39 protein-coding genes are annotated in these 41,737 nt (G+C 63.0%); 26 read left to right on the top strand and 13 right to left on the bottom strand.

From position 1 onward, the window contains the following. Window positions 1-223 precede the first annotated feature (223 nt). The 5 genes from infB to ribF are packed head-to-tail and all read left to right on the top strand — an operon-like array spanning window position 224 to window position 5,859. A complete protein-coding gene (gene infB, locus Q1M04_RS11705) occupies window positions 224-2,665 on the top strand; it encodes a translation initiation factor IF-2 (RefSeq protein WP_297998350.1) in 2,442 nt (813 codons plus the stop codon). A 56-nt stretch (window positions 2,666-2,721) separates the two neighbouring features. Then, the gene (rbfA, locus tag Q1M04_RS11700; protein ID WP_204790281.1) at window positions 2,722-3,102 is read left to right on the top strand and encodes a 30S ribosome-binding factor RbfA; all 381 of its coding nucleotides are present in this window, start codon (window positions 2,722-2,724) and stop codon (window positions 3,100-3,102) included. Between the two features lie 2 nt (window positions 3,103-3,104). Further along, complete coding sequence (locus Q1M04_RS11695; protein ID WP_295758533.1) at window positions 3,105-4,061, top strand: bifunctional oligoribonuclease/PAP phosphatase NrnA; 957 nt, start codon at window positions 3,105-3,107, stop codon at window positions 4,059-4,061. 15 nt (window positions 4,062-4,076) lie between these two features. Beyond that, window positions 4,077-4,943, top strand: coding sequence for a tRNA pseudouridine(55) synthase TruB (gene truB, locus Q1M04_RS11690; protein ID WP_297998354.1), 867 nt, complete (start codon window positions 4,077-4,079; stop codon window positions 4,941-4,943). Between the two features lies 1 nt (window position 4,944). Further along, the gene (gene ribF, locus Q1M04_RS11685) at window positions 4,945-5,859 is read left to right on the top strand and encodes a riboflavin biosynthesis protein RibF (RefSeq protein WP_293279836.1); all 915 of its coding nucleotides are present in this window, start codon (window positions 4,945-4,947) and stop codon (window positions 5,857-5,859) included. A 35-nt stretch (window positions 5,860-5,894) separates the two neighbouring features. On the opposite strand, the gene Q1M04_RS11680 is transcribed toward ribF, so the two are convergent. The 4 genes from Q1M04_RS11680 to Q1M04_RS11665 all read right to left on the bottom strand — a co-directional run bounded on the left by Q1M04_RS11680 (window position 5,895) and on the right by Q1M04_RS11665 (window position 9,231). After that, window positions 5,895-7,817, bottom strand: coding sequence for a heavy metal translocating P-type ATPase (locus Q1M04_RS11680; RefSeq protein ID WP_297998358.1), 1,923 nt, complete (start codon window positions 7,815-7,817; stop codon window positions 5,895-5,897). Window positions 7,818-7,969: 152 nt separating this feature from the next. Further along, the gene (locus Q1M04_RS11675; protein ID WP_297998360.1) at window positions 7,970-8,638 is read right to left on the bottom strand and encodes a class I SAM-dependent methyltransferase; all 669 of its coding nucleotides are present in this window, start codon (window positions 8,636-8,638) and stop codon (window positions 7,970-7,972) included. Beyond that, complete coding sequence (locus Q1M04_RS11670) at window positions 8,599-8,817, bottom strand: cation transporter (protein WP_204790275.1); 219 nt, start codon at window positions 8,815-8,817, stop codon at window positions 8,599-8,601. Before Q1M04_RS11670 ends, Q1M04_RS11675 begins: the two co-directional genes overlap by 40 nt. A 51-nt stretch (window positions 8,818-8,868) precedes the next feature. Further along, window positions 8,869-9,231 carry a metalloregulator ArsR/SmtB family transcription factor gene (locus tag Q1M04_RS11665; RefSeq protein ID WP_204790274.1) on the bottom strand — a complete coding sequence of 121 codons (363 nt, stop codon included), beginning with the start codon at window positions 9,229-9,231 and terminating at the stop codon, window positions 8,869-8,871. Window positions 9,232-9,391: 160 nt separating this feature from the next. Here Q1M04_RS11665 and Q1M04_RS11660 point away from each other — a divergent pair, with 160 nt between their 5' ends. Further along, window positions 9,392-9,826 carry a PaaI family thioesterase gene (locus tag Q1M04_RS11660; RefSeq protein WP_297998364.1) on the top strand — a complete coding sequence of 145 codons (435 nt, stop codon included), beginning with the start codon at window positions 9,392-9,394 and terminating at the stop codon, window positions 9,824-9,826. A gap of 37 nt (window positions 9,827-9,863) precedes the next feature. On the opposite strand, the gene spoIIR is transcribed toward Q1M04_RS11660, so the two are convergent. The 6 genes from spoIIR to thiI form a co-directional block, all read right to left on the bottom strand. Then, window positions 9,864-10,490 carry a stage II sporulation protein R gene (gene spoIIR / locus Q1M04_RS11655; RefSeq protein ID WP_293279841.1) on the bottom strand — a complete coding sequence of 209 codons (627 nt, stop codon included), beginning with the start codon at window positions 10,488-10,490 and terminating at the stop codon, window positions 9,864-9,866. Between the two features lie 63 nt (window positions 10,491-10,553). Further along, window positions 10,554-11,957: a DUF1576 domain-containing protein gene (locus Q1M04_RS11650; protein ID WP_297998367.1), complete on the bottom strand. Its 1,404-nt coding sequence runs from the start codon at window positions 11,955-11,957 to the stop codon at window positions 10,554-10,556. 152 nt (window positions 11,958-12,109) lie between these two features. Continuing rightward, a complete protein-coding gene (locus Q1M04_RS11645) occupies window positions 12,110-12,901 on the bottom strand; it encodes a sensor histidine kinase KdpD (protein WP_297998369.1) in 792 nt (263 codons plus the stop codon). Between the two features lie 236 nt (window positions 12,902-13,137). After that, window positions 13,138-13,725 (bottom strand): PIN domain-containing protein, encoded by a 588-nt coding sequence (locus Q1M04_RS11640; protein ID WP_204790271.1) that lies wholly within the window; start codon window positions 13,723-13,725, stop codon window positions 13,138-13,140. 108 nt (window positions 13,726-13,833) lie between these two features. Beyond that, the gene (locus tag Q1M04_RS11635) at window positions 13,834-15,096 is read right to left on the bottom strand and encodes a competence/damage-inducible protein A (RefSeq protein WP_297998371.1); all 1,263 of its coding nucleotides are present in this window, start codon (window positions 15,094-15,096) and stop codon (window positions 13,834-13,836) included. Between the two features lie 679 nt (window positions 15,097-15,775). Further along, on the bottom strand, window positions 15,776-16,954 hold the full coding sequence (gene thiI, locus Q1M04_RS11630) for a tRNA uracil 4-sulfurtransferase ThiI (RefSeq protein ID WP_297998373.1): 1,179 nt from the start codon (window positions 16,952-16,954) through the stop codon (window positions 15,776-15,778). A 141-nt stretch (window positions 16,955-17,095) separates the two neighbouring features. Between thiI and Q1M04_RS11625 the strand changes: the two genes are divergently transcribed. Continuing rightward, window positions 17,096-17,467, top strand: coding sequence for a hypothetical protein (locus tag Q1M04_RS11625; protein ID WP_297998375.1), 372 nt, complete (start codon window positions 17,096-17,098; stop codon window positions 17,465-17,467). Window positions 17,468-17,479: 12 nt separating this feature from the next. Then, window positions 17,480-18,106, top strand: a complete 627-nt coding sequence (locus tag Q1M04_RS11620; RefSeq protein WP_297998377.1) for a flavodoxin family protein — start codon at window positions 17,480-17,482, stop codon at window positions 18,104-18,106. 64 nt (window positions 18,107-18,170) lie between these two features. On the opposite strand, the gene Q1M04_RS11615 is transcribed toward Q1M04_RS11620, so the two are convergent. Continuing rightward, entirely contained in the window at window positions 18,171-18,497 is a 327-nt protein-coding gene (locus Q1M04_RS11615; protein WP_293281485.1) for a helix-turn-helix domain-containing protein, read from the bottom strand. A gap of 307 nt (window positions 18,498-18,804) precedes the next feature. Here Q1M04_RS11615 and Q1M04_RS11610 point away from each other — a divergent pair, with 307 nt between their 5' ends. Together Q1M04_RS11610 and Q1M04_RS11605 are read left to right on the top strand one after the other, a co-directional pair. Further along, window positions 18,805-20,130, top strand: coding sequence for a tyrosine-type recombinase/integrase (locus Q1M04_RS11610; RefSeq protein WP_297998380.1), 1,326 nt, complete (start codon window positions 18,805-18,807; stop codon window positions 20,128-20,130). Between the two features lie 250 nt (window positions 20,131-20,380). Beyond that, the gene (locus tag Q1M04_RS11605) at window positions 20,381-25,495 is read left to right on the top strand and encodes an S-layer homology domain-containing protein (RefSeq protein ID WP_300447887.1); all 5,115 of its coding nucleotides are present in this window, start codon (window positions 20,381-20,383) and stop codon (window positions 25,493-25,495) included. Between the two features lie 99 nt (window positions 25,496-25,594). Here Q1M04_RS11605 and Q1M04_RS11600 read toward each other — a convergent pair whose 3' ends face one another. Further along, window positions 25,595-26,155 carry a hypothetical protein gene (locus Q1M04_RS11600; protein ID WP_297998384.1) on the bottom strand — a complete coding sequence of 187 codons (561 nt, stop codon included), beginning with the start codon at window positions 26,153-26,155 and terminating at the stop codon, window positions 25,595-25,597. A 669-nt stretch (window positions 26,156-26,824) separates the two neighbouring features. On the opposite strand from Q1M04_RS11600, the gene Q1M04_RS11595 reads away from it, so the two are divergent. The 8 genes from Q1M04_RS11595 to Q1M04_RS11560 all read left to right on the top strand — a co-directional run bounded on the left by Q1M04_RS11595 (window position 26,825) and on the right by Q1M04_RS11560 (window position 35,080). Further along, window positions 26,825-28,042 carry an argininosuccinate synthase gene (locus Q1M04_RS11595; RefSeq protein WP_295759095.1) on the top strand — a complete coding sequence of 406 codons (1,218 nt, stop codon included), beginning with the start codon at window positions 26,825-26,827 and terminating at the stop codon, window positions 28,040-28,042. Window positions 28,043-28,060: 18 nt separating this feature from the next. Beyond that, complete coding sequence (gene argH / locus Q1M04_RS11590; RefSeq protein ID WP_297998386.1) at window positions 28,061-29,443, top strand: argininosuccinate lyase; 1,383 nt, start codon at window positions 28,061-28,063, stop codon at window positions 29,441-29,443. Window positions 29,444-29,457: 14 nt separating this feature from the next. Then, the gene (gene argC, locus Q1M04_RS11585; RefSeq protein ID WP_297294546.1) at window positions 29,458-30,396 is read left to right on the top strand and encodes an N-acetyl-gamma-glutamyl-phosphate reductase; all 939 of its coding nucleotides are present in this window, start codon (window positions 29,458-29,460) and stop codon (window positions 30,394-30,396) included. 19 nt (window positions 30,397-30,415) lie between these two features. Continuing rightward, window positions 30,416-31,642, top strand: a complete 1,227-nt coding sequence (argJ, locus tag Q1M04_RS11580; protein ID WP_295759103.1) for a bifunctional glutamate N-acetyltransferase/amino-acid acetyltransferase ArgJ — start codon at window positions 30,416-30,418, stop codon at window positions 31,640-31,642. A 14-nt stretch (window positions 31,643-31,656) separates the two neighbouring features. Then, the gene (gene argB, locus Q1M04_RS11575; protein ID WP_297998388.1) at window positions 31,657-32,523 is read left to right on the top strand and encodes an acetylglutamate kinase; all 867 of its coding nucleotides are present in this window, start codon (window positions 31,657-31,659) and stop codon (window positions 32,521-32,523) included. Continuing rightward, complete coding sequence (locus Q1M04_RS11570; protein ID WP_297998390.1) at window positions 32,520-33,698, top strand: aspartate aminotransferase family protein; 1,179 nt, start codon at window positions 32,520-32,522, stop codon at window positions 33,696-33,698. Before argB ends, Q1M04_RS11570 begins: the two co-directional genes overlap by 4 nt. 17 nt (window positions 33,699-33,715) lie before the next feature. Then, on the top strand, window positions 33,716-34,693 hold the full coding sequence (gene argF, locus Q1M04_RS11565; protein ID WP_297998392.1) for an ornithine carbamoyltransferase: 978 nt from the start codon (window positions 33,716-33,718) through the stop codon (window positions 34,691-34,693). Window positions 34,694-34,807: 114 nt separating this feature from the next. Continuing rightward, entirely contained in the window at window positions 34,808-35,080 is a 273-nt protein-coding gene (locus Q1M04_RS11560) for a hypothetical protein (RefSeq protein ID WP_204790201.1), read from the top strand. 58 nt (window positions 35,081-35,138) lie between these two features. On the opposite strand, the gene abc-f is transcribed toward Q1M04_RS11560, so the two are convergent. Continuing rightward, complete coding sequence (gene abc-f / locus Q1M04_RS11555; RefSeq protein WP_297998395.1) at window positions 35,139-36,599, bottom strand: ribosomal protection-like ABC-F family protein; 1,461 nt, start codon at window positions 36,597-36,599, stop codon at window positions 35,139-35,141. A gap of 717 nt (window positions 36,600-37,316) precedes the next feature. Here abc-f and rpsJ point away from each other — a divergent pair. From rpsJ to rpsC, 8 genes are all read left to right on the top strand, one after another. Then, complete coding sequence (gene rpsJ / locus Q1M04_RS11550; protein ID WP_295756511.1) at window positions 37,317-37,628, top strand: 30S ribosomal protein S10; 312 nt, start codon at window positions 37,317-37,319, stop codon at window positions 37,626-37,628. A 124-nt stretch (window positions 37,629-37,752) separates the two neighbouring features. Further along, the gene (gene rplC / locus Q1M04_RS11545) at window positions 37,753-38,472 is read left to right on the top strand and encodes a 50S ribosomal protein L3 (RefSeq protein WP_297998398.1); all 720 of its coding nucleotides are present in this window, start codon (window positions 37,753-37,755) and stop codon (window positions 38,470-38,472) included. Between the two features lie 18 nt (window positions 38,473-38,490). Then, entirely contained in the window at window positions 38,491-39,114 is a 624-nt protein-coding gene (gene rplD / locus Q1M04_RS11540; protein ID WP_297998400.1) for a 50S ribosomal protein L4, read from the top strand. Continuing rightward, on the top strand, window positions 39,114-39,407 hold the full coding sequence (gene rplW, locus Q1M04_RS11535) for a 50S ribosomal protein L23 (protein ID WP_204790196.1): 294 nt from the start codon (window positions 39,114-39,116) through the stop codon (window positions 39,405-39,407). Before rplD ends, rplW begins: the two co-directional genes overlap by 1 nt. Window positions 39,408-39,432: 25 nt before the next feature. After that, the gene (gene rplB, locus Q1M04_RS11530; RefSeq protein ID WP_295756517.1) at window positions 39,433-40,269 is read left to right on the top strand and encodes a 50S ribosomal protein L2; all 837 of its coding nucleotides are present in this window, start codon (window positions 39,433-39,435) and stop codon (window positions 40,267-40,269) included. Between the two features lie 16 nt (window positions 40,270-40,285). Continuing rightward, complete coding sequence (gene rpsS, locus Q1M04_RS11525) at window positions 40,286-40,546, top strand: 30S ribosomal protein S19 (RefSeq protein ID WP_204790194.1); 261 nt, start codon at window positions 40,286-40,288, stop codon at window positions 40,544-40,546. A gap of 20 nt (window positions 40,547-40,566) precedes the next feature. Next, window positions 40,567-40,911 carry a 50S ribosomal protein L22 gene (gene rplV, locus Q1M04_RS11520; RefSeq protein ID WP_295734799.1) on the top strand — a complete coding sequence of 115 codons (345 nt, stop codon included), beginning with the start codon at window positions 40,567-40,569 and terminating at the stop codon, window positions 40,909-40,911. Between the two features lie 18 nt (window positions 40,912-40,929). Beyond that, window positions 40,930-41,737 (top strand): 30S ribosomal protein S3 (gene rpsC / locus Q1M04_RS11515; protein WP_300447875.1); only part of this gene is annotated, 808 nt, incomplete at its 3' end.

Below are 41,737 nucleotides of genomic sequence, written 5' to 3'. Positions count from 1 at the left end.
GGGCCGCCCGCCCCGGTACGGGGGCAGGGCCGGGCCCAAGCCCCCCCGCGGCGAGGGCCGGGACAAGGGCGGGGGGCGCTGAGGTGCCGCCCCGGACGAAAGGGCCCCGGGGGCCTATCCATTTCCATAAAATTTCTCCGATCCCGAGTCCGTCTGAAAGCCGGCGGCGGGTGCGCCGGTTTTCAAACGGGCTTCTGGAGAGGAACAGAACGAGGTGTTTTATTTGGCTATTGAAAAATACAGAGTCCACGAGGTGGCGAAGGACTTCGGCCTGCCCACCAAGACCATCACGGAGATCCTGACCAAGTACGGCGCGGCCCCGAAGAACCACATGCAGGTGCTGACGGACCGGGAGCTGTCCGTTATCTTCGACCGGCTGACCCAGGACCATCCTGTCTCCGATATCCAGGTGATTTTCCAGGAGACCTATCAGGAGGCGAAGCCCGCCCCGGCGGCGGTGTCCGCCCAGCAGGCGGCTTCCGCCCAGCCCCCCGCCCAGGCGGAGGAGAAAAAGCCCGCCCAGGGCCAGCAGGGCAAAGCCGCCGCCCAGCAGGGGGGCAGGCCCGCCCCGGCGGCACAGGGCGCCCAGGGCCAGAAGGGCGGACAGAACAAGCCCGCGCCCCAGCAGCAGCCCCAGCAGAATCAGCAGCCCGTTCAGCGGCCCGCCAGCCGGGTGCCCCAGAAGAAGATCGTGGACACCCGGAAGGGCGGCGACGTGAACCTGGCCAAGTACGACGAGCGCCTGGAGACCCTGGGCGGCCAGCAGGGCGAGCGGATGCAGCGCCAGCAGCGCTCCGGCCGGGAGAAGGTCCAGGGCCGGAATCAGCGCCGGGGCGGACCCGCCTTTTCCAACAAGCGCCGCCAGGACGAGGCGGAGAAAATGCGCCGCCTCCAGCTGGAGATCGCCAAGAAAGCCCCCGTCAAGGTCCAGATTCCCGACGAGATTTCCGTGGGCGAGCTGGCCAGCCGGATGAAGAAAACCGGCGCGGAGGTGGTCAAGGCCCTGATGAAAAACGGCATCATGGCCTCCCTGCCCCAGATGATCGACTTCGACACCGCTTCCTTCATCGCCGAGGAAATGGGCTGCAAGGTGGAAAAGGAAGTCGTGGTCACCATTGAGGAAAAGCTCATCGACGTGTCCGAGGACAAGGCGGAGGACCTGGTTCCCCGGGCCCCGGTGGTGGTGGTCATGGGCCATGTGGACCACGGCAAGACCTCCCTCCTGGATACGATTCGGAACACCTCCGTGGCCTCCGGCGAGGCCGGCGGCATCACCCAGCACATCGGCGCCTACCAGGTCCAGGTGAATGGAAAGCCCATTACCTTCCTGGACACCCCCGGCCATGAGGCCTTTACCTCCATGCGGGCCCGGGGCGCCATGGTGACGGACATCGCCATCTTGATGGTGGCGGCGGACGACGGCATCATGCCCCAGACCATCGAGTCCATCTCCCACGCGAAAGCGGCCAACATCCCCATTCTGGTGGCGGTCAATAAAATCGACAAGGAAAACGCCAACCCGGATAAGGTCATGCAGCAGCTGACGGAGCACGGCCTGGTCCCCGAGGACTGGGGCGGGGAGACCATCTGCTGCAAGGTCTCCGCCAAGAAGAACATCGGCATTGAGAACCTTCTGGAAAACCTGGTGCTTCTGGCGGAGATTCAGGAGCTGAAGGCCAACCCCAACCGGGCGGGCCAGGGCACCGTTATCGAGGCGAGGCTGGACAAGGGCCGGGGCCCCGTGGCGACCCTGCTGGTCCAGAACGGCACCTTGAAGCAGGGGGATATCATCATCGCGGGCACCGCCGTGGGCCGGGTCCGCACCATGCTGGACTATAAGGGCAACCGCCTCGCCGAGGCGGGCCCCTCCGTGCCCGTGGAAATCGCGGGCCTCAGCGAGGCCCCCACCGCCGGAAGCCCCTTCTTCGCCGTCAGCGACGAGCGGATGGCCCGGGAGCTGGTGGAGCAGCGCAAGGCCGAGGAGCGGGCGAAGGCCGCCGCCCCGGTGCAGAAGGTCAGCCTGGAGAACCTTTTCGACCAGATCCAGGCGGGCGAGCGGAAGGAGCTGGCCCTCATCGTCAAGGCCGACGTTCAGGGCAGCGTGGAAGCCGTCAAGGCGTCCCTGGAAAAGCTCTCCAACGAGGAAGTGAACGTCCGGGTGATCCACGGCGGCGTGGGCGCGGTGAACGAGTCCGACGTCATGCTGGCCTCGTCCTCGGGCGCCATCATTGTGGGCTTCAACGTCCGCCCCGACGCGGCGGCGCGGGACGGCGCGGCGCGGCAGAACGTGGATATGCGGATGTACCGGGTCATTTATGACTGCATCGACGAAATCACCGCCGCCATGAAGGGCATGCTGGCTCCCAAGTACCGGGAGGCTTTGCTTGGCCACGCGGAGGTCCGCCAGACCTACAAGGTTTCCGGCGTGGGCACCGTGGCGGGCTGCTATGTCCAGGACGGCAAGATCGTCCGCAACTGCTCCATCCGCCTGGTCCGGGACGGCATCGTCATCCACGAGGGCGTGCTGGGCTCCCTCCAGCGGTTCAAGGACGCCGCCAAGGAAGTGGCCAGCGGCTACGAGTGCGGCCTGACCATTGAGAAATTCAACGATATCAAGGAAGGCGATATCGTGGAAGGCTATACCATGGAGGAAATTCCTCAGTAAGGACATGATAAAGGCGGCGGTGTCACCGCCGCCTTTATTAAAAAAGGAGAACGCCTATGGCATCCAACCGAATCCACCGCATCAACGACGAAATCCAGCGGGAGCTGGCGGACCAGCTCCGCAATTTGAAGGACCCCCGGGTCTCCGGCACCGGCATGGTGTCCATCACCCGGGTGGATACCACCAACGATCTGCGCTATGCCCGGGTCTATGTCAGCGTGCTGAACAAGGACCAGGAGAAGGACGTGCTGAAGGGGCTGAAATCCGCCTCCGGCTTCCTTAGGCGGGAGCTGGGCCATGCCCTCCAGCTTCGCTATACGCCGGAGCTCCAGTTTATCGGCGACGACTCCATCCAGCACGGGGCCCATATTTTGGAGCTTCTGCGTAAGGAAGAGGAGAAGGACGCGGCCCGGGGCCCCGGGCCGGAGGAGGAATGACCATGCTCACCATACAGGAAGCCGCCGGGCGGCTGCGGTCCTTTGACAACGTGCTGATTCTCACCCACGTCCGGCCCGACGGGGACACCGTGGGCTCCGCCGCCGCGCTGTGCGCGGGTCTGCGGGCCCTGGGAAAGACGGCGTACCTGCTGCCCAACCCGGAGCTGACGGACACGGCGGCCCCCTACTTCCGGCCCTACGCCGCCCCGGCGGATTTTCAGCCGGAGCGGGTGGTCTCCACGGACATTGCCGCGGCGGCGCTGTTCCCGGAGAACGCCAAGCCTTACGCGGAGCGGGTGGATTTGGCCATTGACCACCACCCCTCCTTCGAGGGCTTCGGGCGGGAGAACTATGTCCGCCCCTCCGCCGCCGCCACGGGGGAGATCATCTATGACATCCTGGCGGAGCTGGGGCCCATTACGGCGGAGATGGCCTTGCCGCTCTACGTGGCGGTTTCCACGGACTGCGGCTGCTTTGCCTATAACAACACCACCGCCCATACCCACGCCGTGGCGGCGGCACTGCTGCGGACCGGCATTGATTTCCAGGCGGTGAACAAGACCTTCTTCCGCACCAAGACGAAGAAGCGGCTGGCCCTGGAGGCCGCCATGCTCGGCGAAATCGAGTACCATGACCACGGCCGGGTGGCGGTGCTGGCGGTTCCCCTGTCCCTCATTGCCAAGGTTCAGGCCGCGGAGACCGACGCGGAGGACCTCTCCGCCCTGGGGGGGCAGATCGAGGGGGTGGACTGCGCCGTCACCATGCGGGAGCTCCGCCCGGACGTGTGGAAATTCTCCCTCCGCACCGGGCCCCGGGTCAACGCGACAAACGCCTGCGCCCTGCTGGGGGGCGGGGGCCACGCCGCCGCCGCCGGGTGCACCGTGGAGGCCCCCTTTGCCGAGGCCAAGGGGCGGATGCTGGAGGCCATCGCTCAGGTGGCCCCGGACTTCACTTTGTAAGTCGGGAGGTTTCCAATGCCCAACGGTATCGTGATCATTGACAAGCCCGCCGGGTGGACCTCCATGGACGTGTGCGCGAAAATCCGGGGCATCCTCCGGGAAAAGCGGGTGGGCCACGGCGGCACCCTGGACCCCATGGCCACGGGGGTGCTTCCGGTCTTTGTGGGCCGGGCCACCCGGGCGGTGGAGTTTGCCGAGAACGGGCGGAAGGAGTACGACGCGGGCCTTCGCCTGGGGCTGACCACCGACACCCAGGACGTGACGGGCACGGTGTTGGAAACCCGCCCCGTGACGGCGGGCCGGGAGGATGTGGAGGCCGCCCTGGCGGGCTTCCGGGGGGACATTCAGCAGGTTCCCCCCATGTACTCCGCCGTGAAAATCCAGGGGAAGAAGCTCTATGAGCTGGCCCGGCGGGGAAAAGAGGTGGAGCGGAAGCCCCGGCCCGTCACCATCTACGGGCTGGAGCTGCTGGAGGCGGAGAGCGAAACGGATTTCCGCCTCCGGTGCCTCTGCTCCAAGGGGACCTATATTCGGACCCTCTGCCACGACGTTGGACAGGCCCTTGGCTGCGGCGGGACGCTGTACAGCCTCCGCCGGACCATGGCGGCGGGCTTTACCCTGGCGGAGGCCGTGACCCTGGAGGAGGTGCAGGAGAAGGGGGAGTCCCTGCTCCGCCCGCTGGACAGCCTGTTTGCCGGGTATCCCGCCCTGACCGTCCGGTCCCCGGGGCAGGAGAAGCGGGTCCGCTGCGGGAACCCCATCTCCCTGCCGGAAACGGCGGACGGTACTTACCGAATCTACGGACAAGACGGGGAGTTTCTCTGCCTCTCCCGGGGGGCGGGGGGGACCCTGACGTCCATCAAGAATTTCTTTGGAGCGTAGTATGAAAGAACGTGTCATTGCCCTGGGCTTCTTCGACGGGGTTCACCTGGGCCACGGCGCTTTGCTCCGCCGGACGGCGGAGGAGGCCGCCCGCCGGGGCTGCGCCCCCGCCGTCTTTACCTTTGACCGGCCCCCCAAGGAGGTGGTTACCGGCGTTCCCTGTCCCCTCATCAACTCCGCCGGGGACCGAAGGGAGCTGGTCCGGCGGCTGTACGGCATCAAGGAGGTCATCCTGGCCCCCTTTGACCGGGAGATGATGACCACCTCGTGGGAGGACTTTGTGGAGGAGCTGCTGGTGGGCCGCTGGCACGCCGTCCACCTGGTGGCGGGCCACGACCACCGCTTCGGCCACAAAAACGCGGGCACGCCGGAGCTGTTAAAGGAGAAATGCGCCGCCCTGGGGATCGGCTGCGACATCATTCCCGAGGTGGAGATCGGCGGGGTTACCGTCAGCTCCACCTATATCCGCCGCCTGGTGGAGATGGGCCAGGTGGAGCGGGCGAACCGCTTTCTGGGCCACCCCCACACCCTGACGGGGACCGTCCGCCACGGGCGGGGCCTGGGCTCCTCCCGGCTCTTTCCCACGGCGAACCTGCCGGTGCCCCCCCATGTGCTGGTCCCCAGCCACGGGGTCTATGTGACGAGGGTCTATTTTGAGGACGGGACCAGCTTCCCCGCCGTCACCAACGTGGGGACCCGGCCCACGGTGAACCGCGGGAGCGACGTGACGGTGGAGGCGTGCCTTTTGGATTTCCAGGGGGATTTGTACGGGCAAACCCTGCGGCTGGAGTTTTACAAGCACCTCCGGGATGAGATTCGCTTTGACTCTCTGGACGCCCTCCGGGCCCAGATTGCCGCCGACGCGGAAACCACCAGGCGGTATTTTCAAGAGGAGCTTTCTCCATCAGAGGCATAAAAAAGCCGGACGGGAATTCCCGTCCGGCTTTGGCTTTACTTCTTGAACTCCTCCACCTGGAGGCAGCGCATGGCGTTCAATATGGCGAGAAACGCCACCCCCACGTCGGCGAACACCGCCTCCCACATGGTGGCCACGCCGAAGGCGCCCAGCAGCAGCACCGCGCCCTTGACCCCCAGGGCAAACCAGATGTTCTGCTTGACAATCCGCAGGGTCTTCCGGGAGATGCGCATGGCGGCGGCGATTTTCGCCGGGTTGTCGTCCATCAGCACCACGTCGGCGGCCTCAATGGCGGCGTCGGAGCCCAGGGCTCCCATGGCGATGCCCACGTCCGCCCGGGTGAGGACCGGCGCGTCGTTGATGCCGTCCCCCACAAAGGCCAGGGCCGCGTTGGGGGATTTCTTCGCCAGGAGGCCCTCCACCCGCTCCACCTTGTCCGCCGGGAGAAGCTGGGCGTGGACCTCGTCGATTCCCAGGTCCCGGGCCACGGCCTTGGCGGCGGCCTCCGTGTCGCCGGTGAGCATGACGGTCTTTTTCACTCCCGCCGCCTTCAGGCCCTCCACCAGGGTCTTGGCCTCCGGCTTGGGCAGATCGGAAATCAGGATGTGCCCGGCGTAGCGCCCTTCCACGGTTACGTGGACGATGGTCCCCGGCAGGTCGCAGGGCTCCCATTGGACGCCCTCTTTTTCCATCAGGCGGCTGTTTCCGGCGGAGACGGCTTTGCCGTCCACCTTGGCCGTTACGCCATGGCCCGCGATTTCCTCCACGTCCGTCACCCGGCTGGGGTCCAGGTCCTTCCCGCAGGCCCTGCGGAGGGAGACGGAAATGGGATGGCTGGACCAGCTTTCCGCCAGGGCGGCGGCCTCCAGCAGCGCGTCCTTTGTGACGCCTTCGGCGGGGTGCAGGGCGGTGACGGTGAAGCTGCCCTGGGTCAGGGTGCCCGTCTTGTCGAAAACCACCGTCTCCGTCCGGGCCAGGGTTTCCAGGTAGTTGCTGCCCTTCACCAGGATGCCGCACTTGCTGGCCCCGCCGATACCGCCGAAGAAGCTCAAAGGTACGGAGATCACCAGGGCGCAGGGGCAGGAGATGACCAGGAAGATGAGGGCCCGGTGGAGCCAGCCGGTCCAGTCCGTCCCCGCCAGGAAGGCGGGCTGGGCAGAGGCCGGAAGCAGCGCCAGGGCGATGGTGGGCAGAAGGAACAGGGCCGTGGCCGCAATGACCACGCAGGGAGTATAGTACCGGGCGAAGCGGGTGATAAAGTTCTCGCTGGCGGCTTTTTTCTCCCCGGCGTTTTCCACCAGGTCCAGGATTTTGGACACGGTGGACTCCTCGCAGGGCTTGGTGACCTTGACCCGCAGCAGCCCGGACTGGTTCACGCAGCCGCTGATCACCGCGTCGCCTGCGCCCACGTCCCGGGGCGCGGACTCGCCGGTGAGGGCGGCGGTGTCCAGGGCGGAAGCGCCCTCCAGCACTTCGCCGTCCAGGGGGACCCGCTCGCCGGGGCGGACCACCACCACGGCGCCCACCTCCACGTCCTCCGGGTCCACCTCCTCCAAAGAGCCGTCCTCCAGCTCCAGGTTGGCGGTGTCGGGGCGGATATCCATGAGGGCGGCGATGGACTGGCGGGACTTGCCCACGGCGTAGTCCTGGAAGAGCTCGCCGGTTTGGTAGAAGAGCATGACAAAGACCGCCTCGGCGTATTCCCCGGTGGCGAAGGCCCCCACGGTGGCCAGGGCCATGAGGAAGTTCTCGTCAAAGACCTGGCCGTTTAAAATGTTGCGGACGGCCTTCCAAAGGACGTCCCAGCCGATGATGAGATAGGGGGCCAGGTACAGAGGGATTTCCATCCAGCGGGGGACCGGGAACAGATTGGGCAGCAGCTTGACGGCGATCAGCAGCGCCGCCGCAGCCAAAATTCGATACAGCATTTTCCGCTGTTTGCGGGTGAGGTTGTTCATGGGGAACGCCTCCTTAAAGACGCGGGTTTTCCGCTTGATTTTCTCGTTTGAGTCTGCTATACTGGAGGCAACATGGAGGGTGGCCATGCCGCCCGTGCTGTGCCGGTAGGCTCCCTGTGCTTCGTTAGGGCGGGGAGCTTACTTTTTTGCGTTCAAAAGGGACCGCCGGAAGGCTCCGGCTTTTGCAGCACCGCCAGACCCACGGGGAGACGCCCGGGGATTACCTCCACCGTCGCCCGGCCAAGACCCAGGCGCTCTAAAAAGGTCCGGTAAGTCTCGGGGGTGAAGGCGTGCTCGTAGTGAAAGCCCACGCCGTGGTAGATTTTAATGACCGCGCCATAGGCCGCTCCCACCTTTCCCTGAAGATAGGTGGGCAGAAGGAGCCGCCCGCCCGGGGCGGTCACCCGCCAAAGCTCCCGGACCGCCTCGTCCGGCGCCGGGAGCAGGTGGAGCACGTTGGCGGCGATAACCGCGTCAAAGCTGCCGTCCGGGTCCGGCAGGGCGGTCAGGTCCCGGCGGACAAAGTCCAGGTTGGTCAGCCCCCGGCGGCGGGCCTTTCGCTTTGCCCGTTCCAGCATGGCCTCCGACAGGTCCGTGCAGAGAACAAAGCCCGCCCGCTCCGCCGCCGCCAGGGAAAACAGCCCCGTTCCGGCGGCGCAGTCCAGCACCCTGGCCCCGGCGGGAATCCGCTCCGCCGTCCGGGCCGCGGCGGCGGCGTTGGCCCGCCGGTTGGTCCACTGGGTAAGATCATAGAGCCGGGCCCAGCGGTCCCAGAAGGTGCTCAAAGGTTGATGATGCAGTCCGGCTCCACCTTTTTGCATACGGCCACAATTTCCTTCATGATGTCGTCAAACCGGGCGTCATCGGCGTCCACGGTCATTTTCTGGGCCATGAAGCTGACGGTGGCGTCGTGCACCCCGTCAATTTTTTTGATGGCCTCTTCCATTTTCGCGGCGCAGTTGGCGCAGTCCAGGTCGGTGAGCTTGAAACGCTTTTTCATGATGATCTTCCTCCTGATATGTTCATATGTTGCTGCATAGGGAAAACGGAATTATTCGCGGACATGCTCCAGCCCCTGGTCGATGATGGTCTTGACGTGGTCGTCCGCCAGGGAGTAGAACACGGTCTTGCCCTCCCGCCGGGACTTCACCAGCCGGACGTTTTTCAGCGCCCGGAGCTGGTGGGAGACGGCGGACTGGGTGAGCCCCAGCAGCGCCGCGATGTCGCAGACGCACATCTCCGACTCGAAGAGCACGTAGAGGATGCGGACCCGGGTGGAGTCCCCGAAGATGCGGAACAGCTCCGTCAGGTCGTAGAGGGTGTCCTCCCCCGGCAGCTCCCGCCGGACCTTTTCCACCACGTCCTCGTGGGCGTGGATGAAATCACAGCACTCCACGTTGTAGCGGTCCTCCATGAGTCCGCCTCCTTTCAAATGAACAATTGAACGAGTGTTCATATGTTCATTATACGCGGCGAACTACGTTTGTCAACCCCCTTTTTCAAGAAAGTTGAAATGGGGACGGCGCTGTGGTATACTGACGCTGTTTTTCACCACTTGATCGGGAGGCTTCTTTATGGAGAATATGGAAACGCTCCGGCTGGAGACGCTGAAGCTGGGGGCCAACGCCTTTACGGACCACAATTTCATCCGGCTGGAATCCGCGGAGGCGGACTGCGCGGTCTACCGCCTGGATATCCGGCCGGAGAGCCGGAATCCCTTCGGCATGGTCCACGGCGGGGCGCTGTACACCCTGGCGGACGACGCCGCCGGCGGCGCGGCCCACAGCGACGGGCGGCACTACGTCACCCAGCACGGGGACCTGCATTTTTTGGACAACCGGGCCCACGGGACCATCCGGGCCGCGGGGCGGGTCCGGCACCGGGGGCGGTCCACGGTGCTGGTGGACGTGGAGATTACGGACGAGAGCGGGGCCTTGCTTGCCACGGGGGCGTTCAGCTATTTCTGCGTGGACCGGAAGCGGATGGAGGAGCGGGCCCGGGAGACATAAAAAAGAGGAGCGTCCTAGGGGGACGCTCCTCTTTTCGTTATTCCAGGGTGTTCTCCAGGGTTTTCCAGAACTCCACCAGCTTGCTTTTCAGCACATAGCCCTGGTCCTCTTCCGTAATGAGGCCCACCTGAGAGGGGGACAGCCCGGCGGCCAGGGCCGCTTCCGGCACCTCCGCCGAGGCGGCGGCGCACAGGGGCGGGAACACCACGCACCACCAGTTCTGCCCCTCTCCCGCGCCGATGACGGCCCGGAGGGCCAGGTACTTCCCGGCGGGGAGGGAGAAGCCCTCGTACTCCCGGGTGGGGAACACGGTGTCCTCCAATTCGATGGTGACGGCGTAGTCATAGCCGTTTGCCCGGATTTCCCCGGCGGCGACGCGCTCCAGCTCCAGCACCTGGCCCCGGAGGAGGGCTTCCGCCTCCCGGCGGTCCGCCGCTCCCGCCAGCAGGGGCTCCGCGTAAGCGAGAATCCGGTCCCGGACCTTCAATTTCAGGGCCTGGTCCTCCTCGGAATCGGAGTTCGCCAGCACATGGAGGCGGACCACCTTGTCGGACAGCTCCTGCCCGGTTTGCAGGGCCATAGCCCCGGTGGCGAGAAACGCCGCCAAAAACAGCAGCAGCACAATTTCCACAAGCTTCAGCCGTCCGGCCTGTTCGGTTTTCATATGTCGTCCATTCCCTTCCCCCTTGCGGGCCTTTGAGGGAAGCATGGACGGCTTTTTCAAATTTTATTCCGGTCCCAGAAAATTTTTCCTGGCCCAGGCCTCCAGCGCCTCGTTTTCCGGCGGCTCCTCCGGGGCCGTCTCGCCGTGGGTGGTGGACAGGTCCGAGGTGTCGATGGGGGCGCTCTCCTCAAACAGATCGTAGTAGTCCTCGTTCTGGAGGGTGGGGCGGCGCTTCCGGGCGATGGCGGTGATGGTGGGATAGAGCACGATGGCGATGAGGCCGCCGGAAAAGCCGTTGTTATAGAGGTTCAGCCCCGCCACCGGCCCGCCGGTCTGGAGGACCAGGGAGGCGTGGATAAACCCCGCCAGCACCCCGTAGGGCCAGCCGAAGTGGCCGGAGATGGGGGCCAGGGTGGTGCCGAAGAGGCCCGCCAGTTGGAGGGAAGGATAGTCCGGGGTGTGGTGCATGCCGTAGGCCCCGATGAAGACCCCCAGCATGACGGGGAGGATGTTCCGGGCGTGCTTGCCAAAGGCGGAAAAGCCCATGATGGTGAAAATGCCCCCGATGGTGGGGCCGTTGAGGTCGCCCCCCACCAGGAGGACGTAGGCCATGCCCAGAAAGCCGTTGACGCCGATGTTCACCAGCACGGGGCCGTAGCCGAACATGCGGAGGTAGTCGCTGGGGGCCCGGCCGGTGGTGGAGAGGAGGCGGCGGTAGCCCGCCCAGACGCTCCAGGCGGGGACGCCGGTAGCGAAGAAGCCCAGGAGAATCAGGACGGAGCACAGCAGGCTCATCACGGCGATGAAGCCGGTGTTATAGCCCTTGGCCCAGTAGAGGACAGAGTCCGGGCTGTCGCCGAAGGCGGTGAGGACGGGCACGATCATCATGGCGAAAAGGCCGCAGGCGAAGCCCATGTTGTAGAGATTCATGCCGTTTTGGACCTTATAGGTGTAGGCGGAGAGGGAGGGGAGGATGAAGCCGATGAGGACGCCGGTCACCGCCCCCAGGGGGAGGCTGGCGTGGATGCTGCCCAGGGACATATAGCTCACCAGCGGGGCCAGGGAGGTGGCCAGCAGGGAGACGGCGGCGTGCTTGGAAAAGGGCTCCCGCTGGTACTTGGCGTAGAGCCAGGTGCCCAGGATGATGGGCCAGATGTTGACGAAGTTCTTCCCGAAGAGGGAAAAGCCCGCCATCAGCCCCATCTCCACGATGGTGAAGCCGTTGTAGGGGTCCCCGGAGAATTTGATGATGCAGATGGAGATGATGGTCACCAGCCCCGCGTTTACCAGGGCCGCGCCGGGCCCGCCGATGGATACATAGTCCGTAATCAGCAGGTCCTGCATGGTGACGATGTGGTACAGCCCCTTCAGGATGTCCATGGGGGCCTCCAGGGTCAGGCCCAGGAGCATCAGCCCGATGGAGAATACCAGCGTGGCCGGGAATAGGTTTTTATAACGGTCCTGCAAGGCGGTTCCTCCCCTGTTTGAAATGGTTTCAAGATTAGTATACTGGAAAAAACCGGGGGACGCAAGAAGGCGTTTGTGAATTTTGCCGGGGTTTGCGTAAAATTTGCGTGAAGCGGAACAGGACCGGCCGCGTGAGGGCCGGTCCTGATTGGTTAGTGATTGCGGATTTTAAACGCTTCCGGGGGCATGGACTCCGACAGGGCCATGAGGGCGTGGTTGAAGCCCCCGCCGTAGTCAAAGCGAAGGTCGGAGAGGGCGGTTCCGCTGACGCGGTCCGGCATGGAGAAGGTGACGCGGGTTCCTTTCCCCTGGTGGGACTCCGCCGTGATAACGCCGCCGTGGCCCTGGGCGATGCCCCGGCAGAGGGCCAGGCCCAGCCCCAGGCCCTGGGGCTGCGGGGCGGGCTGCTCCGCCTGGTGGTAGCTGTCGAAGAGAGTCTCCTGCCGTTCCGGGTCGATGCCGGGGCCGGTATCCTCAACAGAGAGGAAGACCCGCCCCCCGGACAGACGCAGCTCCACGGTGATGAGGCCCCCGGCGGGGGTGAATTTAAAGGCGTTGGACAGCAGCTGGTAGAGAAGCTGTTCCAGCGCGTCGGGGCAGAAGGCGCAGATGTGGCTGTCCGCCGCGCAGACAAGGCGGGTCTCCAGCCCCCGGAGGGGGGCTAGGGAGGCGGCCTTGGCAAAGATGTCCGCCACGAACTCCACGATGTCCCGGTCCTGGAGGGGCAGGGGCTCTTCGCTCAGGTAGCGGGCGGCGGTGAGGTTGTTTACCAGGCGGATAAGGCGGTAGTAGCTCTGGTCCAACAGGGCGGCCCTGGCGTCCAGCTCCGGGTCCTGCTCCCGTGCGGCGGAGGGGGCCAGCCGGGCGGCGGCAAAATACAGGCTGCTCAGGGCTCCGCGCATCTGCGCGGCGGCCTGGGGCAGCAGTGAGAGGTCCAAATCCATGGGGCGGTCTCCTTTCCGGCGAAACTCCCGGAGCGGTCTCGCCCTCTGGAAGCGTCTGGGTTAGCATGTGCCGGGGACGGCGGTCTAAGCCCAGGAAAAGACTGCCTCCCCCGGAAATATCATAGCAAAAGGCGGGGGAAAATACAAGAAATTTATCGAATTTTGTCGAATGATGTCGAACCGGGCGGAAGGAGCAAAAAAATACCGCCCGGATGGGCGGCATTTCAGGGCGGGGCTTATTCCTCCGCCTCTTGGGCGGCGGGCTTTTTCCGGCGTCCGCCCCGGCGGGGGCGAGTCACCTTCACGGGCTTTTCCGGCTCGGGCTCCGGGGACTGGAAGATGCGCTTGAGGTGGTTGTAAAGGGCGCAGCCCTGGGCGGAGCCGTACTCCTTCACCAGGGCGTTGCAAAGCTCCTGGCGGTCCGCCGAGCGGAGGACGAAGGGCAGGTGGAGGCAGCTTTCAATGGAGGGGCGGAGGGCCACCTCCTGAAAGGCGTTGGCGTACCGGGCCTGAAGGGCGTCGATGGAAGCGGCGTAGCCCTTGTCCTGGCTGATGACGTAGGCGTAGTCCGCTTCCCGTTTGCCCACCAGGACGCCAAGCTCGGTGATGATCTGGAAGTCGATGGAGTTCTTGCCGCCCCGGACGCTCTCGATATACTGCACGTCCGCCGCCGTTCCGGCGCAGAGCTTTTGAAGCTTGCTGAGGGCCAGGCCCTTTTCCTTCTGGTAGAAGATGAGGACGGTGTCCTGGTCCGAGAGCATGTCGACGCCGGTGAGCCCGGTGCCGATGTTGTTGTCGCCGTCCACGAGAAAAATGGTTTTCATGAATCCGTTCCTTTGTATCATATTCGCGCCATGTCCGGCGCGTGAGGTTACAAGGGGGAAGTATAGCAGGTTTCCGGCGGAAAGGCAAGGGGGAAATGGTGTGAGGGATTAGATTTGTTCTACCGGCAGGCCCTGTAAATAGCGCCGGACCACGTCGAAGGCGTGGTTCGCCGCCAGGCCCTGGATGCGGTCCCGCCTCCGGCGGCCCAGGTCCAGGCGGCGGCAGAAAGTTCCCTCTGGCGTGGCCAGGCCGATGTACACGATCCCCACGGGGACGCCCCGCTCGTCCGGGTCCGGCCCTGCCGCCCCGGTGACGGAGACACCAAGGTCCGCTCCGGTGATCCGGCGGACCCCCTCCGCCATGGCCCGGGCGCACTCCTCTGAAACGGGGCCGTATGTATCCAGGACGTCCTGGGGAATGTGGAGCACCTCCGCCTTGACACTGGTCCAGTAGCTGACCACGCCGCCCCGGTAAACGGCGGAGATTCCGGGGATGGCGGTGAGCCGCTGGGCAACCAATCCGCCGGTGCAGCTCTCGGCGGTGGCGAGGGTGAGCCCTCGGCGGATCAGATGGCCGTGGCAGCAGTCCGCCAGGTCGCCGCCGTCCACGCCGTAGACGATGTCGCCCAGGGTTTCCAGAACCATTTGCCCCACGGGGGCCAGCATGGAATATGCCTCGTCCTCCGTGGCGGCCTTGGCCGTGGCCCGGAGGCGAACCTCACAGGGCTTGGCGTAGGTGGCCAGGGTGGGGTTGGTCATATGGGCCATTTTTTCGTGGAGAAGCTGGTCGATGGAGCTCTCCCCCATGCCGAAGGTCATGATGTCCTGGGAGACGATAACCTCATGGGAGAGCTTCCGCAGGTAGGGCTCCACATGGCGGCGGAGCATGGTTTCCATCTCATGGGGGGGCCCCGGAAGCATGAGGACGTGGACGCCCTCCGACTCGAAGGCGCAGCCGGGGGCGGTGCCCACGGGGTTGTCGAAGACCGTGCAGCCCTCGGGCAGCTCCGCCTGCTGGGTGTTGTTCTCCGGCATGGGGACGTGGAGGGCGGATTCGTAGAAGGCGCGGATGTCCTCGAGAATGTCGGGGTGGAGGATGAGGGGCTTTCCGAAGGCTTCGCAGATGGTCTGTTTGGTGAGGTCGTCGTAGGTGGGGCCCAGGCCGCCGGTGGTGATGAGGATGTCCGCACGGCGGCGGGCGATGTCCAACGCCTCCCGGAGGCGTTGGGGGTTGTCGCCTACGACGGTGTGCCAGAAGACGTTGACGCCCAGGGCGGAGAGACTTTGGCTCAGGACCTGGGCGTTGGTGTTGGCGATGTTGCCAAGGAGTAATTCAGTGCCTACGGCGATGAGCTCTGCGGTATGAGACATGGGGGGTCCTTTCTTCCCCGGAGGGGGAGGGTTGTACTCGCCCTTGCGGGCGGGGGGGGATTCAGCCATGATGATGGCTGGTTCATTGCACCCCCCATTTTCTCTTTTCCTTCCAGAAGGAAAAGAGAAAACGGGCCGTGCACGGTCCAAAAGAGAAAAGGAAGTATCGCCCTGCGGGGGACGTGGGACGGGGGGACGCGCAGGAGGTGCTTCCTCCGGGTACGCATGTCTCCTGCCCGCGGCGTGGTGCGGGCGGGGGTTTGGTGGTTGCCGAATGGACATTCTTCTCTTTTCGCTGCCGCTTACCTGGCGCAGGGGGGAAGCCTCCAAAAGATGGCGGCCAGCGGAGCGCTGCCGCTCATCTGGCACGCACCGAAAAAGAAGTCCGGTAGACGCGATTCTCCCGCAACCACCGGGGTGCGGCAGCAAAAAGAGGAGCTGGTCCATTCGGTGAAGGACAACCCCCGCTCAATCTAATTGCGCGTGGGAAGTCATTCCGGCTCCGCCGTTCATTCAGCCGCGCCCCCGTCGCGTCCCCCGTTACTTCTTTTTCTCTTTTGGACCGTGCACGGCCCGTTTTCTCTTTTTCTTCTGGCAAGAAAAAGAGAAAATGGGGGGTGCAAAGGACCAGCCATCTTCATGGCTGAATCCTCCCCCGCCCGTAAGGGCGAGCACCGGGTCAAGGCTTGACCCAGATCCATTCCTCCCCCTCTAGGGACCGGGCCGTCAGGCCCTCAACATCCAGCTTCGCTTCCGCCGTGCGGACATCCTCCACCTTGGGCCGGGTGGCCGGATGCCGGGGGGTGAACACCGTACAGCAGTCCTCGTAAGGCAGAATGGACGTATCATAGGTGCCGATCTCCCGTGACATGCGGATAATCTCCACCTTGTCCATGCCGATGAGGGGCCGGAGCACCGGCATCTCCGTCACGTCGTCCGTGACGGCCAGGGCCATCATGGTCTGGCTGGCCACCTGGCCCAGGGACTCGCCGGTGATGAGGGCTTTGGCCCCCGCCCGCTTGGCAATGGCCTGGGCCAGGCGCATCATAAAGCGGCGCATGATGAGGGTGAAATACTCCTCGGGGCAGTTCTTTCGGATTTCTTCCTGAATCTCCGTAAAGGGCACGATATGCACCCGGAGACGGCCGCAGTAGGCCGTCAGCAAATGGGCCAGCTCCAGGACTTTGTCCTGGGCCTGCTGGGAGGTGTAGGGCGGGGAGACAAAGTGCACCATCTCCAGCTCCACCCCCCGGCGGGCCATCATCCAGGAGGACACGGGGCTGTCCAGGCCGCCGGAGAGAAGGCTGACGGCGTGGCCCCCCATACCCACGGGGAGCCCCCCCGCTCCGGGAACGGCGGGGGCGTGGACGTAGGCGTGCTTCTCCCGGATTTCCACATGGACCGTCAGATCCGGGTTGTGGACGTCCACCGTCACCTGGGGAAACGCCTCCGCCAGCTCGCCGCCTACGGCCTGGGAGAGCTGGATGGAGTTCATCGGGTAGTTCTTGTCCGCCCGCTTGCTCTCCACCTTGAAGCTCCTGGCGGAGGCGAAGGCGTCCGCCAGGTAGTCCTTGGCGGTTTCCACGATGGCTTCCACCGTCTTCTCGCAGGGGACCGCACGGGCCACGCTGACCACGCCGAACACCTGCCGGGCGGCGGCATAGGCCGCCTCCATGTCGCAGGTGTCCGTGGTGGGCTCGGCGTAGATGGTGCTCTGGCGGATGTAGACCTGGAAGCTGCCGCAGGATTTCAGGCGGCGGGCCGTGTTGGCCACCAGCCGGTCCTCAAAGGAACGGCGGTTCTGGCCCTTGAGCACCACCTCGCCCAGCTTGAGCAGGAACATTTCATTTTGCCGCATGGGATCATCCTCCGTAAGTTTCAATTTACGGGTGCTATTATAGCGCACTTTGGGCGGAAGAAAAAGGGGGTTTCCCAAAATTCTTGCAATTTTGTTCCCGGTCCGATATAATGAAATTACCTGATAAAAGGAGGGACCGCCATGGTGAAAAAATGGACCGTCCGGCTGGGAATCCTGCTGGTCAGTGCGTGCCCCTACGTCTTTTGGGGGATGTACGCCGACGCCGCTGATAGGAGCATGAAGGGATACCTTCCGTTGCTGGTTTGGGCGGCCGCGCTATACTGGCTGACCGTCAGGACCCGGGACATCCCGGCGCTGCCGGTGGGAAATCTGGTCAGCTTTTTGTCATCTTATTGGTTCACCGCACACTGCCGGCTGGAGAACTGGGGCTGGATTTTCAAGCCGTTCAGCCCGCCTGGTTTTTTGAAGGCGGTCTCGGCCCTCGTATTGCTGGCCCAGGGAATTTTGCTTTGGGTTTTCGTCGTTCGGAAAGAGCGTTCAAATAAAACATAAGGAGGGAGCCCCATGAAAATTGTCGCCATCAACGGAAGCCCCCGGAAAAACGGAAACACCGCCTTGGTCCTGGAGGCCGCGGGCAAAGAAATTCAGGCCACCGGTGTGGAGTTCCAGGTTTTCCAGCCTGGAGCCAAGGTCCGGCCCTGCATGGCCTGTTATCACTGCCTGAACACCGGGAGCCTCCGCTGTGTCCAGGACGGGGACGGGGTGAATGAAATCATCGCCGCCTGTATCGAGGCGGACGGAATTCTCCTGGCCTCCCCGGTGTACCACGGGGGCATTGCCGGAGGGATGAAGTGCGTGCTGGACCGTCTGATGCTGGCGGCGGGCTGCGGGGTGAACCAGCTCCGCCACAAGGTGGGCGGGGCCCTGTGCACCCTGCGCCGCAGCGGCGGCATGGAGACCTATCAGCAGCTGCTGGGGACCATGGACGCCATGGAAATGATTTTGATGACCTCCGATTACTGGGGCGTGGTTCACGGGGCGGACCCCGGCGAGGCCGCCCGGGATGAGGAGGGCATGGCCGTGGCCGCCCAGCTGGGACGGGACATGGCCTGGATGGTGAAGGTGCTTCATGAGTCAAAGCTCCCCGCCCCGGAGGCAGGGCAGAGGCCCATGATGAACTTTATACGCTGACAACTGCCGGCATGTCCGGCAAAGGGAGAGAGGCCCCTCGGGGCCTCTCTCTTTTTTTGCGCGCTCAGTCCCCCCGGAGGAGGAAGAGCTGGAGTACTTTTTCCGCCAGGCGCAGTTCCCGGGGCGTACAGCCCCGCAGAAGCGTTTCCAGAGAGCCCAGGTCCGTCTCTCCGCCCTCCTCCCCGAAGAGTATGTATTCCATGGAAAGCCGGGAGGTCCGGGCTACCTTCATGAGGGTGTCAATGGACATCTGAGAGGTGCCCACCTCGATCTGGCCATAATACCCGGTACCGATGTCCGCCAGCTCCGCAAACTGCTCCCGGGTCAGACCCAGGCGGTTCCGCTGCTGCCGCAGGCGCTGGCCCATGGCGACGCGTTCCTGTTTTGTCATAGAATGTCACTCCTTCCAATCTGTTTTGTTCAGTCTAACCTTGGGAACTGGCGGGCAAAATATGCTGAAAGATATTGATTTTTGTTATCTTTTGGCGTATGATGCAGAAGGACAAACGCGCGCATTCATTGCGGCACAGGCATTTCGGAGCTTTTAAATAGAACTGTATTTGAGATACACGAACGTAACAAATAGGGACAGGAAACGGAAATGCTTTCCTTGGCGCAGACATGGGCCGCCATTCCTGGGATTTCCAGATGGTCTTTTTATTTGTTAAACAAACGTAACATAGAGGGAAGGGGCCGCTATGCAGGACTACGTCGTCAACCGCCCTGACGAGGGGGCTATGGAGCAGGCGCTGCGGGAAAATCCGGGAAACGCCGCGGGGGCCGTGCTGCGCCTGGCTTGGCAGGCCGGGCTGCTGCGGGATGAAATCCAGCACCTTACCTGGGAACAGGTGGACTTTCTGGACGGGTGCCTCGTCCTGCCGGATCGAAAGGTTCCCATCGGGCGGGAGCTGTTGGACTGGCTCCAGGCGCTTCGGGACGGGCGGGACCGGAGCCAGGAGGCGGTGGTTCTCTCGGACCGGGACCGGAAGCCCCTGACGCCCCAGTCCATTTCCCGGCTGGCCCGGACGGCCCTGGACAAGCAGGGACAAACGTCGGTCCGGCTCATCGATCTGCGCCACGACTTCATCCTCCGGCAGCTGCAGGAGCATGACTGGCAGTACGTCTCCCGGATTACCGGCGTGGAGGCGGCGGGACTCAATGTCCATTTCGCGGAGCATTTGGAGGAGAAAAAAATTTCCACCCGCATTCGCCGGGAGGACTCCGCCCAGATTGACGAGTTCGCCCTGTGGAAGCTCCTGCGGGCCGAGGGAACCAGCCCCGCCGGAATTGCCCTGTGGCTGACCTGGCAGGCGGGGCTGCGGCTGGAAGAGCTCATCTCCCTGACGTGGGACCAGGTGCGGGGAGACCGTCTCTGCCTTCCCCAGCGGGAGGTCCCTCTCAGCGGCGGGGCCAAAAAGGCCTTGGAGGAGCTGGCCCGGCGGGAGGGACGGGAGGGCCCTGTTCTCACCGCTCCCAGAAGCCGCCAGCCCTATGACCGGACCCGGCTTTCCAAGCTGGTCCGGGCTGCGCTGATCCGGGCGGGGCTGGACAACCTTACGCTCCGGGATCTGCGGGTGGACTGCGCCCTGCGCTCCGGCGGGGAGGGGCAGATACTCTCCCAGGTCCGCCGGGAGGGCTGGATCACCCGGAATGATGTGTGCGCCTTGCTGAACGTCTCCCGGACCACCGCTTACAACCGGCTCAAGCAGCTGGTGAGCAGGGGACGGCTGACTCAGGTGGGGGCCCGGTACTACCTGCCTGAAAGCGTGGTTCCGCCGGAGCGGCAGGAGGCCGCCGTCCTGGAATACCTGGAGCGGGAGGGCTTCGCTTACCGCCAGGACGTAGCCCGGCTGCTGGGCATCGGCGTGAGCCAGTGCCGCCCGCTGCTCCAGCGGATGCTGGCGCGGGGAAGCATTCTCCAGGACCGGCAGCGGTACATATTAAATAATGAAAAGGCCCCGCCGGAGCCGGAGACCGGCCTGGCCATTCCCGCCGGAGGCGGAAGCGAAAAGAGCGGCGTCTGACGGCGGTATCCAAATTTTGTTACAAACATTTTTCACATAAACAAGATAAAATCTCGGCGATTATCAAACAAATTACAACTGGGCCAAATCTATAGACAAACGGACGGGAGACTGGTACATTGAGCGTGCGGACGACGGACGGAAGAGGCCAATTCCAGGCTTGATGTGGGAAGAGGCTAGCCCCGACACGAATCCTGGAGGGGGCGTTGGAAGTTCGAGCGGACCGTAATCTTTAAAGGAGGAATGTTCAATGAAGAAATTCCTGTCCCTGGTTCTCGCATTGATTATGACCATGTCTCTGGTCACCATCAGCGCGGGAGCCACCGAGTACCGGGATCTCACCGACAAGGACGAGATCCAGTACGAGGAAGCAGTTGCCGTTCTGAACCGTATCGGTGTCATCACCGGTTACGAGGACGGCAGCTTCCGTCCCGAGACGGAGCTGACCCGCGGCGCGGCCGCCAAGATCATCGTCTCCCTGATGATCGGCCCCGACGCTGCCTCCGCTCTGCCCAACAACGCGAGTCCCTACCCCGACGTTCCCGCGGGCCACACCTTCGCGGGCGTCATCGGCTACTGCAAGACGGCCGGCTACATCAGCGGCTATGGCGACGGCACCTTCAAGCCCGCCAACCCCCTGACCGGTTACGCCTTTGCGAAGATGCTGCTGGGCGCTGTTGGCTATAAGTCCAACATCGAGGGCTTCGTGGACACCGGCTGGACCATGAACGTGGCCCGGATCGGCAACGTGGCCGGCCTGTTCGACCGCATCAGCTTCGACGGCGCGAAGGCCGTGACCCGTGACGAGGCCTGCCAGCTGGCTCTGAACACCCTGAAGGCCACCATGGTGGACTACGGCAACGCCAACACCGTTGTCAGCTCCTCCGGCGAGGTCCTGACGGTTCAGGGCAGCAAGGCTGTGTATCGCACCAGCAACAACCGTGACATCAACGCCAACATCAACCGCCGGGTCATCAGCGCGACCAACAACGAGCTGACCCTGGAGTTCGGCGAGGAGCACTTCAAGGATCTGCGCCTGGAGCACGATCGTTATGACCCCGCTTACGACGTGTACGGCCATCCCTCCAACGAGTGGTCCTACAAGAAGGTCACCATCGGCACCTTCCCCCTGAAGGCCGACTTCACCTTCACCAAGCAGATGGCTCACCTGGAAGACACCGTGGCCACCAAGGAGAAGGCTCTGGACCTGCGTAACTATGACACCTACAGCACCGACCACCGCGGCGGCTATGTGAACTGGAGCACCGCTGCCAGCAGCCAGTATGCTGCCAGCCCCTTCGCGGATGCCACCCAGATCCACATCAACGGCTGGAACGCCCGCGTGCTGAACTCTGCTTACAAGCAGAACGTCGCTCCCAGCGGCACCGAGCAGGGCCAGTGGTACACCTACGACGCCCGCGACATCGACAAGGACAACAAGGAGCTGGCTCCTTCTCTGTCCGAGATCTGCGACCTGACCGACAACGGCGTGACCGTTGAGGTTTATGTCTGCCCCGTTGACGCTGACTTCATCACCGACGTCGTCGTCACCCGGACCCAGCTGATGGAAGTTGATCGCGTCGCCTCCGACTATGTCGAGCTGGACGTCATCGACTCCGACAGCAAGGAGCCCCGCGATGACGGCGACCTGTATGAGATCGCCGGCTACAACGACTACTCCCTGTTCGACAAGGTCATCAGCGTTAAGGACAACAACTATGACGCCTACAACGTCCTCAAGGACCTGAAGTCCGGCGACGAAGTTGCGGTTATCCCCTACACCGCTGACGACGGCAAGACCTGGGAGGTCGGCGAGGCCTATGTGCCCGAGACCGTTTCCGGCGCTCTGACCAACGTCGACATCTACAACACCAAGAGCAAGGCCGACGGCAACGCCATCGCCATCACGGTTGGTGGAACCACCTATCCCATCGCGCAGTGGAACAAGGATATGCGCGAGATCACCGGCACCAAGATCCGGGCTACCAAGAAAGACGTGACCCTGCTCCTGGACAAGATGGGCAATGCCCTGCTGGCCAAGGATGTGGGCAACTCCGACAACTGGATCGTCGTCGGCGATTACTATCAGGCCACCCTGTCCTCCGGCCGTGTGGGCTGGTTCGTCCATGGCTGGACCATCAAGGGCGACGAGGTTGACCTGGAGCTGGGCACCATCCGCGGCGCGGCTGAGAAGTACGCTCCCGGCGAGCTTGTGAAGTACGACGTTGCCGGTGCCGGCAATGGCGAGTACGAGCTGAGCAAGCCCAACTACAACAAGCGCGTTATCCTGAAGAAGGGCGTCGAGGCCCCCTGGAGCGAGCCTCAGGGCGCCAGCTTCGATGACAAGGGTACGACCAAGTACACCGGCGAGGGCATCTACAACATCTCCCAGTTTGTGAAACTGACCAGTGGGAAGGTTGACAAGTACAGCATCAAGAGCAACAACACCCTGCTGCCCCTGGAGTTCTACAACTCCGATAGAGCGGTAGACGTTAACGCGTCCGAGGCCGAGGGCAACGCTGTTGTCCACTTCGACTACGGCAACGCGACTGCGACTCCCAACCATCCTGTGGGTACCGATGCCGAGACCGCTGCTGCTGCGGCCACTACCGAGACCGTGTACTGCGGCGAACTCAGTAGCACTGATGGCGGGTTCTACGGCACTCCCGACAATTACAACACCTGGACCTACCGCACCGCTCCCTATGACGGCGTGAAGTTCATCTTTGTGGGCTTCGATGCCGCCAACGGCGAGGTCGAGACCATCAATGTTCTCGACGGCGTGCAGAACGTCAACTATGACGAGCTCAAGCAGATCAACCGCTGGTGGAAGAACGTCGGCACCAACGACGACAACTTCGTTGCCAGCCCCGCCGAGGCCTATGTCGACAAGAACGGCAAGGTCAAGGCCGTGGTCATCAAGTCCGACTCCGCCGAGGCGAGCCTGAAGGATCTGATGATCATCACCGACAACCGCGGCGCCAATACCTCTACCAAGGCCATCGGCGCGGAAGCCCCCACCTCCGGTACCTACTACACCCGTCAGTATGTCTCCGGCGAGGACGGCTTCAAGGAAGAGAAGACCGGCTACTTCGATAAGGCCCTCGATGTTGGCACCGTGCTTACCGGCAGCCTGCAGAGCAGCAATATCATCCGTACCCGCGTCTTCCACAAGGACACTTACACCGACCGCAACCCCGACGGCTTCTATGTCAAGGGCATTAAGCCTCTGGAGACTCAGGAGGGCAAGAAATCCGACAGCGCCTTCTATGTTGGCTCCAAGAAGGGTGTGAACGCCATCCAGTACCTGGGCACCGGCGTCAAGGGCGGCGGTACCCTGACGACCTCCGCTGACATCCTCACCAGCCAGGACGTCATGGGCATCGATACTCCTTACGACAAGGAAGGCCTGATCAAGGTCGACAGCACTACCCAGTTCCTCGACCTGCGCAACGGCCGTCCCGGCAACATCGACGAGCTGAGCGACCTGTTCGACGACGACATCTGCGACAGCAAGACCGTCGAGCTCAAGGTCCTCGTCAACGGCAACAAGAGCAGTGACGGCTTCCGTCATGCTTACGTGATCATGATCCTTGAGGCGAAGCCCGCGGCCGACGATGCGGAGACTCCTGCGGTGACCATCACCGGTAAGACCGAGCGCGTGGCTTGGAGCGGTACCTTCAACAAGACCGAGGTCAAGACCGGCACGGGCACCGAGAAGGATCCCTATGTCTACGAGATTACTCCCGACACTGAGATTGAACTCACTGCCAACGTCAGCGTTACCGGCGTTGCCGAGAGCGCGAAGTGGACCAACCTCAGCGAGGAGCTGACCCTGGCCAACAACAACGGCCCCGTCACCGTCCTGGCTCCCGCCAGCAAGGATGACGACGCTGTTAAGCTGATGTTCCAGGTGACCAACCGCGACAACAGTGTGAAGGACGAAATCCGCACTGAGGAGAAGGTCTATGTCAACATCGTGGCGAAGGATACCACCGGCAGCCAGGAGCCTGGCGGCACGAAGTACACCCTGACCCTGGTTGGCGACGACACCTTCATTAAGAGCGATGGCACGGCTCTGGTCGATGTCTTCGCTGGCTCTGCCGGTGTCAACGGCACTGCGGGCACGCAGCTGATCGATGGCGCGGCTAAGAAGGTTCAGACCTATCAGGTCACCGGCGGCGCTGATGTGACCGTACTCGTTAAGGCTAATACTACCGACCTCGTGACTGCCAGCAAGACCGTCACCGTTGATGGGCTTGCGATTGCCGCGAAGAATGACGCCACCAATGGTGACAGCCTGTCCTTCACGATGCCCAACAGCAATCTCACGCTGAACATGAGCGCGGAGGATACCTTCGTGTCTGATAAGGCTCCCACCGTGACCTACAGTGTCACTCTGCACGAGGGCATCACGGGCACCTATAAGGAGTCCGCCACCGCTAACGAGAGCAAGCCTCTGAACGCGGCGTCTGGTGAGACCGCGGGCGTGACCCAGGTTCCCGATGGCGCTATGATCACCATCACCGGCCTTAAGGGCGCTGTCGCCATCGCTCAGGGAACTCCTCTGGCTATGGCTAGCGCTACCACCTACGCCGAGGGTGACACACTCCCCATCTCCGCCGCCAGCGTTGAGCTGTGGGCTGCTACCGAGGTGAAGTTGGATGCCAAGACCAAGGTTACTGCTCCCGCCCTTGCTGCGGACACCTCTTACTATGTGCCTGTTGGCACCGAACTGACCCCGGAGAAGGACGCTAACTCCGATACCTACACCGCGTTCATCGCCGTGACCGGCGCCGATACGAAGGCCTCTACTACGGAGGGTGCTTTCACCGTCAACGGCAAGGATAAGATCTGGGTCTATGCTGCCTACGAGCTCACCCTGGCCGAGGGTCTCAAGATCACCATTGATGGCAAGGACTTCACTGGCACGGTTTATGTGGATTATGATACCACAGTCACTCCCATTGCTTCTGCCAATCAGATTGCTGTCGAGAAGACGGCCCCTGGTCAGGTCTATGGTAAGAAGTTTACGCCTGATAAGCTGACTGCGGACACTGAGCTTCTGGCGATGACCAAGGTCACCCTGACGGGAGGCAAGATTGCTAAGGCGACTTGGTTCAGCAGTGAGTCTGGTGACAAGAAGGATATTGCCACTGTTAGCGGCGATGATGTGGTTATCGGCGTCCTGGCGAGCGAAAAGATCACCGCTGTTGGTAAGACTACGGATGCCGGCACGAAGATCTCTGTAACTGCTGCGGGCGGTGCCCCGACGATCACCGAAGAGGTGACTGCCGACGGCACGCATACGGCTACGGCTACCTTTGTGGTTGGCACGGGGGCCATTACGGTCACCGAGGCCTAATCCCTAACCACTGCCTAAATTCCCAAGCGGTTTGCGTGTGAGCGCGAACAAATGCCCCGGGCGAAAGCCCGGGGCATTCTTTTACCCTCGCAGAGGGAATCAAAACAACATAATGGAGAAATTATAAATCTCCATTTTTTCGTGGGTTTCCCGGTCCAGGTCCAGTATCACGGAGAAGTCACTCAGAGACGGAAGATCGGAGCAGAGAAACTCCTGCTGTACGGTACGGATGCTGTTGTTGAGCACGGAGGCGAAGGATCGGACCGGCTGGAACGAAATGCCGTTCAGGGTGGCGGAAACCGTCCCGCCGGAGTGCTCCACCCACATCATAGCCTGGGTATAGTTCGGGTTGAAGATGCCGTAAACCCCGCAGTTAAGGGCGGCGGTCTGGGGCCCCTCCAAAATGGCCTTGCCGTCCTGGACGGTGACGCCCTCCGGGCAGGTTATGAATTGAGGGAAGAGGAACTGTTCGTTGACGGCGATGCCGGGAAGGAAGGTCTTTTTGTTCCGGTCCACCTCCGCCAGGGTCAGCCGGGAGACGAAGAAGGCTAGCTTGGAGAGCAGGGAGTCCAGCTGCGTGTTGTCGGCGTTGAAGTCCTCCATGCGAATCCGGTCGGAGAGCTCCCATTGGTTCAGTGCGCAGTGTTCGGTTTGTTTCATATTGCAAATCCTCCTTATATTTAGACCTATGAGAGGGCGCGCCGGGGGAGAAGTTGCACGGGAACGGGCAACGGAGGCGGAAAACGGAATGAAAAAATTGGGCTTGCATATACTGGGCGGGGTGTGGTATAATCATCACAGCCAAGAATTCAATTAGGTCCACGGCAGACACGCAAAAGAAAAACCGGAGGGATGCCGCCCTCCGGTTTTTCATTGTGCTTACCTGCCCTTGCGGTGGCGGTCAAGCCACTTGCTCACATAGTTGCCGGCTATGCTCGCTCCGACTGCCACTAAGAAATCAATTAGGTTTTCCACGGCATTCACCTCCTCCCTGCTGCCAGTTTGGAGAGGGCGGCAGGTTAATTATACCACCGTTCGACAGAAACCGCAAGGGCGGGAAAATACCCCCTTGCCTTTTCTTGCGGCGGTTGGTATAATAATTACAAGCTGCCCTTGTTGTGTTCGCCTGGCCATTTAACATAATGGAAGAAGTTCACAGCGAAGGACTCCCCCGGAGAGTTGGGCCTCTCCGGGGGACTTCTTTTGTACGCTCCCTTCCGGCAAAATTTGCCTCCCCCCCGGCGCAATTCTTGTGCATTCCGCCAATTGCATAAATATTCACAGAGGTTGTATAATTCATTCATCATTAAAACCAATGGAGGCGCAGTTATGAAAAAGAATATCAAGAAAGTCGTCCTTGCCTATTCCGGCGGACTGGATACATCCATCATCATCCCCTGGCTGAAGGAGAACTACGGCGGCGTGGAGATCATCGCCGTGGCCGGAGACGTGGGCCAGGAGCAGGAGCTGGACGGCCTGGAGGAAAAGGCCATCAAGACCGGAGCCAGCAAGCTGTACGTCGCGGACCTCACCGACGAGATGGTGGACGAGGTGATCATCCCGTCTTTGAAAATGGGGGCCAGCTACGAGCAGTACCTGCTGGGCACGGCCTTTGCCCGGCCCATCATCGCCCGGAAGCTGGTGGAAATCGCCAAGGCCGAGGGGGCGGACGCCATCGCCCACGGCTGCACCGGCAAGGGCAACGATCAGGTCCGCTTTGAGCTGGCCATCAAGCGCTTCGCCCCGGAGATGACCATCATCGCCCCCTGGCGGGAGTGGGACATCAAGGGCCGGGACGAGGAGATCGACTATGCCGAGGCCCACAAGGTCCCCCTGAAAATCAGCCGGGAGACGAACTATTCCAAGGATAAAAACCTCTGGCACCTGAGCCACGAGGGCCTGGACCTGGAGGACCCCGCCAACGAGCCCCAGTATGAGAAGGAGGGCTTCCTGGAGATGGGCGTCAGCCCCGTGGCGGCCCCGGACAAGGCCACCTATGTGACCATCGACTTTGAAAAAGGCGTCCCCGTGGCAGTGGACGGAGAGAAAATGAAGGCCAGCGACATTATCCGCAAGCTCAACAAGCTGGGCGGGGAAAACGGCATCGGCCTTCTGGACATCGTGGAGAACCGGCTGGTGGGCATGAAGGACCGGGGCGTCTATGAAACTCCCGGCGGCACGATTTTGTATAAGGCACACGAGTGCCTGGAAATGATTACGGTAGACAAGGACACCGCCCACATGAAGAGCAAGCTGGCGGTGGACTTCGCGGACCTGGTGTACAACGGCAAGTGGTTCACCCCCCTGCGGGAGGCCCTCAGCGCCTTCGCCGACAAGACCCAGGAGCATGTGACGGGCTCCGTGAAGCTGAAGCTCTACAAGGGCAACATGATCACGGCCTCCATCACCTCCCCCGAGAGCCTGTACTCCGAAGAGCTGGTGACCTTCAACGAGAGCGCCTATGACCAGACCAACGCCACAGGCTTCATCAACCTGTGGGGCCTGCCCGACACCGTGCTGGCGCTGCGGGAGCAGGGGAAACTTTAATTTAAAGGAGCAGTATCCATGAAACTTTGGGGCGGACGGTTCAGCAAGGAGACGGATACCCTGGCCAACGATTTCCAGTCCTCCATCCACTTTGACCAGCGGCTCTACCGGGAGGATATCCAGGGAAGCCTTGCCCATTCCGAGATGCTGGCGGCCCAGGGGGTCATCTCCCAGGCGGACAAGGACGCGATCCAGAAGGGCCTGACGGAAATCCTGGCGGATATCGAGGCGGGAAAGGTGGAGTTCTCCCCCGCCAACGAGGATATCCACATGAACGTGGAGGCCCTGCTGACCCAGCGCATTGGCGAAGCGGGAAAGCGCCTCCACACCGCCCGGTCCCGGAACGACCAGGTGGCCCTGGATTTCCGCATGTACGTGCGCAAGGAGATTGGAACCGTCATAGGCCAGCTGCTGGACCTGGAGAAGGTCCTCTGCGCCCAGGCCAGGCAGCACCGGAACACGGTGATGCCGGGCTATACCCACTTGCAGCGGGCCCAGCCCATTTCCTTCGCCCAGCACCTTTTGGCCTACGCCGCCCAGTTCTCCCGGGATGTGACCCGGCTGGAGGACTGCCGCAAGCGCCTGAACGAGTGCCCCTTGGGCTCCGGCGCCCTGGCGGGGACCACCTATCCCATTGACCGCTTCCAGACGGCCCAGGCCCTGGGCTTTGACCGCCCCTGCGGCAACTCCCTGGACGGCGTCAGCGACCGGGACTACGCCCTGGAGCTTCTGAGCGCGCTTTCTATTTTAATGATGCACCTCAGCCGCTTCGCCGAGGAGGTCATCCTCTGGTGCAGCTGGGAATTTAAATTCGTAGAGCTGGACGAGGCCTATTCCACCGGCTCCAGCATCATGCCCCAGAAGAAGAACCCGGACATGGCGGAGCTGGTCCGGGGCAAGACGGGCCGGGTCTACGGCGATTTAATGGGCCTCCTCACGGTGATGAAGGGCCTGCCCCTGGCCTATAACAAGGACATGCAGGAGGACAAGGAGCCGGTCTTCGACGCCCTGGACACCGTGGAGCTGTGCCTCCCGGTGTTCACAGGGATGATCGACACCATGACGGTCCTCCCGGAGAACATGCGCAAGGCGGCGGGCCGGGGCTTCATCAACGCCACGGACTGCGCCGACTACCTGACCAAGAAGGGCATGCCCTTCCGGGACGCGTACACCGCCGCAGGACAGCTGGTGGCCTCCTGCGCCGTTCAGGGGAAGACCCTGGAGGAGCTGACCCTGGAGGAGCTGCGCGCCGTCTCTCCGCTCTTTGGGGAAGACGTTTACGAGGCCTTGAAGCTGGAAAACTGCATGGCCCTTCGTTCTAGTTTCGGTGGCCCTGCGGCGGCGGAGACCACCCGGCAGATTGAGGAAATCGAGGCGTTCATACAGGCGCGGAGCGAATAAGAGGGGGGCATCCCATGAAACCAAAGGTGTATATCGACGGCAAGGAGGGCACCACCGGCCTCCAGATTTACGACCGCCTGACGGCCCGGGAGGACATCGAGCTCCTCCTCATCGACGAGTCCAAGCGCAAGGACCCGGCGGAGCGGAAACAATTTCTCAACGCGGCGGACCTGGTGTTCCTCTGCCTGCCGGACGCCGCCGCCGTGGAAGCGGTGAGCCTGATAGAAAACGGCCAAACCCGGGTGATTGACTGCTCCACCGCCCACCGGACGGCGGAGGGCTGGGTCTACGGCTTCCCGGAGCTGTCCGGACAGCGGGAGGCCATTCGAACGGCGGCCCGGGTGGCGAACCCGGGGTGTTATGCCACAGGCTTCCTCTCGCTGGTCCGGCCCCTGGTGGAGAAGGGGGCGCTGTCCCCCAAGGCCCGGCTGGCCTGCCACGCCCTGTCGGGCTATACGGGGGCGGGAAAAAAGGCCATCGCCCAATATACCGATCCGGACCGGGACAAGGAGCTGGAAAGCCCCCGGCACTACGCGGTTACCTTGGCCCACAAGCATCTGCCGGAGATGGCGGCAATAGCGGGACTGAACCGCCCGCCTCTGTTCATGCCCATGATCTGCGATTATCCCCAGGGAATGGTAGTTACCGTCCCGCTGTGGGCGGAGGAGCTGGAGGGCCCCTGGTCCATTGAGAAGCTCCGGGCACTGTATGAGGACTATTACGGCGGCAGTCCCGTGGTGACCCTTCGTCCCGCCGGCGCGCCCTCCTGCGGCTTTATCGGCTCCAACAATCTCTCCGGGACGGACGGGCTGCAAATTTTTGTCAACGGAAACAGCGGGCAGTTCATGCTCTCCGCCCGCCTGGACAACCTGGGCAAGGGCGCCTCCGGCGCGGCGGTGCAGAACATGAACCTGATGCTGGGCTTCGAGGAAACGGCGGGCCTGGCGCTTTGAGAAAGTACGAGGAACGGATATGCTGAATTTCATCGGCGGCGGCGTCTGCGCCGCCCAGGGCTTCCGGGCGGCGGGAGTCCACGCGGGGGTCAAAACTCACGCGGAATGGAAGAAGGATGTGGCGCTGATCGTCTCCGACGTGGACTGCGCGGCGGCGGCGGTGTTTACGAAAAATGCCGTCAAGGCCGCCCCCATCCATGTGGACCGCAAGCACCTGGCGGATGGAAGAGCCCGGGCCGTCATAGCCAACAGCGGAAACGCCAACGCCTGCGCCCCCCAGGGGGAGGAAAACGCGGAACGCATGTGTGCCGCCGCGGCCCAAGCCCTGGGCTGCAAGCCGGAGGACGTGCTGGTGAGCTCCACCGGCGTCATCGGCCAGCGGATCAACGTGGAGGCCGTCGAGGCCGCGATTCCGGCCCTCTGCGCCGCCCTGGAGCGGTCGGCGGAGGCCAGCGACGCGGCGGGCCACGCCATCATGACCACCGACACCGTGAAAAAAGAGGCGGCGGTGGAAACCACGGTAGGGGGCAAAACCGTCCGCATGGGCGGCGTGGCCAAGGGCAGCGGCATGATACACCCCAACATGGGCACCATGCTCTGCTTCCTCACCACGGACTGCGCCATTTCCCCGGAGATGATCAAAACCGCCCTGCTGGAAACGGTAAGCGTCAGCTTCAACCGCATCAGCGTAGACGGAGATACCTCCACCAACGACACCTGCTGCGTCCTGGCCAACGGCCTGGCGGGAAACGAGCCCATTACGGCCAAGGGCCCGGACTACGACGCCTTCCTGGCGGCCCTGCGGGCTCTGTGCACGGAGCTTGCCAAGAAAATGGCCTCCGACGGCGAAGGAGCACGGCATCTCATCACCTGCACCGTCCAAGGCGCAAAATCCGAAAAAAGTGCCGAGACCATCGCCAAGTCCGTAGTGTCCTCCACCCTGACCAAGGCGGCCATCTTTGGCGCGGACGCCAACTGGGGCCGGGTCCTCTGCGCCATGGGCTACTCCGGGGAGGACTTTGACCCGGATCAAGTGAATGTCCATTTCGCCAGTGCCGCCGGGGATGTCCAGGTCTGCGCCAAGGGCCGGGGCCTGGATTTTGACGAGGATCTCGCCAAGAAGGTCCTGACGGAGCATGACGTGGAAATCAACATCTCCATGGGAGAGGGAGAAGCCTCCTGCACCTGCTGGGGCTGTGACATCACCTACGACTATATCAAAATCAACGGCGACTACAGAACATAAAGGGGGCGGACGGCATGTCTTCCCATGAGCAGCAGGCCCAGACCCTGATCGAGGCCCTGCCTTATATTCAGAAATTTACCGGCAAGACCATCGTGGTCAAATACGGCGGCAACGCCATGATCTCCGACGAGCTGCGCCGGGCGGTGATGAGCGACGTCATCCTGCTGAACCTGGTGGGCATCCGGGTAGTGGCCGTTCACGGCGGCGGGCCGGAGATTTCCGCCATGCTGAAAATGATCGGCCACGAGTCCAAATTTGTGGACGGCCTGCGCTATACCGACGTCACCACCATGGACATCGTCCAGGCCGTCCTCTGCGGCAAGGTCAACAAGGACCTGGTGTCCCAGCTGGGCCGCCTGGGAGGCCGGGCCGTGGGCCTGTGCGGCATGGACGGGCAGCTCTTCCAGGCGGAGCAGATGGACGAAAAATACGGCCTGGTGGGCCGGATCACCGGCGTGAACCCCGAGCCGGTGAAAAGCGCCCTGGAGCACGGCTATATCCCCATCGTCTCCACCGTGGCTCAGGGGGTGGATTCCGACACGGCCTATAACATCAACGCGGATACCGCCGCCGCCAAGCTGGCGGAAGCCCTGGGGGCGGAGAAGCTGATTTTGCTCACCGATGTCCGGGGGCTCCTCCGGGACCCCAAGGACGAGAGCACCCTCATCCATGTGGTCCGCACCCAGGAGGTCCCTGCCCTGGTGGAGGAGGGGGTCATCTCCGGGGGCATGATCCCCAAGATGCAGTGCTGCGTGGACGCCATCCACGGCGGCGTGGAGCGGGTCCACATCCTGGACGGCCGCATCCCCCATTCCATCCTCATTGAGCTGCTCTCCGACGAGGGCATCGGCACCATGATGAAAAAGGAGGAGGCCCTATGACATCCGAGGCCATTAAGAGCTTGACCCATCAGCATATCATGAACACCTACGGCCGGTTCCCCGTGGCCCTGGACCACGGGGAGGGGGCCACCCTCTACGACCCGGAGGGCCGGGAATACATCGACTTCACCAGCGGCATCGGCGTCACGGCCCTGGGCTATGGAAACCAGCCCTGGGCAGAGGCCGTTGCGGACCAGGCGAAGAAGCTGGGCCACACGTCCAACCTGTTCTACACCGAGCCTCCGGCGAAGCTGGCGGAGATCCTCTGCCGCCGAACCGGGGAAAGCGCCGTCTTCTTCGCCAACGGCGGCGGGGAGGCCAACGAGGGCATGATCAAGCTGGCCCGGAAATACAGCTTTGACAAATACGGCCAGGGCCGCAGCGCCATCGTCACCCTGAAAAACTCCTTCCACGGCCGGACCATTACCACCTTGAAGGCCACGGGGCAGGATGTGTTCCACAACTACTTCTTCCCCTTCACCGAGGGCTTCCGCTACGCCCCCGCCAACGACTTGGAGGCGCTGCGCGCCCAGGACCGGGGGGACGTCTGCGCCGTCATGGTGGAGCTGGTCCAGGGCGAGGGCGGCGTGCTCCCCCTGGATAAGGGCTACGTAAAGGCGGTGGAAGCCCTTTGCGCGGAAAAGGACTGGCTGCTCCTGGTGGACGAGGTCCAGACCGGCGTGGGCCGGACGGGGACGCTCTTTGCCTTCCAGCAGTATGACGTTCTCCCCGACGTGGTGAGCTTTGCCAAGGGCATCGCCGGGGGCCTGCCCATGAGCGGCATCATGGCCAATGAGAAATGCAAGGACGTTCTGGGCCCCGGGATGCACGCCACCACCTTCGGCGCGAACCCCGTCTGCGCCGCCGCGGGCTTGGTGGTCCAGGAGACCCTCAGCGACGGATTCCTGAAGGAGGTCCAAGAGAAGGGCGAGTATCTCCGCAAGGGCATCGAGGCCCTGAATCTGCCCTGCTTTGGAAAAACCCGGGGCCTGGGCCTGATGATCGGCGTCGAGGTCCGGGAGGGATGGACCAACAAAGACATTGCGGGCAAGCTGATTGAAAACGGCCTTCTCATCCTCACCGCCGGGCCGGGAATGCGGCTGCTGCCGCCCCTGGTTATTACGAAGGACGAGATGGACAAGGGCCTGAACATCATGAAAAAGACCCTGGGCTGAGAGAAAGGGAGGACGCTATGGAAAAGCACTTTTTAAAGCTTCTGGACTTCACCCCGGCGGAGATTCAGCAGTTTCTGGACACGGCGGCGGATTTGAAAGCCAAGAAGAAGGCCGGAACCCCCCACAGGTATCTGGAGGGGAAGAACGTGGCCCTGATTTTTGAAAAGACCTCCACCCGGACCCGCTGCGCCTTCGAGGTGGCCGCCCAGGACCTGGGCATGGGCAGTACTTACCTGGGCCCCACCGGCTCTCAAATCGGAGTGAAGGAGTCCATTGCCGACACCGCCCGGGTGCTGGGCCGGATGTATGACGGCATCGAGTACCGGGGCTTCGGCCAGGCCATCGTGGAGGAGCTGGCGGAGTACGCCGGGGTCCCCGTGTTCAACGGCCTCACCGACGAGTTCCACCCCACCCAGATCCTGGCGGATTTCCTGACCATTCAGGAGCACTTCGGAAAGCTCCGGGGCGTGAAGCTGGTCTACCTGGGAGACGCCCGCTTCAACATGGGCAACTCCCTCATGGTGGGCTGTGCCAAAATGGGCATGCACTTTGCCGCCTGCGCCCCGAAGGCATATATGCCGGATCAGGCCCTGATCGATACCTGCCAGGCCATCGCCAAGGAGACCGGCGCGGTTTTGGAATTCATTGAGGACCCCATGAAAGCGGTTCAAAACGCCGGTGTCCTTTACACCGACGTCTGGGTCTCCATGGGCGAGCCTGTGGAGGTCTGGGAGGAGCGCATCGCCGCCCTGGGCCCCTATCAGGTGACCAAGGCCCTGATGGACGCGGCGGGCCCCCAGTGCCGCTTCATGCACTGCCTCCCCGCCTACCACGACCACAAGACCAAGGTGGGCAGGGAGATGGGCGAGCGCTTTGGACGGGAGGCCATGGAGGTGACGGACGAGGTTTTCGAGTCGCCCCAGTCCATTGTCTTCGACGAGGCGGAGAACCGGATGCACACCATCAAGGCCGTGATGTACGAGCTGATGAAATAAATAAGGGGAAGAGGAGAGGCGGAAAACCGCCCCTCCTCTTTTTCCGTTTCAGGTATAATTTTCCCCCGGGGCTGGAAAAATGAAACCATCACTGACAGGAGGCATACACACGAGATGGTGAAAGGCATTTCCAGACGGGTGGTCGTGGTGGACTCCCCGGACCAGCGGTTTTTCGAGCAGGCGATTTTCATCGTGCGGAACGACGCCGCCGGGGAGGGGGTCACCTCCCGGGAACTGGTGGAGGAGGCCCGGAGGGTGGCCCGGAACTACGCCGGGGGGGACCACGGAAAATTCAGCCGGGCCTGGCGGGACCTGAGCCCGGCGGTCTACACCCTCATGGGCGCGGCGGCCATCGGACTTTTGTGGCTGATTGTGGCGCTGATCTAAAAGGGACCCTGGAAGCCCTCTTCGCGGAGGGGCTTCCAGGGTCCTCGCCTATGCTGCGTTACAAAGCGATTACCTTCGTTGCGATGGCCTCCTGGAAAGCCCGGTCATGCTCCACAAAGATCATCGTGGGAGCAAAGCCCCGCAGCAGCTCCTCGATCTGGAGACGGGAGTCGATGTCAAGGAAGTTCAGCGGCTCGTCCCATACATACAGGTGGGCCTGTTCGCAGAGGCTGGCGGCGATGAGAACCTTTTTCTTCTGCCCGCCGGAGTAGTCCTCCAGAAGGCGGTCAAACTGCTCCCGGGAGAAGCCCAGCTTCCGCAAAATGGCCTTGAAGAGGCTCTCGCCGATTCCCCGCTCCAGAATGAAGTCTCCCAGAGCCCCCCGGAGAAACGACGTATCCTGGGGCACGTAGGAGATGTTCAGCCCCGGGGCCGTAGACAAAGCCCCCTCATGCCGGATGTTCTGCCCCAGCAGCAGCTTGAAAAGGCTGCTTTTCCCGCTGCCGTTCCGGCCCTCCAGGGCAATCCGATCTCCCTGCTCCACGGCAAAGTCCAGGGGCCCGCAAACCCTCCGGTCCCCGTACCAAAGCGTCAGATCCGAGCAGGAGACCAGCCGCTTGGCGTGGTGGGCCAGGGGGAAGAGCTTCAAAGCCTCCACGGTCTCCCGGTTTTGGAGCAGCCCCCGCTTTTCCTCCAGAGCCTTCTCCTGCCGGGCCTCCAGGGATTTGGCCCGCTTCATCATCTTGGCGGATTTGTGGCCCACGAAGCCCTTGTCATAGGCCCCGGTTTTGGAGGTCTCCACCCGGTCGGACCAGACGGAGGTCCGCCGGGCCGCTTTCTGAAGCCGCCGCACGTCTTTTTGGAGCCGTTCGTTTTTCGCCTCTTCAAACTGCTGAACCCGGTCGAAGTTCTCCCTCCAGGAGCTGTAGGACCCCGCCTGGACCTGGATGTCCGAGCGGTTCAGGGCCAGGATGTGGTCCACACAGCCGTCCAGGAAGCGGCGGTCGTGGGATACCAGGATAAAGCCCCGCTGCCGCCGGAGGTAGGCGGAAACCAGTTCCCGCCCGTGGGCGTCCAAGTGGTTGGTGGGCTCGTCGATGAGGGGGAAGCGCCCCTCCCGGAGGAACAGGGCCGCCAGGAGGACTTTCGTCCGCTCCCCGTTGGAGAGGGTGGAGAAGGGCCGCCATAAAGCCTCTTCCTCCACACCCAGCAGGGACAGCTCTTTTGGGAACCGCCAGCTCTCCGCCTCCGGGCAGAGATCTTCCAGCACCTCCGCCGTCAGCCTCTCCTGGTCTGGGACAGGACAGGGGAAGTAGTCGAAGGGCACGGAGGAGACCAGGCTCCCCTCGCAGGGATATTCCCCCATCAGAAGCCGCAGCAGGGTGGTCTTCCCCCGGCCGTTCCGGCCTACCAGGCCCAGCCGCCAATCGGTGTCGATTTGAAAACAGGCGTCCTGAAACACGGGGTCAGGACTGCCGGGATAGGAAAAGGTCAGGCGATCCGCCTGAATCATAGACATACGCGTCATCTCCTTGCTGTGAAATAAAAAAGATAAGGACCGCAGGAAAGCCTCCCGCGGCCCGTCACAGCGCAAGCCGCCCCGGAACCGGGCGGCAGGGCAGTTATGACGCGAGGGCTGGAGGTGAGCTGCGCTTTCCCGCTTGACGGCACAACGCCGCCCCGGCCCCGCCTGCGCGGCGCCGGAAACCAAGTCACTTGGCATTCAGCAGGAAGTCAGTCTCACGCTTCCACCCCTTTCGGTTTGTTCAGGGGGGAGTATACCACGTCCCCGCCCCGCCGTCAAGGCCCTCTTTCCGGGCGGATGTTCCGCCGGGGCGGAGGGCGGAAGCCGTCCTCCGTCAAAGCGACGGCGCACCATTTGGAAACAGGCTGAAAAAAAGAGGAAATCCGGCAAAATTTCTCTTGACACGGGGAGAATTTTCAAGTATTATTTATGGGCATGCGGCGGAGAGGACATCCTCTGCGCCCCGCGACCGCGATGAACCGGGAGATTGCTCGAAAGAGGTAACTTCCGGGGAGTATGTCCGATAATCGGGCGGCTGAGAAAGGTCTGTACGCGAGCGTAGATCGCCGCGCCATGACGGAACCGGCTTGCTTTGCGCCGGGTTTTTTCATGAGCGGGAATGATACGCACGGATAAGCGGACAGAAAAATTTCTCTCGCCGTACGGAATCGACGCGAATTAAAAACCGTACGAATTAGGAGGAACCCGAACATGGCACAGAAGGAAAAGATCCGCATCCGCCTGAAGGCGTATGACCACCAGGTAATTGACCAGAGCGCGGAGAAGATTGTGGAAACCGCCAAGCGCACCGGCGCCGAGGTTTCCGGCCCCATCCCCCTGCCCACCAAGAAGGAGATCATCACCATCCTGCGCTCCGTCCACAAGCACAAGGACAGCCGGGAGCAGTTCGAGCGCCGGACCCACAAGCGGCTCATCGACATCACCAAGTCCTCCCCTAAGACCGTGGAGGCCCTGATGGCCCTGGAGCTCCCCGCCGGCGTGGAGATTGAGATTAAGCTGTAAGACCCCCATTACCCTGTTGAACCGCAGTCTGCCGCCTTGTCGAGGCAGACGGGTCAAGTTGGCCGGAACGGTTCCCAATGGCCGCGGCCGGTCAACCAATAACCTTATTTAAGGAGGAACCTACATGAAAGCGATCATCGGCAAAAAAGTGGGCATGTCCCAGATTTTTGACGAGAACGGCCATGTGATCCCCGTCACGGTCATCGAGGCGGGCCCCTGCGTGGTCGTGCAGAAGAAGACGGCTGAAAAGGACGGCTACGAGGCCGTGCAGCTGGGCTTCGAGGACATTGCGGAGCGCAAGCTCACCAAGCCCGAGCTGGGCCACCTGAACAAGGCGGGCGTAGCCCCCAAGAAGCACCTGAAGGAGTTCAACCTGGAGAACGCCGCCGAACTGAACGTGGGCGACATCGTTAAGGCCGACACCTTCGCCGCGGGAGACTTCGTGGATGTCACCGGCACCAGCAAGGGCCACGGCTTCCAGGGCGTTGTCAAGCGCCACGGCGCGGCCGTGAAGCGCAACACCCACGGCGGCGGCCCCGTTCACCGCCACCAGGGCTCCCTGGGCGCGGGCACAACCCCGGGCCGCATCATGAAGGGCCGCGACGGCGCGGGCCACATGGGCGTGGACCAGGTCACCGTGCAGAACCTCTCCGTGGTCAAGGTGGACCCCGAGCTGAACATGCTGGCGGTCTGCGGCGCGGTGCCCGGCCCCAAGGGCGGGCTTGTGACCATCAAGTCCACGGTCAAGGTCCACAAGGTCAAGCAGGCCGGCGCGGACATCAGCAAGAACCCGCAGAAGGCTTCCGGCCGCAACCCGCAGAAGGCCTCCGCCAGAAGCAAGTGAGAAAGGGGTGCTGAGTAAATGTCTACTGTGAAAGTTTTAAACATGGCCGGCGCGGAAGTCGGCACTGTGGAACTCAGCGACGCGATCTTTGGCATTGAGCCCAACGAGTCCGTCGTTCACGAGGTGGTAAAGAATCACCTGGCCAACTGCCGTCAGGGCACCCAGAGCGCCCTGACCCGCGCGGAAGTTTCCGGCGGCGGCAAGAAGCCCTGGCGCCAGAAGGGTACGGGCCACGCCCGCCAGGGCAGCACCCGGGCTCCCCAGTGGACCCACGGCGGCATCGTCTTCGCGCCGAAGCCCCGGAGTTACCGCTACGTGCTGAACAAGAAGGTCCGGCGCCTGGCGCTGAAGTCCGTCCTCTCCGCCAAGGCCGCCGAGGGCTGCCTGGTGGTCATCGACGCCATCAAGCAGACGGAAATCAAAACCGCCGAGTTCCGCAAGTTCCTGAACGCTGTCAAGGTCGACGGCAAGGCCGTGGTGGTAACCCCCGCCATGGACGAGACGATCGTCAAGAGCGCCCGGAACCTTCCCGGCGTGCTGACCACCCCCGCGGCGCAGCTGAATGTCTATGACATCGTAAACGCCAAGTACCTGGTGGTGGATCAGGCCGCCCTCGCTAAAATCGAGGAGGTGTACGCGTAATGACCGCATACGATATTGTGATCCGCCCCGTCATCACCGAGCGGGCCATGGCCGGAGCCGCCGGCAAGAAGTACGTCTTCGAGGTGGCCAAGGACGCCGGTAAGGTGGAAATCAAGAAGGCCGTAGAGGAAATCTTCGGCGTAAAGGTGGCCGCCGTCAACACCCTGACGGTGCCCGGCAAGGAAAAGCGCATGGGCGCGGGCCGTCCCGGCATGACGAAAACCTGGAAAAAGGCCTACGTCCAGCTGACCCCCGATTCCAAGACCATCGAGTTCTTTGAAGGAATGGTCTGATTCTACGGAAGGAGTGTAACGACAAATGTCTATTAAAACCTTTAAGCCGACGACTCCCTCCCGGCGTCAGATGACGGTCTCCGGATTCGACGGCATTGACAAAAAGGCCAAGCCCGAGCCCAAGCTCACCGAGACACTGAAAAAGAGCGCCGGCCGGAACAGCTACGGCCGCATCACCGTCCGCCACCGGGGCGGCGGCAACAAGCGGAAATACCGTGTCATCGACTTCAAGCGCGACAAACACGATATGTTCGCCACCGTCCTCCGCCTGGAGTACGACCCCAACCGCTCCGCCAACATCGCCCTCCTGGAGTATGAGGACGGCGAGCGCCGCTACATTCTGGCCCCCGTGGGCCTGAAGGCCGGCGACAAGGTGGAGTCCGGCCCCAGCGCCGACATCAAGGAGGGCAACGCCCTCCCCCTGGCCAACATTCCCGTGGGCACCATGATCCACAACATCGAGCTCCACCCCGGCAACGGCGCCCAGCTGGTGCGCTCCGCCGGAACCGCCGCCCAGCTCATGGCGAAAGAGGGCGGCGACGCCCAGATCCGCATGCCCTCCGGCGAGGTCCGCATTGTTCGGACCAACTGCATGGCCACCATCGGCCAGGTGGGGAACATTGACCACGCCAACATCAACATCGGCAAAGCGGGCCGCAAGCGCCACATGGGCTGGCGTCCCACTGTCCGGGGCTCCGTCATGAACCCCTGCGACCACCCCCACGGCGGCGGCGAGGGCCGCGCCCCGGTTGGCCGCTCCGGGCCCGTGACCCCCTGGGGCAAGCCGGCTCTGGGCTACAAGACCCGGAAGAAGAAGAACCCCACCAGCAAATTCATCGTCAAGCGCCGCAACGAGAAGTAAGGGAGGCAGATGAAACATGAGCAGATCCATTAAGAAAGGCCCGTACGTTGCCCCCGAGCTTCTGAAGCGGGTCGAGGAAATGAACGCGAAGAACGAGAAGAAGGTCCTCAAGACCTGGAGCCGCAGCTCTACCATCTTCCCCTCCTTCGTGGGCCACACCATCGCCGTGCACGATGGCCGGAAGCATGTGCCCGTCTACGTCCAGGAGGACATGGTCGGCCACAAGCTGGGTGAGTTCGCCCCCACCCGCACCTTCCGCGGACACCGGAAGGACTGAGTTGAAGGAGGATGCAGAACATGGAAAATAAAGTTGCGAAGGCCTATCTGCGCTACGTCCGCATTGCCCCCCGGAAGGTCCAGATTGTCTGCGACCTGATCCGCGGCAAGGACGCGGGCAGCGCCATGGCCATCCTGATGCAGACCCCCAAGGCTGCCTCCGAGCCCCTGCAGAAGCTTCTGAAGAGCGCCGTTGCCAACGCCGAAAACAACTTCGGCATGGACCCCGCCAAGCTGGTGGTGTCCGAGGTTTACGCCACGCCCGGCCCCATCCTCAAGCGGATGATGCCCCGGGCCCAGGGCCGCGCCTACCGTATCAACAAGCGCACTTCTCACGTCACCCTGGCTGTGGCGGAAAAGGCATAAGAGGGAGGAGAACCGTTTATGGGACAGAAAGTCAATCCCCACGGCCTGCGCGTGGGCGTCATTAAAGACTGGGATTCCCGCTGGTACGCCAGTGACGAGAAGGTCGGCGACCTGATTGTGGAGGACCAGAAGATCCGCAAATACCTCAAAAAGACCCTGTACGGCGCCGGCGTGCCCAAGATTGAGATTGAGCGCAGCGGCGACGTGGTGACGGTCTTCCTGCACTGCGCCCGGCCCGGCATGGTCATCGGCAAGGGCGGCGAGCAGATCGAGCAGTACCGCTTGGCTGTGGAGAAGCTGGTGGGCAAGAAGGTCCGCCTGAACATCGTCGAGGTCCGCAACCCCGACATGAACGCCCAGCTGGTGGCGGAGAACATCGCCCAGCAGCTGGAAAAGCGCATCTCCCACCGCCGCGCCATGAAGAACGCCATGGCCCGGGCCATGCGGGCCGGCGCCAAGGGCATCAAGACCTGCTGCTCCGGCCGTCTGGGCGGCCGCGAAATCGCGGGCGTTGAGCACTATCATGAGGGGACGATCCCTCTGCAGACCATCCGCGCCGACATCGAGTACGGCTTCGCGGAGGCCGCCACCACCTTTGGCCGCATCGGCGTGAAGGTGTGGATCTACAAGGGCGAGGTGCTGAGCCAGACCCTGCGCACCACTCCCCGCACCATGGACACCTCCAAGCCCTATCAGGAGCGCCGGGAGCGTCGTCCCCGCCGCGACGGAGACCGCCGGGGCGGCTTCAATCGGGACCGTCAGGGCGGCGGCGGCTTTAACCGCGGCGGCGGACGGCCCGGCCAGGGCGGCGGCTTCAACCGCGCCG

The sequence above is a fragment of the uncultured Oscillibacter sp. genome (assembly GCF_950073225.1).
Classification (GTDB): Bacteria; Bacillota; Clostridia; order Oscillospirales; family Oscillospiraceae; genus Oscillibacter.
The sequence above is the reverse complement of the archived record's forward strand: the minus strand, read 5'-3'. Positions and strand labels throughout refer to the sequence as shown.

What these genes read in the sequence shown, in the direction of transcription:
- rbfA (WP_204790281.1), top strand. Translation starts at nt 2,722, where the DNA reads ATGGCATCCAACCGAATCCACCGCATCAACGACGAAATCCAGCGGGAG.
- Q1M04_RS11695 (WP_295758533.1), top strand. Translation starts at nt 3,105, where the DNA reads ATGCTCACCATACAGGAAGCCGCCGGGCGGCTGCGGTCCTTTGACAAC.
- truB (WP_297998354.1), top strand. Translation starts at nt 4,077, where the DNA reads ATGCCCAACGGTATCGTGATCATTGACAAGCCCGCCGGGTGGACCTCC.
- ribF (WP_293279836.1), top strand. Translation starts at nt 4,945, where the DNA reads ATGAAAGAACGTGTCATTGCCCTGGGCTTCTTCGACGGGGTTCACCTG.
- Q1M04_RS11680 (WP_297998358.1), bottom strand. Translation starts at nt 7,817, where the DNA reads ATGAACAACCTCACCCGCAAACAGCGGAAAATGCTGTATCGAATTTTG.
- Q1M04_RS11675 (WP_297998360.1), bottom strand. Translation starts at nt 8,638, where the DNA reads ATGCAAAAAGGTGGAGCCGGACTGCATCATCAACCTTTGAGCACCTTC.
- Q1M04_RS11670 (WP_204790275.1), bottom strand. Translation starts at nt 8,817, where the DNA reads ATGAAAAAGCGTTTCAAGCTCACCGACCTGGACTGCGCCAACTGCGCC.
- Q1M04_RS11665 (WP_204790274.1), bottom strand. Translation starts at nt 9,231, where the DNA reads ATGGAGGACCGCTACAACGTGGAGTGCTGTGATTTCATCCACGCCCAC.
- Q1M04_RS11660 (WP_297998364.1), top strand. Translation starts at nt 9,392, where the DNA reads ATGGAGAATATGGAAACGCTCCGGCTGGAGACGCTGAAGCTGGGGGCC.
- spoIIR (WP_293279841.1), bottom strand. Translation starts at nt 10,490, where the DNA reads ATGAAAACCGAACAGGCCGGACGGCTGAAGCTTGTGGAAATTGTGCTG.
- Q1M04_RS11645 (WP_297998369.1), bottom strand. Translation starts at nt 12,901, where the DNA reads ATGGATTTGGACCTCTCACTGCTGCCCCAGGCCGCCGCGCAGATGCGC.
- Q1M04_RS11640 (WP_204790271.1), bottom strand. Translation starts at nt 13,725, where the DNA reads ATGAAAACCATTTTTCTCGTGGACGGCGACAACAACATCGGCACCGGG.
- Q1M04_RS11635 (WP_297998371.1), bottom strand. Translation starts at nt 15,096, where the DNA reads ATGTCTCATACCGCAGAGCTCATCGCCGTAGGCACTGAATTACTCCTT.
- thiI (WP_297998373.1), bottom strand. Translation starts at nt 16,954, where the DNA reads ATGCGGCAAAATGAAATGTTCCTGCTCAAGCTGGGCGAGGTGGTGCTC.
- Q1M04_RS11625 (WP_297998375.1), top strand. Translation starts at nt 17,096, where the DNA reads ATGGTGAAAAAATGGACCGTCCGGCTGGGAATCCTGCTGGTCAGTGCG.
- Q1M04_RS11620 (WP_297998377.1), top strand. Translation starts at nt 17,480, where the DNA reads ATGAAAATTGTCGCCATCAACGGAAGCCCCCGGAAAAACGGAAACACC.
- Q1M04_RS11615 (WP_293281485.1), bottom strand. Translation starts at nt 18,497, where the DNA reads ATGACAAAACAGGAACGCGTCGCCATGGGCCAGCGCCTGCGGCAGCAG.
- Q1M04_RS11610 (WP_297998380.1), top strand. Translation starts at nt 18,805, where the DNA reads ATGCAGGACTACGTCGTCAACCGCCCTGACGAGGGGGCTATGGAGCAG.
- Q1M04_RS11605 (WP_300447887.1), top strand. Translation starts at nt 20,381, where the DNA reads ATGAAGAAATTCCTGTCCCTGGTTCTCGCATTGATTATGACCATGTCT.
- Q1M04_RS11600 (WP_297998384.1), bottom strand. Translation starts at nt 26,155, where the DNA reads ATGAAACAAACCGAACACTGCGCACTGAACCAATGGGAGCTCTCCGAC.
- Q1M04_RS11595 (WP_295759095.1), top strand. Translation starts at nt 26,825, where the DNA reads ATGAAAAAGAATATCAAGAAAGTCGTCCTTGCCTATTCCGGCGGACTG.
- argH (WP_297998386.1), top strand. Translation starts at nt 28,061, where the DNA reads ATGAAACTTTGGGGCGGACGGTTCAGCAAGGAGACGGATACCCTGGCC.
- argC (WP_297294546.1), top strand. Translation starts at nt 29,458, where the DNA reads ATGAAACCAAAGGTGTATATCGACGGCAAGGAGGGCACCACCGGCCTC.
- argJ (WP_295759103.1), top strand. Translation starts at nt 30,416, where the DNA reads ATGCTGAATTTCATCGGCGGCGGCGTCTGCGCCGCCCAGGGCTTCCGG.
- argB (WP_297998388.1), top strand. Translation starts at nt 31,657, where the DNA reads ATGTCTTCCCATGAGCAGCAGGCCCAGACCCTGATCGAGGCCCTGCCT.
- Q1M04_RS11570 (WP_297998390.1), top strand. Translation starts at nt 32,520, where the DNA reads ATGACATCCGAGGCCATTAAGAGCTTGACCCATCAGCATATCATGAAC.
- argF (WP_297998392.1), top strand. Translation starts at nt 33,716, where the DNA reads ATGGAAAAGCACTTTTTAAAGCTTCTGGACTTCACCCCGGCGGAGATT.
- Q1M04_RS11560 (WP_204790201.1), top strand. Translation starts at nt 34,808, where the DNA reads ATGGTGAAAGGCATTTCCAGACGGGTGGTCGTGGTGGACTCCCCGGAC.
- abc-f (WP_297998395.1), bottom strand. Translation starts at nt 36,599, where the DNA reads ATGTCTATGATTCAGGCGGATCGCCTGACCTTTTCCTATCCCGGCAGT.
- rpsJ (WP_295756511.1), top strand. Translation starts at nt 37,317, where the DNA reads ATGGCACAGAAGGAAAAGATCCGCATCCGCCTGAAGGCGTATGACCAC.
- rplC (WP_297998398.1), top strand. Translation starts at nt 37,753, where the DNA reads ATGAAAGCGATCATCGGCAAAAAAGTGGGCATGTCCCAGATTTTTGAC.
- rplD (WP_297998400.1), top strand. Translation starts at nt 38,491, where the DNA reads ATGTCTACTGTGAAAGTTTTAAACATGGCCGGCGCGGAAGTCGGCACT.
- rplW (WP_204790196.1), top strand. Translation starts at nt 39,114, where the DNA reads ATGACCGCATACGATATTGTGATCCGCCCCGTCATCACCGAGCGGGCC.
- rplB (WP_295756517.1), top strand. Translation starts at nt 39,433, where the DNA reads ATGTCTATTAAAACCTTTAAGCCGACGACTCCCTCCCGGCGTCAGATG.
- rpsS (WP_204790194.1), top strand. Translation starts at nt 40,286, where the DNA reads ATGAGCAGATCCATTAAGAAAGGCCCGTACGTTGCCCCCGAGCTTCTG.
- rplV (WP_295734799.1), top strand. Translation starts at nt 40,567, where the DNA reads ATGGAAAATAAAGTTGCGAAGGCCTATCTGCGCTACGTCCGCATTGCC.